The sequence below is a fragment of the Peribacillus sp. V2I11 genome (assembly GCF_030817135.1).
Classification (GTDB): domain Bacteria; phylum Bacillota; class Bacilli; order Bacillales; family DSM-1321; genus Peribacillus; species Peribacillus simplex.
Genome location: NZ_JAUSYW010000002.1, coordinates 115,343 through 171,960, shown reverse-complemented (window position 1 = coordinate 171,960; position 56,618 = coordinate 115,343). Strand labels below are relative to the sequence as shown.

The window sequence follows — 56,618 nt, the reverse complement described above, 5'->3', positions numbered from 1 at the left end:
CAATTTATTGTGATTGGTGTGGTATTTGGTGGATTATCTGCTATGGGACACAGTGTGTTAAACGCATTTGTTTTTAGTTTTTTACCCCATGCCATCATTGAACTTACTGCATTTGTTTACAGCGTAGCAATAGGCAGCTTTATTAATCGAAATATCTTAACGAAAATATTCTTTCGTAAAAAGAAAGATTCTGAACCAATAGGGAAACTATTAAAGCAATCTTTAAGAAGTTACATATTCGTTGTCATTCCATTATTGTTCATAGCAGCTTTTATAGAAGCGTTTATTACTTCTCGATTATCAGAAACTTTTTTATGATAAATAGTCAAATATATTTTAAATGGTAACTATCGAAAGCGTGGATCTAAGAAGAATTAACGCTTTATTTTTTTTACTTATTTTACTAACGGTACAGGTTAGTTTATTAAGCTTAGTGTATTCGTACTGTGACATAGTAAAATAACAGTAACTGATGTTTCTGTTTCTTTTTTTTTGAAATTTGTAAAATTATAAATAGGGATAGTCTAATCACTATCCCTAACATTACATATGATTTCGATTAACGAGTTCTTCCGCCTAATTGTTGTTCAGCCATTTGCACTAAACGTTTTGTAATTTCTCCACCAACAGATCCGTTTGCACGAGATGTTGTATCAGCGCCAAGTGTAACACCGAATTCACTAGCGATTTCGTATTTCATTTGTTCTAGAGCTTGCTCTGCACCATTAACTACTAATTGATTACTGTTGTTATTTCTAGCCATGTTGTCAGCTCCTATGAATGTAATGTGTTGCTAGTCATAGGTTTTGATATTGTTAAGAGTTATATACATAGAATTTAAAGTAAATTAAGGTAGCGATTAAGTGAAAGTAAAACTCACCTGTAGCTCTAGAAGGGAAGGGCACAGGAAAACATTGAAGCCACCGGGTCACAAGGTAAGGGTTTCAGAAGCTTCGAAAAGCAAATAATCTGAGGCAACTGTAAATCCTGCCGGTAAATATCCGTAAGGGAAACGTGTTCTCCTCTAGCCTATGCTTACCGAATCCCGTCAGAGGCTTTCTCCTGCTATTGCACAGTTTGTGTCAACTCTACAATAAATCTTAAGAAACTAACGGGTTCTTTACTTCAATAAGGAAGGTTGCTGAGGCAGCCTTTTTGTATGAAAACACAACAGTAAAAAAGCCATGCTAAAATAAACCCCCATATTCTCATTCTTTTTTTGATGGGCGTAAATGTACTATTTCGTTATTTTAACTGGCTATGCAGTTTGTTGTTCAGATGGAGCGATTGTATAGCCTTTCTTTTTTAGGTATTCGATCATTTTTAATTCTTTGTTATTTTGTTTTTCTTCAAGGTAATTTGAGTCTAGTTCATGATAAGGTTCTCCTGTTTTTAAGATGTTGTAAGCAATCGTTAATAGTAAATGGGCAGAAGCTATTCGTCCTTTCATTTTTCCTTGCCGTTTGGTAATCCTTTTTCGATGTGAAGCTATTCGATTATTTTGCCTTGATGTCGCTAATACACATTCTACGGCCATCGTTTTTAAAGCTTTATTTCCTTGTGTGGTTTTACTCGTTTTTTTTTACCAGCACTTTCGTAATTTCCAGGACTCACACCAGCCCAAGAGGCAAGATGTTTAGCTGACTTAAATACGGACATATCTACACCCATCTCCGCAATAAAAGTAGCAGCGGCAGCTTTGTTCACACCAGGTATACCATCCAATAATTCTACTTCCTTACGATAAGGGGACAGGAGTTGATCGATTTGTTTTTCCAATTCTTCTATGGTTTGTTCTAAATAACCCCTATGCTCCCAATGGTAACGCAACATATCACGATGATGACGGCGAATACGGCCATTAATTGCATTGGCAATGTCAGTTATACTTGCTTTTGTTCGCCAATCCACCATTTTTCGAAGACCATCGGTCTCTATTTTTTCACCGTTTAGAATCGCTTCAAGGATACGGCGTCCCGATACACCGAAAATATCTGATAGAACGGATGTTAGCTTGATATTAGCATCTTGAAGAATTTTGTGAATGCGATTCTGCTCTGAGGTGCGATGATGAATCAATTTTTTTCGATAACGAGTAAGATCTCGTAAATCACGAATGTCCTCCGGTGGAACAAAATTGCTTTCAATAAGTCCGCATCTTAGAAGCTTGGCAAGCCATTCGGCATCTTTTACATCAGTTTTACGCCCTGGAACATTTTTGACATGTCCGGCATTGGCCAGCACAAGGTGAAAAGAACCTTCAAGTATATTCCATATTGGTTTCCAGTAAACTCCGGTACTCTCCATCACAACATCGGATACCTGAAGGGTAGAGAGCCAATCACTTAAAGCCAAGAGTCCCGTTGTAGTAGTCGAAAACGTTTCAATAGAGGTTTTTGGCTTTTTATCTAATGGACCAAATAATACACAGGCTACTACTGTTTCTTGGTGTACATCTAGGCCAGCACACCGTTCAATCATTGCTTCCATAGGAGAATCACCTCAAAAAAAGATTAACCATACATATGACAGTAGATTTGTAACAAAAATTTTTGTATACGTACTAGCAGTACACTAAATGGTTCTTCCATACTGTCACAACCAGTTTCTTATACAGGGTATCTTTCTTAAGATCCACCAAAAAAGGTTCAGCCTGGTTGTATTGTTATCATCCATTATCGTCAAGGGGTTAATGGGTTAGACTCTATTTTTGAGATTAGATTTTCGTAGTAGATGGTGGCGGCGAGGAGCGCCGCCATAGGAGTTTCTTATGGCACTAACGGGGCAGTTTAGTTTAATAAGACTTTTAGAATCAAACTATCAGTTGAAACCTTTTTAGGGAAAATCTAGTATATAGATTTAGGAAAATGTTTTTTGAATAGGAGGAACAGGTTATGTTAGGGGATATTATATATCAAGTTATTGTTTTCGGAGGTATAGCGTTAGTTTTAGGTGTTTTAGGTTATTTATTTTTTAAGAGGACCAAGAAAAGCTAATTAAATTTCTAATTCAAGTAACGGGTGCGTTAGTTCATTACCAAAAATGATCAATCTTTTTTATAAAAGAAGAATCCAATTAAATATTATAAGGGCATGTTTGATTAATCTCAAGACATACTCCTTCTATTTATTTATCAAGGTTTCTTGTATTAATTTGACCAAACTTTGTTTCAAAGCTACATCTACTTTCTCTTAAGGAGCTGAGACCTATGATTCTAGGTTCTTCCCAAGTTGTTAAAGGAATATCCGAAACTAGCGATTATGTAACTCCATTCACAGCCTTTGGCCCATGGATTGCCATTCTAATTATGGCTTTTATTGTAGGGTGTCTGTATTTAGGATTTAGAAGAAGATCTAAAAAATAAGTTGTGTTTGAAAAAGGGGAGGGTATAGATAGTGCCTTCCCCTTCTTTGTCTAATTGGATCAATAATAAAGATAGTGTTGACTTGCAATAACTAGAAATAAGACCACGCGAGGGCTACGCCTCCATCCTTATCAATCTTTTTTATAAAAGAATAATCCAATTAAATATAATAAGGGCAGGTTTTGGTTAATCTTTTTTCAAAACATGTCCTTTCTTTTTAATTTTACTGATGTTGTAAGAATTATTGGTAATTGAGGGATAATAACTTTTCTGATATTTCTGGACAGTATAGGTCTAATACTTAATATTTCTTATGCAACTATCGGGGCAGGATAGTTGAAGAGTGCTGTTTGACAAGACCTCTTCAGTTGAAGAGGTCTATAAATATAGTAATGGTTTGGGAAATTGGATGTAGTTTTCTTTACTTGTACTATGCGTCTTTTTATCCTTCTCAACTAGAGAAGTACATGTATTTGGGAAATTGAAGGGGATAAACTGTTTGTAATCGTCAGGAAAAATATTTGCATTTAGGAAATTTCTAAATGGATGATCAATGGGTTTTAAATCACTATTAAGTTGTGTTTTCAGGTGATTTACAATAACTGTTCCAATATATCTTCCTAATTTGAGTCCTTCATCAATATCTGCTGGAAAATGAACTCCTGCATACAAAGTACTAAGCGCATCGTTATCTGCTATTTTTTGAAGCTTTTTTGCTTCCTTCGGGAAGAAGTAGCTTAACACGACTTGTGCACATCCTGAAAGGGTCGCGTGACCGGACGGATAAGTTGGAAAACGAGGTGTGCATAACAATGTTCTCAGTTTTTGGTCATATTGATTTGGTCTTGCTACATTCCATCGATATTTTAAATCCCACACTATGATCATTGTGTCATTAATTGCACCTTGTACACTAGCTAATATTCTTGCTGCATCTGTTGGGCCAACTCCATACGTATCAATTAAGCGATCGATAACCGGTGTCCATTGTTTTGTAGGTGCTCCTGTTAAATAATATATGGCAATCTTTTTTTGATTAGGGGTAAGTTTCTCTAGAGTTTTTTGGACAATTCGTAACTCTCTTTCAAAGTCAATCCGATTGGGGTTTGTTATAGTCAACTGTATTTTTCTTCCATTAGGATCAAGAAAGTTTCCGTTCCTGTCTCGCTTTAAATAAACCAGAGACCATGAGCCTGCCAAAGGGGTGACTGGGTTAGTAGGTGGTGTCGACTCTCCCGCGTAAGGTACCTCTGACCAACGTAAAAAATCTTTTCTCAAAACTTTTCCACCTCCTATTATTAATAATTTATATTTATGAAAGAAAATACGATGTGTATAGGCTTTTTTCGATCATTAGAGTATTGCCACATTTGGCGATTGTCCATGGTAATTTTGTACGAAAGAAGGATGGCCACCAAGTTTCGACGAATATATCAATATACTTTTTGGAGGTGTTGGATATGGCGATTTGTTGTGGAGAGTGTCACGTTGAATTAAAGAATGATGATTATGTCACATTAGATGAATTTAGCACGCTGAGGCACACATATTGCGGTTATGATCTTATTGCCGAGCTGATCAAAGACATTGGGACTTATCGAAATATCAAAACAAAGTATTGGTTTTCCCGTGAGCGTACTAAATGAAAATCGGTGAAATCTTGGAGTTAATTAAAACTGATACACCAGCGAATATTGCCAAAAGGGCTGATGTTCATCTTTCAGAAAAACTACTAAGGAAAGCATTGAATAAAGCTGGTTATGAGTATAGAAATTCAGGCAAAAAAGGCTGGTATTTCGTTGGTGAAGGTGACGAGGAAACGGTACAAGAGCAGCTTATTTATGACTTTGCAACAGCAGGAAAAGCAAAGGCGAACGTTTCAACTAATGTGAATAAAGAACCTATTAACGATACCAACCAACGTTCTAACGTTGGCATAAAACGTGGTAAAGATCAGGTCAAACAAGCGAACGAACAATCAGCACCAACCATAGAACGAACCAACGTTATAAGAAAACGTTCTTCATTCGATATGGATGTTGAACTTATGAAGGAACTAAAAATACAAGCAATCATTCATGATAGGACGGTTTATGAACTAGTTGAAAGTGCCGTAAGGCACTATTTAGCTGAATTAAAGGGAAAATGACGGAAAGGAGTGCTTCTATAGCATTTTGGAGTCCTATCAGCAAACACAAAAAGCCCCCCAAAAAAACGGGGGCTTTTTGTGTTTTTTCTTATCTTGATACATATAGCAACAACTAGTATTTTTAAAATACGTTTTAAGCCTTGATACAACTGGCTTAAAGCTGTTTATTCTCAAGCTTCGATATAGTGGCCGCCGGGTCTGAAAAAAAGAACGACTGCTAAGCCGTCTATTTAACTCAATCCTTTTTCAATTCCTTCAAATACTGTCTTACCGCCGTTTCCACGATTTCATAAACATTTCTATCATGGACGATTGCTTGTATCTTTAGGTCCTTCATCAGTTCGATATCCAAATCAAAAGAAGAACGTTTTCGGATAACGCTAAGAAGGGGCGCCAATTGGCGGCCTTTTGAGTGTATGATTCTTACACTAATCATACATTCAAATTAGAGAAAAAATACCCTTCTTCAACTATCGGGGCAGTTTAGTTCAACAAGAAATATAGAATGAATAAGATAAAAATGTGTCAATAAAAGGAGGAACGATAAATTAATAACATACCTCGATTCATATTAACGTCATAAGTAAGCCACCAATAGCTCCGGTTATTACTATAACCCAAGGCGGCAATTTCCAGTACACAAGCATACTGAATAAGATCGCAGCAAAAGCAAAGTCTATAGGAGCTAAGATGGAGCTGGTCCAAATGGGATTATAAAATGCTGCAATCAAGATGCCTACAACTGCTGCATTTACTCCCATTAATGCCCCTTTTACTTTAGAATTACGGCGTAATGTGTCCCAAAATGGCAATGTCCCTAAAATAAGAAGAAATGCAGGTAAGAAAATAGCAATTGTTGCTAATAAGCCACCTTGCCATCCATTTATCACGGCACCTATGTATGCTGCAAACGTAAATAATGGTCCTGGAACAGCTTGTGTTGCACCATATCCAGCAAGAAATGTCTCTTTGTCTAGCCATCCAGTAGGGACAAATTCACGTTCAAGCAAAGGCAAGACTACGTGTCCACCACCAAACACTAAAGAACCAGACCGATAAAAGCTATCAAACAGAGCAATCCAATTTGATGAAGTAACTTCCCGTAAAATTGGAAGTAGAAACAGTAATCCGAAAAATAATGCTAAACTAACAAATCCAACACCCCGCGAAATCGGAAAATGAATTTTAGATTCATAACTTTCGTCGTGTTGTTTATAAATTAGAAAACCAATCAATGCGGCCAGTATAATAATACCTACTTGCACATAGGCAGTCTGCCACATCAAGGTCCCAACCAAGGCTATTAATGCAATTGTTTTTCTCTTTATATCTGGAGTTAAATTTTTTGACATCCCCAAAATGGCGTGTGCAACTATGGCTACGGCTACTATTTTTAATCCGTGTATCCAGCCTGAATTTGAAACATCCATTCCTTGGAGAAATAATGCTAATATTACTAACGCTATCACCGAAGGCATTGTAAAACCAAGGAAAGCTAAAATTCCACCGATGAAACCTCCCCGCATAAATCCGACTCCAATTCCAACCTGACTGCTAGCTGGACCAGGCAAGAATTGACACAAAGCAACTAAATCAGCATAGCTTTTTTCATCCACCCATTTTCTTCGTCTAACATACTCATTATGAAAGTAACCTAAATGTGCTATTGGTCCACCAAACGATGTTAAACCAAGCCTTGTTGAAACAAATAGTATTTCAATTAGTGACTTAAAACTTCTATTCGTTTTGTTTTGATCCACTACATTATTCCTCCTATTCTTTAATTTCTTTGAAAAGTTCATAAACTTTCTTTCTAGCTTCCATAACCTATTCCAATATCGATTATCTATATTGAAGTATAATATTTAGAAATGTTTAATTTTAAATTCTAACAATGAATTTACACACTCTTAATATTTGATCATTTAAAAAATAATCCTTGTTGAACTAACGGGTGCGTTAGTTGCGGAACTCCAGTATATATTCACATATTCTTTTATTTCTTTTATACTTAAATGGAATCTTATAAGGTATTCCGAAAGTAGGATGAGTAAAATGAGTAACTATGAAAATAAAGCATTATTAAAAATTCTAGGACCTCTTGAGCTTGAAGTAATGAAAGTGACTTGGTCTAGAAAAGAAGTAACGGTTCAACATGTGCTAACAGAATTAAATAAGCAACATAACTATGCCTATACCACTATTATGACAATCATGAATCGATTAGATAAAAAAGGAATTCTCACACGTAGCAAGCTGGGAAAAGGATATATATATAAGCCTTATTACAGTCCAAATGAACTCCTTCAACAAAATTCTTCTGAACAAGTAGAACATCTCCTTCATCATTACGGAGACATTGCTATTACACAATTTGTAGATGCTGTTGGTCATAATCCCGATCAACTTAACAAGCTGAAAGAACTAATTCAAAAATTAGAGCAGGGTGGAAAATAATGTATCGATCATTTCAAACCTCAAATATATATGTTTTATGGTTGATAGGTGTAATTACCATAATTGTCGGATTTTGCTTTGTTATACATTATCACACGATGCAAGATTGTATGTATTGGCTGTTGGAATGTTGTAACATTCATCAGTATGATCAATTGCTTACAATTACCCTGATTACTTTAGGAATTCTCTTTGTATATTCGGCTATATACTTTATATTTCTGTCTAAAAAGACAAAAGAATTTATTACTAAATTAAATTTATATAGAACAGACTCTTATGAATCAAATGTAATTAGGGTCTTTCAGCAAAAATATTCTGTACAAGTTCAAATTGTGGATTTTACTCAACCTTTAGCTTTCACGTATGGATTCATTCGTCCTCAAATTCTAATTAGCACTGGCTTAATCAACTTATTGCAGCCATATGAATTAGAAGCTGTATTGGAACATGAATATTATCATTATCAAAACAGAGATCCGTTTAAATTATCAATATGGTTTAGTTTAGCACGTGTATTTTCATTTCTCCCCATCTCTCGAAAGTTGTATGAACGCTACATGATAGAAAAAGAAATAAAAGCAGATACTTTTGCGATTCATCAAGTAGGAATGAAAGCTGTTGCATCAGCATTATACAAACTAATGACAACTATCCCGTCTTCTTCATTTGCAACAGTACACTTTCAAAATCATTCTTTTCAAGATACAAACACCAGGATTGAAGTTCTTCTAACAGGAACATATAAACGTTCGTCCATTTCCCTGTTAGAGTGGATGAAATCCATCATTCATATTCTTTTTATTGCTTTCCTAATAGGATGTGTGTCATTTTTGTGAAAATTGTCCCACCTATCATTTTTAAATACTACAATTACGTAGTAGACAATTGACTGAAAAACGACCATATACTACAATCGTGTAGTAGATGGTCGTTTTTCCATCTATATCACAAGATGATGGAGGAGAAAGATAATGAAAAAAGCTATTTTAGGGGCATCAGTTATTGCATTAATGGCATTTGGGGGAAATGCTTTTGCTGCTAGTTCAACTGAAGTGAAATCTGTAAATACAGCAACTTCGGAGTCGAAGACGATAAGTATGGAAGATTGCATGAAGATGATGAAAGCAATGGGTATAAGTGAGAAAGATTGCATGAAAATGATGAAAGACTGTATGGCCATGGGAATGAGTGCTGAAGACTGCATGAAAATGATGAAAGATTGCATGGCTATGGGTATGAGCGCGAAAGATTGCATGAAAATGATGAAAGACTGTATGGCCATGGGAATGAGTGCTGAAGACTGCATGAAAATGATGAAAGATTGCATGGCTATGGGTATGAGTGAGAAAGATTGCATGAAGATGATGAAGAACTTGCAAAAATAAATGATGTAGGCTGACAGTAAAACAAATACTAGTTAAAACTACAGCAACAAATTTGAGGACAAGGGCTGGTTAATTGATAACCAGCTTTTGTTTATTTTTGTTTTTTACATCGCAAAGTTAATTTACTAATGAACACTTACACAAAAGTATTTAAAGATGAAAACAAAGTAAATCAATTCTTTGGAAAATAGAAAATCTATTTTATTCAAGAATTGGGCGCTCTAATGAAGTAACTAAAGCCTAATTTCTCGGTGTTAAAAGCGAGAAATTAGGCTTTTTTATATTTGGATTTCCTTACCGTTGTAAATCTGTTACTCCCTTAGCATATGTTTTCCGCGTTTTGTTGGTAGGACCCCATGCCCATCAAGGTAAGAAATCATAATACCCCCAGAACGAAAATTTTGTACATCTTACTCGTTTTTATCGTTTTGGGGTAACTCGTTATTGTTAGCTTGATGGCGATGTGGCTGTACCCCAATCGGAGATAATGTTGCTGGATGTTTTAGCAATCCAAGTCCAGCAACTACTCCTGCTATAATTGCAATTGGGCCAATTACTCCTACGATTTGTTTTACGATCATTATTCAATCCTCCATTATTTTATTTAGTATCTTTTTCCCATGAACCGTGACGCCGTAAGTCTGCGTCACCTTTAATCCTATTTTTCTTTAAATCTTTGACGAGCGCTTGAACGCCTCCATAGAACATTGGGTTATCATTAGTTTCCAAATCATACCCATATGTTTTTAGCTGATCTTTTGTTTGTTCATTCAATTCAGCTTCTGAATAAAACTTATGCGACTCGAAAATCACTCGTTTGCTTTCAATGGATTTCTTAATTGATTGGTTATTTTCAAAATAGTTCCCCATTACTTGCATTAGCACTTGTGGAATTCGATTTCCACCCGGTGTACCGATGGCCATTATCCATTCGTCACCTTCTCGAATAATAGTTGGCGCTGTGAACGTTCTCGGGCGCTTTCCTTCTTCGATTTTATTAATTCCTTCACCGAACGTACTAAGCGTATTATTTAAAAAGAAACCATCTACATATTTACCGCTTCCGAAAAAGTTACTGAGTGTGTTCGTTGTAGAGACAACCGTTCCATCACCATCTATGACAACGAAGTGGGTTGTACTTTCGTGCTCTTCCACGTCACTAACTTTCGTTTTGTTAGCTTGGGTTTCATTAATTTGTTTAATTAATAAATTTACGTAGTGATCATCCACCCAGTCATCAGATGCTTGTTTAATAAATGATGGGTCAGCCATCTTTTTCAAACGATCTTGATACGCCACTTTCGAAATTTCACTGAGATAATGATAGAAAAGGCTTGGGTGTTTCTCTTTTAAACTCCAAACATCTTCTTTGTCGGCCATTTTCAACATTTGAATTAATGTTGCACCTGAAAACGGAGGAGGTGCGCTGATGATTTCATGCCCTTTATAAGTCGTCATTAAAGGCTTTCGTTCCACAGGCTTATACTCACGTAGATCACGTACTGAAATTTCTGTTTCACCCTGTATTTCATCTGCAATTTCACCTTTATAAAAAGCATTTGGTCCTTCTTCTTTGATGGTTTGCAACGTGTCTGCTAACTCCGACTGCTTTAAAGTATCACCAGTATCAATCGCTTTTCCATTTGAATAAAAGCTTTTTAGTTCTTGCTCATCAATGTTGCCGCTATACGATATGAGATGATCATGCAAATCTTGATCCACCGTAAAACCTTTTTCTGCATATCCAATAGCAGAATCAATTAACTCATTCATCGGCAACGTCCCATATTTGTGATGAATATAATCCATACCAGCGACGAATCCTGGTACACCTACTTCTTCACCTTTATCATCATTAGGTGCTACCTCTCGGTAATCAATAAATGTCGGAAAGGCATCGGCACGATCGATTAACATTCCTCCGCCTCCGCCAATTCCTGAGGCATAAGGTTCAACAACTCCAAGCGTATACGAAATCGCAATAGCAGCATCAACAGCTGTTCCCCCGTTTTTTAATACATCCATTCCAACTTTCGTTGCAAGCGGATCTGATGTACTAACCGCATATTCTTGTTTCGGAAACATGAATTGATAAGCATATACACCGACTACGAGTGAAAAGATGAGAATGGATGCGATTATTACGTTTCGTTTTTTCATCATCTTTCACCTCCTTCATGTACAGACCTACTGAAGTTCGTTTGAATATACTTCTTATTATTAACAGGCGTATCATTTGTTTGTTTATTTTTACGTTCTTTTGCTCGTTCCACAACGTGTGAGTGATCTAACTTAATTTCAAATTTATCTTTCTTTTGTTCTAAACGTGCTTCGTTTGATGCATATTTCGTTAAATCATTATAAAAAGATAAGTCACCCAAATACTTCTCTTTTAATGAATCAATATATCCTTCAAAATTAAAAGATACATATCGAATAGGTGTTACTGGTGTGAAAAAAGCTGGCATATTAAACCCTCCTTTAAATTTTTAAAGATGCGAAATTATCCACATCGATTTAAAACGTTTTTAAACGGCTTTATTTTTGTTTTTAGAACATTTAAGACTCATACCCTTACCTTTGACCAAAAAGTCCCGCAAAATCGATTCTGTGAAGCCGTTTTTTAGTTATCTGGGTTATAAACCGATAAATGGTGACGGATCAATCCGAGATCCATTTTGAAAAATCTCAAAATGTAAATGTGGACCCGTTGACGAACCCGAGTTGCCACACTTCCCGACTACATCACCCATTTCCACAACCCAGACTTACACTTAAACCGGATAAATGGGCGTATGTCGTTTTAGAACCATTTCCATGATCCACCCACACATAAAGTCCGTATCCTTCTTTATGATTATTCGGGTTTTGCCAACCGGCATAAACCACCTTACCGTCTTTTGAAGCTGGGACCGATTGGCCAATACTACACGCAAAATCAATTCTATCTGCATTTCCTAGCCGATCCCCACCTGGATATGACCAACCAATCCAAGTTAAAACCATGAATTGCAAATGTCCGATTGCCCCGACCGGGGAAACCATAGTTTCTAATGTTGAAAACCTGGTTTCTACCCGGTGATGAGCCGCAAGCAGATTCCACGGAACCCCGTATTTTTCTTCAGCAGCTTTATAAACGGGAAGGTATTCAGCAGGGATTTCATTTTCTCCAATTTGCGAAATCTCCCCTCCAATGATCTTTGTTTCACCTTCTTCCGTCATCGTTCCAAAGATCATGAGAAACATGAACATAAACCCGAATAACAGAAGAAGCATAACCAGCAAAGGCGAAGAAGCTAACAAACTGCCCCCAATCAACCATTTCCACTACTTAGATCCTTGGTTAACTTCTTCCTTGCCAATTGATTCAACAGCAGCCTGTTCACTCATCGATCCTCACCCCGTCCACATTCCAAGTGTCGCCATTGGCTTTAAGTAAGACAGAATAGGGAGTGATAACCTTTTGCTTTTTCCCTTCAGTATCGGTTTGCTCGCTTGTTACTTCAATATTCCATATTTGCGTTTCTTCTTGAAAATCCCCTGGTGTAGCAGAAGTATTTTTCACTTCAATTTTTTGACCGTCTAACGTTCCCCTTTTAGGGGTTCCACCACATGCCCATCAAGCTAAGGGCAAATCATTTCCCCGAAAGCGAAAAAAACGCTATCCTTTCTGTAATATCATGGAAAGGCTGGTGTTTTTTTATGAGTCGCGAAATTTCAGACGAACTTACCCTCTTTTCACAGGAACTACAACGATCCTTGGCTCCACAAGCTCTCCAAGAGCTAGCTAAAAAGGTAGGTTTTGTTCAAAGGACGAGTAAGTACCAAGCTAAAGATTTAATAGCGTTGTGCGTGTGGTTAAGCCAAAAAGTAGCGAGTACTTCCCTAACACAGTTATGTAGTTGTTTAGAATCTTCAACGGGAGTCTTGATAAGTCCTGAAGGACTCAATCAACGATTTAATCCTTCGGCTGTCAAGTTCTTAGAACAGGTATTTACTTCCTTGCTTACTCAAAAGCTATATGCCTCTCAGGCTCTTCCTCATCGTTACGCTTCTCAGTTTCAGCGTATACGAAACTTGGATTCTACGACCTTTCAACTCCCAGACATGTTTGCCTCAGCCTATCAAGGATCTGGAGGCAGTAGTCATACAGCTGGCGTAAAGGTTCAATTAGAATATGATCTCCTCAGTGGTCAATTCCTGCACGTTCACTCAGGACCTGGTAAACAAAATGATAAAACCTACGGTTCTACGTGCTTACAAACGGTAGAAACGGGTGACTTATGTATACGTGATTTAGGTTATTTTGACTTGAAAGATCTCTATCAAATGGGTAAGAAAGGAGCCTATTATATCTCTCGCTTAAAATTAAACACTCGGATTTATCTGCGAAATTCTAATCCCGAATACTTCAAAAATGGAACGGTCAAAAAACAAACCGAGTATATTCAATTGGATATGGAAGAGATTATGCATCAATTAAAACCAGGACAAACCTATGAGATCTCTGACGTTTACATTGGCCAGTATCAAAAGTTGCCGACTAGAGTCATTATCCACCGGCTTACGGAAGAACAAACCCGAAAACGGTGGGAAAATCAAGCCCTAAAGGAGAAAAAGAAAGGGATTGTCATGAAAGAACGCAGTAAACGATTGAGTGCTATGAATGTATACATAACCAATGCTCTACCCGAAGATGTTGCAACGGAACATGTTCACGATCTTTATTCCTTACGTTGGCAAATCGAATTACTCTTTAAAACTTGGAAATCCTTCTTTGAAATAGATGATTGTAAAGAGATCAAAAAAGAGCGATTAGAATGTCATCTCTATGGTCAACTGATTGGCATTCTTCTCTGTTCCTCTACCATGTTTCAAATGCGACAACTACTCCTCATCCAGAAAAAACGAGAACTTAGTGAATATAAAGCTATTTATATCATCAAAGACTATTTTTTACTGCTGTTTCAAGCGATACAAAAAAGCACCCAAGAGCTATCAAAGATTCTACTTCGCCTGTTTGTCCTCCTACAGAAAAACGGGCGAAAATCCCACCGTTATGAGAAAAAGACAGTCTTTGATATATTGGGTGTTGTCTATCAGTATACCATGTGTCACAAGAGTGCAGCATAGCGAAAAAAAATGACCTATCAGAGGCTTATTTGGCATGTCTTTCTTTAATTGCATGAACGATTATCTTGTAGAAATAGATCTACTTTAAGTACTCTTTGGTGTTAGCTTGATGGGCATGTGGTAGGACCCCATAATATGTAAGATTAAATGGGGAAGTGAATTGTTTGGAAGTTTTATTTAGTTTTGTTGTGGGTGTTCTTTTTCTAACCGTTGGCATTATTGCGTTTTTCCCTCCTCCTAAATTACCTTGGATAATGAGATTTTTAATTATATTTATTGGTGTGGGTTTTATTTTGTACTCATTATTAAGATTGTTCGGGCTACTTTCTTCTTAAGCTAACAGGTGCGTTAGCTTAAGATCAGAGCTGTCTTTAAGGCAGCTCTTTCTTTATGCAACTATCGGGGCAGAATAGTTGAACAATAATTAATACGATAACCTAATCTTTTAGAAGGTGAAATAATGGAACAAGTAATAAAAGAAATTCTGTCTAGAGGAATACTCTTTAACTGATGCGAATCTATTGTAAGGTAAGCAATAATAAATTCAATCTAGGATTAAATTGGAGGGAATAGAAAATGGATGTAAAGACACTTTTGTTACAACAATGGGCAAGTTGCTTAGATGAAGAAGACTGGTTTCCACCACTTGAAAAAGTGCTAGAGGACATCACTTTTGAACAGGCAATTTGGAAACCAGCTGATGGGGCAATGAATTCCATTTGGGAATTAGTTTGTCATTTACTTTTCTTTGAAAAGAGATATCTGATGCGATTTCTTGGTGAAACAGCGAATGAACCACAGGCAGAAAATAATGACTCTACATTTCGATTACCTACTGAGACGTTAGAAAATTGGAAGGAAACAAAACAAGAATACTTTTATGTTCATCGTGAACTTGGAAAAATACTAGCAAAATCTGAACATGAAGATTTGTATAGACAGATTCCAGGAGATAATTCATTAGTGCTTGAACTGAAGAGTTTAGCAATGCACGACGCATATCATATTGGGCAAATTGTATTCCTTAGTAAAATGCAAGGTGCTTGGGCAGCGAAACGCAGCTTTTAAAAAAGCTTCATTAGCTTTACAGTTATTCCATTATAGGGGGGCTTTAATGGAATAAGAACGGGAACGTCCAAATCGGACGTTCCCATATTTTATATCTGAAAAACAACAATACTATTTAACAAAGCCTAAGATAAAAAAAAGTTTGTGAAGATTTCCACTTAAACTAACGGGTGCGTTAGTTGATTAAGGAACACAAAAATGATCAATCTTTTTTATAAAAGAATAATCCAATTAAATAGTATAAGGGCATGTTTTGATTAATCTTTTTTCAAAACATGTCCTTTCTATTTATTCATTTTCAAGGTTTCTTGTATTAATTTAATCAAACTTTGGATCTGAGCTACAGTAGGAAATGGCTTTTTTTTGCCGGGTTTTGCTTCGTGTAAAATTCCGAAATGTTGGCGGTACCCCTTCTATACGTCTTTTTCGAAGACAAAAAAACGACAAAACAAATGAAAAATAACAATAATACGTGCAAAATAGAACTTGAAATAAGTGTAAATTATCACCTAAATTTACAAAAAGGCAGCTTCACCTATTGGTGAAATCTGCCTAGAATGATATTGATTCATACATAAATTTGGGAAGGCATTAGAATCTCTAATTTGACAGCTCTTTTTAGATTATATGTTTCTGTCTAAAGATTTTTTTATCAAAACCTGATTTAGTATGTTCAATTTTTTGTCATGCATTTAGGAGTATAAGCATAACTAAGCCTAACCTACTCTAGATTTGCATGTCTTCCAAACATAGTTTGGCCGGCTAATTCCTTTTGCTCCATCACGCTTAATATGATAGAGTCGAATAATAACAAGAGACTTTGCTCGAATAAAGACCCCATAGGCTGTATAGTTTTGTAGTCACTATCTGCACCTGCCTTAGGCTTGGCAGGTATTTTAATAGCTAAATCGCTTATTTTTCCAATAGTTGAATCAGGGGAAATCGTGACAACTGCAACAGATGCTTCTAAACCTTTAGCCTTCTCCGCCATTGACACTAAACTTTTTGTCTCTCCTGAACCAGAAGCGATAATTAAAATATCATCTTTTTCTAAACCAGGGGTTACCGTTTCTCCTACTACAAAGGCATCTAACCCCATGTGCATCATGCGCATAACAAAAGATTTGGCCATAAACCCAGAACGACCTGCACCAGCCACAAAGATTTTCTTGGATTTAAGTATGTGATCCACCAATTTTTCAGCTTCATCTTCAGATATTAATTCGATTGTCCGATTTAATTCGTTTTCAATTTCAGCTAAGTATTGAGTAGTCTTCATAATTCACATACCTTTCTTAAGCATAAGTCGCTTGTTTAATTAATTCTTGCATTTTTGCAGCTACTGCTTTTTTATTATCTTGTCCAGTAATACCACCGCCTACAATGACAAGATCAGGCTGTGCTTCAATGACTTCTGGCAATGTATCTAATTTAATTCCGCCTGCTATAGCAGTTTTCGCATTCTTAACAACGCGTTTGATTATTTGAAGCTGTTCAAATGAGTTTTCTCCTTTAGCCTGAAGATCGTACCCTGTATGCACACAAATATAATCAACGCCCAGTGCATCAATTTCGTACGCACGTTTTTCGATATCTTTTACATTGATCATATCAACAAGAATTTGCGTTCCTTGTTTTTTAGCTTCTTCCACTGCACCCTTGATTGTTGCATCATCCGTCGCACCAAGAACTGTGATGATAGAAGCACCAGCTTCAGATGCCTTCATAACTTCATATCCGCCAGCATCCATAATTTTCAGGTCTGCCAATACGGTTAAATTAGGAAATGCTGCACTAACTTCTTTTACTGCTCTAAGACCTTCATTAATGACAACAGGAGTTCCAATTTCTACTACATCGACAAATTGCTCTACTTCTCGAACTACTTCTATTGCCTGTGGGATGTTTACAAGATCTAATGCTAATTGAAGTTTCATAAATACTTCACTCCTTAAATAATTTTTTGTTTGATACTACATTTATTGTATTCTCTAATTATTTAAATGAGAAGTACCCACTTTTATATCATATAGTGTTCAAAAGTATACTGTGTGTAAGGTAAAGAAAGGAAGATAAGTGAAATATACCAAGAGTTGCTTTTTGGAAAATTTGTTGAAGAATTGTGTTTGAAGCCCTATTATGTAGAAGTTGTTAAAGGGTAATGTGATTAAAAAAGAAAATCGTGGTACTTCTTCTTGCAGGTAATTAAATAGACCGTAAAGTGAGTAGTAAGCAACTAATCTAATACAATAGAGTTCGTATACCGTCCGCCGATATGGGTTAACAGGCTAAAAAAACACATGGAGGAACCTTTATAAAGGTTTCTCCATGTGGTTTTTAGTGTCCAATTTATTTAATTAAAGTTTTTTTCTTAATCTGTCCATAACGAAGATAGCGCTTTCAGAAAAGGAGCCATAAAGGATTATTTTCTAATCCTTCATGAGGGAAGCTTTTTTCTCCTAGAGGGATTCTTCTTTTCTATCTACTTGGTTATTCAAGACTGTCTCCATATACTCACTGCCCCAGTCATACATGGATTCAAGAATTGGCATCAAACTTTCTCCTCTTTTGGTCAGAGAATATTCAACTTTTGGTGGAACAACAGGATAGACTTCACGGTGAACAATTAGGTCATCTTCCAGCTCTCGCAATTGACTAGCGAGCATTCTCTGCGTAATTTCAGGAATCATAGATTTTAGTTCCCCAAATCGCTTGGTTCCTTCTTTGCCCAGATGCCACATAATAAGCATTTTCCATTTACCGCCAATAATAGAAAGTGTCAATTCTTTTTCACAGTAAAACGTCTTGTCACGCAGATGTCCCATTTATTTTCCCCCCAGGTCATAAAATAATAGTGTACTTTATAATACTATATAATAAAAAAGTGCGTACTTACAATTAAAAAATATAGATATTATACTTTTATATACATAGAGGATCATCACCGCAAGAACTATTCTTGGTACATCCATTAGAATCTTACTACACTATAATTTTACAATCAAGGAAGAATACAGGGGGGATTAAATGACTTTTCTACGTAATAAATTTTTAGACAGGAATGCGTTTAAGTATCCTAAACGTCGGAAATACCATGCTGTGACCCATATTTAAAGCAACAGGGGCTTTAGATAATAAGGTGAATTTTTATACTAAATAAATATAACGAAGTTACCAATATGTAAAAGGAAAGAAGCACAAATTAGAAGTACTCTATTCTAAAAAGGAGGCCATCACGATGAAAGTTGGATTAATCGGTTTAGGAAAAATGGGATTAAACTTAGGGCAAAACCTAATTGAAGAAAGCCACGACGTTGTGGCCTATGATTTAGATTCCGGTGCTGTAGAAGAAATGGAAAGATACGGAGCTAAGGGAACAACTAATATAGTAGAACTCATTAAATCATTAGAGCAACCCCGACTTATTTGGCTTATGGTTCCTCCAGATTCAGTTGATGTAGTAATTAGTGAAGTGACACCGTTTTTAAATATTGGCGATATTTTAATTCAATCTGGAAATTCCTACTATAATGATACCATTCGCCGGTACAACAGGCTAAAGAGATATGGTGTGAGCTTTATGGATATCGTGACCTCTGAAGGAAAGGAAGGTGCTCGAAAAGAGGCTTGTTTCAAGATTGGAGGAGACCTTGAAGCTTGGCGCATAGTAGAGCCCATTTTCAGAGATATATCTGTAGAAAATGTATATGCAGGAAAAGCAGGGAGTGGTCACTTCTTGAAAATGAACAACAATGGGATTGATTACGAAATGGATGACATTAGGGAAGGATTGGAATTATTAGAAAAAAGGGAATTTGAGTACGACTCTGAGAATGTAGCAAGAGTATGGAAAAAGCGGTTCGGTTATTCGTCCAGGGCCTATGGATTTAACGGAAAAGAGCGTTTTCTAAAGATGAAAAATTAGAAGAAAATAAATAGAGTAGATATGGAAGTCTTCTTGAGAAGGAAAATACGGCCGAGACTGCTTTTGATTTACAAACTGCCACTCCCGTCATCGCATGTCGTTGATGCGCTATCGTTCATTAGAAATTTACAGGGAAAGAGGTAGCCCACTATGCAACGAATTTGGATGGGCATGCTGTAAGGAAAAGTGGGAAGTGAGAAGTCACTGCGTTTAAGAAAATCCAATTAGAGGTTCCTAATGAAAGAACATATTATGTTCATTTCCGTCAGTTCTAAAATGCAAATGAAAGATGAAAAATTATTCAATCAAAAGGAGGAAAATAGAATGGAAAGAAACAATACAGTTATTTTAAATGAAGTGATAGTAGGTTTATATAGCAATAAAGAATTAGATATAATGTTAAATAAATTATCAAATTACTACCAAGTTGATATAGCTGATTTTACTGTAAATAAAGTGAATTCAAATAGCTACAAAGAAATGATTACTTGATTGATAGTAGACTTATGGTCCATTACAGGAATACTTAAATTGGTGAACTGAGAGTCATATTAAACAACTAAAAGAAGGGGCTTTACCTACCCAAACATATTTATCTCATTCAATATGCATCTGTCGTACAGGGAATGGAAAATAACCCATTACCTGTATGATGCTGTTTCATCCCTCCCTATTAAAAATCTCCAAGATTTAAATAGGGATATTGATAAAAAAGGCAATCAAATTAAGGAGATGGAAAGTGATTACCTTACTATTAATACAGGGAAGAGGAGATGGTAACATAGTGTAGATACTAATATTGTAAGGTAAAGGGGAAGAATCCAAAATGAGTAAGGAAAAGAAAATCAATCTAAAGAGGCCAAATAAGTGGTGGGTATGGGTTCTAGCAATTATCGTCATAGCTAATATGGCAAGTGGTTGGGACAAAGAGGAAGTTGCGAAAGAAGAGAAGACTAATGAAACCACCGCTGAACCTAAGGAGGAAATGAAAGAAGAGAAGGAGGAGGAAGTTCCTAAGCAATCTCTATTGCTGCAAGGATTCTCGCAAATCTCACAATACCTTAATTTTCTCTTTTTCCATACATCTATTGTGTTAAAAATATAGACTTCATGTCCTTTCCCATCTTGCGCTTTTCTTAGCAACCGTTCAAAAGTAGATCGGCTTACGCCTAGATATAGAAACTTATTGGAATTCAGAAAAACAGTTATAATTTTGAATAACAAAACTTCTAACTTTATGGACTGTCAGAAAGATCTATACTGTCTATGTTTAAATTTCTGAAAATAAAGTTTTTTCAGATAATTATTGAAATTTTCATTTAAACCCGTTAACATACAATTATAATGGAAATTTATATAAGCGGATGATAATTGTGGGAGAGACCGAAGAAATCGATTCGGCACCGAAGGAGCAATTCCCAAAAAAACCTTGGGATAGAAACTCTCAGGTAAAAAGACTACAATTGGACGCACCTCTGGAGAGAGCTGAAAAGCCACCAAAGGGGAATCCTTTTGATGAAACGAATATTACAAGACAGATTGTTTTGTATTATGTTTCATATCGAAGGTAATCTCTCAGGTAAAAAGGACAGAGGAAAGGTGGGATATTTATCCTGCCTTTCCTCTGTCTTTTTTGTGAGGAAAGGTAGCTTGGAAGAAACTCGAGGAGGATATTTGAATATGAGTCTACAAAACTATGATTCAGAGATTTATAATGCCATGGAAAATGAAAGGGAAAGACAACATAATACGTTAGAATTAATCGCATCAGAAAACTTCGTAAGTAAAGAAGTGATGGAAGCTATGGGGTCTGTCCTCACTAATAAGTATGCAGAAGGATATCCAGGGAAGCGTTACTATGGAGGCTGTGAATATGTAGATGTGGTGGAACAAACAGCGATTGAACGCCTTACCAAGCTGTTTGGTGCTAAGTATGCAAATGTACAACCACACTCCGGTGCACAAGCAAATTTAGCTGTTTTTTATGCCCTGCTTCAGCCTGGCGATAAAGTGATGGGGATGAACCTTTCGCATGGAGGACACTTAACTCATGGTAGTCCTGTCAGCATCTCGGGGAAATGGTTTGATATTGTGTCTTATGGGGTGAGAGAAGATACTCACTTGATAGACTATGATGATCTTGAAGCAATCGCGAAAAAAGAAAAACCAAAATTGATTATTGCGGGGACAAGTGCCTTCCCAAGAACAATTGATTTTGCACGTTTTAAAGAAATCGCCGATCAAGTTGGAGCAAAACTGATGGTGGATATGGCCCATATTGCGGGGCTCGTGGCAGCAGGTTTTCATCCATCGCCCATCCCATATGCGGATGTGGTGACAAGCACAACGCACAAAACTTTACGCGGTCCACGTGGCGGGATCATTTTAACAAATGATGAAGACATGATAAAGAAAATAAATAAAGCTATATTCCCAGGGATTCAAGGAGGGCCACTCATGCATATTATTGCGGCAAAGGCGGTTTCCTTTAAAGAAGCATTGCAACCGAGCTTTAAAATCTATGCCAAACAAATCATTGAAAACTCAGCAACACTTGGCGAAACATTAAAAAAAGCAGGCGCAATTCTTGTTTCAGGTGGAACGGACAACCATATCGTCCTATTAGACGTTCGCCAATGGAATTTAACCGGAAAAGAAGCAGAACGATTACTAGAAGAGGCGGGTATAACAGTTAACAAAAATACGATTCCCTATGATACTGAAAGCCCATTTGTCACAAGTGGCATTCGAATGGGAACAGCGGCTTTAACGACACGCGGTATGAAGCAGGAAGAAATGGTTAAAATCGGAGAAGTGATTGCGGCTGTTTTAAAGAGCAATGGAGATACAGTTGTTCTAGAAAAAGCAAAAGAAACAACAAAAGAGATTTGTAAAGGATATCCATTGTTTCAACAGCCTATAACGGTCTAAGAAGGGAGAAACAACATGGAATTCCAAAGTTGTTTTGACATTATCGGCCCTATCATGGTAGGGCCATCTAGTTCTCATACTGCTGGTGTTGTATCAATGGGGAAGTTCATTCATGAACTATTAGGTGGTTGTCCGGAAGAGGCGAACATTATTTTCTACGATTCATTTGCTGAAACGCACCAAGGTCACGGAACAGATAAAGCCCTACTTGGCGGATTACTTGGCATGGATACGGATGATTCCAGGATTAAAAATGCCATGGAGCTGACTAAAGAACATGAACTAGATTACGAATTTCAATTTGAAGGCAGCTGCCCTTATTTTAAACATCCGAATACAACAGTCGTTACGGCAAAACGTGGGGAATGGCTGGTAAAGGTAGGTGGGGCATCCCTTGGAGGCGGTTTATCTAAAATCTTTATGATTGGTGATGAAATGGTTGATATTCGTTTAAGCACTAGCGATGACTTTTCGGTACTTGCTACACATTACCATTCATATGTGTTGAAAAAAACGTCGTTAGAGGGTGCATGATGGAAATTCGGTCAATGAACGAGCTAATTGAATTTTGTACACATAAACAGAAAACGATTGGTGAAATCATGTTGATGATGGAAATAGAAAAATCGGGGAGAGATCAAAAGACGATCATCAGCATGATGGAAGAACGGTTATTTAAAATGCAGGAAGCTGTTGAGAACGGTAAAAAAGACACCTCTACTGCACCAAGTGGCATTTCTGGTGGTGATGCCGTTAAGATGTACGATTACGTGAATCAAGGTAACTCTCTTACAGGAAGTTATATTAGCGATGCCATGACTTTCTCACTGGCGACATCTGAAAGTAATGCGAGAATGGGAGTCATTGTTGCAACTCCGACAGCCGGAGCAGCCGGTATATTACCCGGAGTATTGTTTTCGCTTCACAAAAATGACGGAACTTCCTACAGAGACTTAGTCATGGGACTGTTCACTGCAAGTGCCCTTGGGTATGTCATTGCCAACCGGTCCTTTATATCTGGAGCAGCAGGAGGATGCCAAGCAGAGGTCGGTTCTGCAACGGCGATGGCGGCAGGGACCATTGTAGAATTAAAAGGTGGCACACCTAAACAAGCGGTTAATGCAACAGCCATTGCTTTAAAATCACTGTTGGGCCTCGTTTGTGATCCAGTTGCTGGGCTTGTTGAAGTGCCTTGCATTAAGCGAAATGTGATTGGAACATCCATTGCTTTTTCAGCTGCTGATTTATCTCTTGCAGGTGTTGAAAGTCGTATTCCATGTGATGAAGTCATTGAAGCCATGTACAAGATTGGAAAGGAAATGCCTCGAACACTTAGAGAAACAGCACTTGGTGGTCTTGCAATGACCGAAACAGGTAAAAGGGTAAAAGAACAGTTATTTAGCAAGAGATCTTAATTGGAGGTGTAGCAATGAGCACAGCAACCGGATTGAAGAGAACACCGCTTTTTGAAACATATAAAAATTACGGAGCAAAAGTCATTGATTTTGGTGGTTGGGAACTGCCAGTCCAGTTTTCAAACATTTTAGAAGAACATGATGCTGTCCGAAAGGAAGCAGGACTTTTTGATGTCTCTCATATGGGGGAAGTGCTTGTTGAAGGGAAAGATGCAGAAAGCTATATTAATTACCTTGTCACAAACGATGTAACAAAGCTTAGCATTAATCAAGCACAGTATACCGCGATGTGTTATCCATCTGGCGGGACAGTGGATGATTTATTGGTCTACAAACTGAAAAATGATAAATTTCTTCTCGTGATTAATGCAGCAAACATTGAGAAAGATTACGACTGGATGAAGCAACATGTTAAAGGAGAAGTGACACTTCGTAATATTTCAAATGACATCGCGCTGATCGCCATTCAAGGTCCAAAGGCGGAAGGCATTTTACAAAAGCTAACGGAAATCAATTTATCGGGAATTGGAGTTTTCCACTTTACTCAACATGTTAATCTGGATGGCATTACGGACGTGCTTGTATCCCGTACGGGTTACACAGGGGAAGACGGATTTGAGCTTTAATTTAGCAGCGGACAAGGCGCCAGCACTTTGGGAAAAGCTACTGGAAACTGGAAAAGAAAACGGCTTAAAGCCGTGCGGACTCGGTGCACGTGACACTCTTCGCCTTGAAGCACGTCTTTCTCTATACGGACAAGAGCTCACAAAGGAAATCAGCCCTCTTGAAGCTGGAATCGGTTTTGTCGTAAAAACGAACAAAGAAAGTAATTTTATCGGCAAAGCCATACTTACAAAACAAAAAGAAGAAGGGGTAAAACGAATATTAGTTGGAATTGAAATGACAGGAAGGGGCATTCCTCGTCACGGTTATAAAGTGTTTTCAGGAGGGTCAGAGGAAATTGGTTTTATTACATCCGGAACCCATTCACCGTCTTTAAAGAAAAGCATAGGTCTTGCGCTTGTATCAGCAGAAAATGCTGACCTAGGAACACAACTTAAAGTGGAAATTCGTAGGAAGATGGTTGATGCTATTGTGGTAAAAGCACCGTTCTATAAAAAAGGATAATCTCTTAACCTTGCACGAAAGAGTAAGCACCCTACAGTAAATATTAATAAATTTTATGAGTGAAAGGAAGAAAAAACAATGACAAAAGTGATAGCTAACCTACTATACAGCAAGGAACATGAGTGGGTACTACAATTAGACGAAAACCGAGTGCGTATTGGAATTTCTGATTTTGCCCAAAAACAATTAGGTGATATCGTTTTTGTTGAAAATCCGGGAGTGGGTGATGAAGTAACGGCTAATGAATCAATAGGATCGATCGAGTCGGTTAAAACAGCTTCTGAAATCTATACCCCTGTATCAGGTAAGGTAGTTCGTGTAAACGAGGAGTTAGATGATGCGCCTGAAATGATCAATGACCAGCCATATGATGCAGGGTGGTTGGTAGAAGTGGAACTATTTAATTCAGAAGAGTTACAAGTACTTCTAAATGAAGATCAATACGAAACTTTTGTGAATGAAGGGGAGGAATAAAATGACAGCGACCTATCGTTATCTTCCTGATACTAAACAAGATCAAGAGGAAATGCTATCCTTTCTTGGAATCTCTTCGACAGAGGAGCTGTTTGAAGATCTCCCGAATGATATTCGTCTGGAAGAGGAGTTAAACATCCCTAATGCAATTCCTGAACCACTTCTGTTGAAAAAGATGCATCAGCTTGCTTCGCAAAACAAACATGCCAATCAAAATCCAATCTTTCTTGGTGCGGGTACTTATGATCATTACATTCCAAGTGTTGTGAATCATATGATTTCCCGTTCTGAATTTTATACAGCTTATACCCCTTACCAGCCAGAAATTAGCCAGGGAGAATTACAAGCCATTTTTGAATTTCAAACCATGGTATGTGAGCTGACAGGAATGGATGTTGCAAATTCTTCCATGTACGATGGCTTTACTTCCCTTGCAGAAGCAGCATCACTTGCAGTTGTATCAACAAGACGTTCGAAAGTACTTGTATCAAAGGCGGTTCATCCAGAATCCCGTGCCATCTTACAGACAGTAGCAGATGGTCAAAGGTATACAGTGGAAGAGGTGAATCTTGCGACGGACTGTACAGACTTAGAGAAACTGCAAGAACAAATCGATCCATACACAGCAGCTGTTATCGTCCAATACCCAAATTTTTTTGGTTCCATTGAAGATTTGAAAGAAATTAAGAAAATTGCCGAGACAACAGGCGCTATGTTAATTGTTAGTGCTAATCCACTGGCATTAGCGCTTTTGCAACCACCAGGTAATCTTGGAGCAGACATTGTAATAGGTGATATGCAGCCCTTAGGGATACCAATGAGCTTTGGTGGTCCGCACTGTGGTTACTTTTCGGTTCATAAAAAGTTTATGCGCAAAATACCTGGACGTATCGTGGGTCAAACAACAGATGAACAAGGAAAAAGAGGATTTGTGCTAACATTGCAAGCACGTGAGCAGCATATTCGCCGTGATAAAGCAGCTTCCAATATTTGTTCTAACCAGGCGTTAAATGCGCTAGCTTCCTCCATTTGCATGACAGCACTTGGAAAGCAGGGAATTAGACATATGGCACAGCTAAACTTCGATAAAGCTGATTACATGGCAAAACGTCTTAAAGAAATAGGTTGTAAGATTATGAATCAAGCACCATTTTTTAATGAATTTATTGTCGAGCTTCCACTTCCGGCTAAGGTAGTCAATGACGAGCTTCTAAAAGCAGGAATCATCGGAGGATTTGATTTAGACCGTGATTACGGCTTAGGAAATCAAATGCTCATTGCGGTAACCGAGCAAAGGACAAAAGAAGAGATTGACCAATTTGTAAATGTATTGGAGGCGATTGTACATGGTTGAATACAACGATATAATCTTTGAAATCAGTCGAGCTGGTCGAATTGGTTCAAGCCTTCCAGAAAGTGATGTCAACAAAATCGATTTAAAAGATAAGCTTCCTATGCATTTGATTCGTGACATACCAGCAGAACTCCCAGAGGTGTCAGAACTTCAGCTTGTTCGCCACTACACAGCACTTTCCAATAAAAACTATGGGATTGATAATGGGTTTTATCCACTTGGTTCTTGTACGATGAAATACAACCCGAAGATCAATGAGGATGTGGCTCGTTTCGACGGTTTTAGCCGCATTCATCCGTATCAGCCAGCCGAAACGGTGCAGGGAGCACTAAAGCTTTTATATGAATTACAGGAAGATTTAGCTGTAATTACAGGTATGGATGCTGTGACGTTACAACCTTCAGCAGGAGCTCAAGGAGAATGGACCGGTTTAATGATGGTCAAAAACTATCATGAACAAAAAGGGGAGACAAGAACAAAAGTACTTGTTCCAGACACAGCCCATGGTACCAACCCTGCCAGTGCATCAGTGGCCGGATATAAAACGGTTACGATTCCATCTAATGAACATGGATTAGTCGATTTGGAAGAATTAAAGAAACATATGGATAATGATACAGCAGCCCTAATGCTGACCAATCCAAACACACTTGGCCTTTTTGAAAAAGAAATTGTGGAAATTTCTAAAGTGGTGCATGAATCAGGTGGCTTACTGTATTATGATGGGGCCAATGCCAATGCGATTTTAGGGAAAACAACACCGGGAAAAATGGGCTTTGACATCGTGCACTTAAATCTTCATAAAACATTTACAACTCCTCATGGTGGAGGTGGTCCTGGTGCTGGTCCTGTTGGTGTAAAAAGCAAGCTGATTCCATATTTGCCGGTGCCACACATTGAAAAAGATAAGGATCACTATGTACTGAACTATAATCAACCATTATCCATTGGCCGTGTAAAAGGTTATTATGGAAACTTCGGGATTCTTGTTCGTGCGTATACCTATATTCGTACAATGGGACCTGAAGGTCTACGTCAAGTATCGGAAAGTGCAGTCCTCCATGCAAACTATCTTCGCAAAAGGCTAGAACCATATTTCGAAGCACCTTATTCACAAATTTGTAAGCATGAATTTGTGTTATCCGGTTCAAGACAGAAAAAACTGGGTGTAAGAACCCTTGATATGGCCAAACGGCTGCTTGATTTCGGTTACCATCCACCGACCATCTACTTCCCGTTAAATGTAGAGGAATGTTTGATGATTGAGCCGACAGAAACAGAGTCAAAAGAAACCCTCGATACCTTTGCAGATACAATGATTCAAATTGCTAAAGAAGTGGAGGAAAATCCAGGTGTTGTACTAGAAGCACCGCATACAACGATCATAGGACGATTAGATGAAGTGCAAGCAGCAAGACAACCTATATTGCGTTACACAAAAGAAGAGGAAGCTGTGAGAGAAAATGAAGTGGTGACATAATAAATTTAATTTCAGGTTGTAATGGTCCGTCGGTAATGAATAGGAGAGAACTTGTTTTGTCTTGGGGTTTTCTTCTTGGTCGTTTCAACATCCACTCAATCGTTCTCCTACCAGGCTTATGTTTGTGTAAAATAAAATGTTTGAGGATTAAAAACATGATAATGGAGAGAAGGAGGGGATTTGATGGTTATAACACTAACGAAATCAGCAGTGAACAAGCTGGAAACAATGAAGTTGAAAGAAGATCAATCTCCTCGGATTGATGCTAATATAGCAGGTGGATGTGGGATGTCTATCAAGTTTACGCTTGTTTTTGAAGAACCACGACGAAACGATACTTTTATTGAATATGGTGATATCCAGATTCGAATCGATCGTTTTACAAAGCGCTATTTAAATGAAGAGACACAAATAGATTATACAGAAGAGCATGGCTTTCTTGTGGGAGAAAGCTTTGCTTCAAGTGCATGTTCAATAGAGGTTGATTAATGGTCGTGGTTCTTCCTAATTGTATATGATAGATTTCTAATCGAACCTATTAAAAGAAGAGATTATAGATTACTAAATTAAGGCGCTGGAAGTTAAGTTGGACGATTCGGAAGGCAAAGAAAAGATAATAAAAAAGCAGCCATTTGGCTGCTTCAGTTTGTAGACAAAGTCCGTTTGTAGGGTCTTTGTCTACAAGCTTTTTTTGTATAATAAAGATAACATTACTTTTTATGGGGGATTGGTTATGTTATCAAAAAACCGACTAGAAAAACAGTTAAAATCAAATCACGGATTTGACTCCTTGTGTATTTAGTAAATCTAAAAGATGACGTACTGCATGGGAGAATCCATCTTCATCATTTGTTTTTGTTATTAAATCAGCCTTTTGTTGAATATTCAGAGGGGCATTACCCATCGCAACGGAAGTGGTTGCTACCTCGAATTGGGCGAGGTCGTTGCCCCCATCACCGAAAGCAATAATCTCATCAAAGGCTAGATTCATCATCTGTTGGTAATGTAATATAGCCTTTCCTTTATGTGTTTCGTTTGAAGTGATTTCAACGTTATTAGGAAAGGAAGAAGCCAACGAAACATCAAACTTATTTGCTAATGTCTTTTTTACTACCTCAATTTTATCTAGTTGATCATACTGTACCAATGCAATTAGTTTATAGATTTTAAGATTGTCTTGATTTAGAATTTTCATCGTAATTGTATGTTTGAAAAAGAGTGTCTAGCTCTTCATTACTTTTATGATGTAATGGAGGCAAAGTGGAAGGGAAACCGCCATAATTTGTATATACGAGAATTCTAACTCCTAATTTTTGCAAAACGGAGAATATCTCTTTATATGTAGACATTGGTAAAGTAACTTCGTACAACAGTTCTCTAGTTTTCGAGTATAAAAGGGAACCATTTAAACAAAAGATTGGAACCTCCATGTTTTGTATAGGTTTAATTTTTACCACATCTGAATAAGATCGACCTGTGTTCAAAATGACCGTATGTCCTTTTTCTTGCAGTTCTTCTAAGGCTTTCAAATCCCTTTCGGATATTTCATGTTGAGAATTCAATAAGGTACCATCTAAATCAATCGAAATACATTTCATCGTTTCAGTCCTTTCCCTAAATTAAAAATTTTTACAATTATACTCCTAAAAAGATTTTGGATTTGGCTATTTTTATTTGTTTTTTTGATAGATAAAAAGATTCTGGTTCAAATCTCTAGTTATTTTATCAAATAAAAAACAAAAATACCGAACTTCCTAGTTTTTATCATGAAAAGTTCGGCATAAAGTTTATATTCGAATAAAAGGTATCTTCTTATAAGGTGATATTAAAATTTGTTCTGCGCTATGCTTTTACAACACACCTCTATTCTACCTTTAATTCCTCTCATGATATACTGAATCTTGATTGAGGCATTGTTCTTGCTTGCAGTTAGAGTAATAAGTCATGACTTTTTCCGTATCGACAGTGTCTATGAGCTCTCCACAGTATTTACATATAACTGTACCTAATGCTTGAGGGCGACTGGAGATTTCCATTTTTTATCCATCCTTTCGTTTACTGCTTGAGCTAACTCAATGACCCTGCAAGCATACGCCCATTCATTATCATACCAGGCCAATATTTTAATTTGATTTTCCACTGTCATGATTGAAAGTCCATCTACAATCGCTGATTTTTCATTCCCTATAAAATCGGAGGATACTAACGGCTCTTCAATATAGCCGACATAATGAGACAGTTTTCCATTTGCTGCTGCATGAAATACTGATTTCACTTCGTCAAGTGATACCTCACGGGCAACTTGAACAGTGAGATCAACTAATGAAACATCCTGTGTAGGAACACGAATTGATATTCCTTCAATATATGAAGCCAGATGCGGGAGAACATCAACAAGGGCTTTACCCACTCCTGTTGTCGTCGGAACAATGGATTGAGTACAAGAGCGGGCTCTTCGTAAATCTTTATGCGGGTTATCTAAATGATTTTGGTCAGAAGTATAAGAGTGAATAGTGGTCATCCATCCCTGTTTAACTTGGAAGGCTTGGTCCATGATACTTAAAAGAGGGGCAACACAGTTAGTCGTGCAGGAGGCTGCGGATAAAATAGTGTGCTTCGAAAGATCTAACAGATGATCATTCACTCCCATAACCACTGTAAAATCCATATTCTTACCAGGTGCAGTAACAATGACAGTGGATGCTCCAGCTGATAAATGCTTTTGTGCCCCCTGGCGGTCATTGAATTTTCCGGTAGCATCAATCGCAATGTCTATACCCATTGTTCCCCATGGAATCCTCTCAGGTTCACGTTCAGAAATGATCTGAATAATATCACCATTAATTAAGAGATGTCCATCTTGTATTGAAATATCTGCATTCCAAGATCTGTGTATGGTATCGTATTTTAATAGATGAGCTACTGTTTCTACAGGATAAATGGAATTAATCGCCACTAACTTAAGTTGATCATGTTTATTGGATAACATTTTTCTAATCAATAGCCGACCGATTCTCCCTGTGCCACTAATGCCTAATCTCCTTATCATTGTGTTGCCTCCTTTCATCTTGTTACCACCTTTGTTATGAAGGTATTAATTTAAATGACCACTTCACTTGAAGTCGTGGTCCGTCTATGTTGACAGATTAGAATAATTTAAGCTTTTTAGATTATAAACAATGCTATTAGGAAGAAATCAAGTCGCTGAACATTTCCCATTCAAGAATCTCAAAACCCCTTGCTCGATTAATAATAAAGGGACCTATCGACAAACTATTATTATTTAGTCGCTTCCACTGGCAATCAAATCCTCTTTTATTAATGCAAGCACCATTCCCGGAATTACTTTATCCCCTTTTTGCACTTCTAAAGAATACACTTCACCACTTATCCCAATACTTATGGTTTCAAGATTTCCTTTACCGGTTTCTATGGTAAACAAAGGTTCCCATTCATATATTCGTGAATGATTTTCAATGGAGACTTCTTGGATGGTTCCATAACAAGAACTCATAACCATTTCATGTTGAATCATAAGTAATCTCCTTCCGGTTTGATATAAGGGGTACTGCTCAAAGTAGAGTTTAATATTGATTTACGAAAAGTTTCTGATTTAAAATCATCTGAAGAAAGATTCGGCATTCATCAACATCAATTGGATGGATTCCTAATTTTTCTGCCCAATAGCAATTCGTTTTCGGTATCTTCATTGCACATTAAGACCATTGTGCCACTTTGAATAGAAACGACCATTGCTTTCCCAAAAAAATTATTTGTAAATATGATAGCAAAGTCATATCGATGATGTTCCGTTGCTATACAATAATAATGGACGGATTGGCTTTCACTTTCCTCAAATAAAATATCTACCATGTTTTTTTCTATGCTCCTTCTTAAGGTTTTATTTGATCCAACCACAAACTCGTGGAACTTGGGTCAACCTTCGAATTGTTCCAATATATGAACGCGTTTTCATATTTACGCCGAAGCTTTTGGATGTTTCAAAGACCTTTAAAGGTTATATTTCACTTTAGGTGTTAGATGAGTGAATCTAATGGTGGGTTTTCAGCTTCTTTGGTTATATAATTATCACTTTGATTTATCCTTTATTCTAAATGGGTAATAGTGTTGCCTTATCGTTTGCTTCTAAGTTCTCAATCATTGCATGCCAGGATTCCGGTTTGTTAGATAAGACAGAGTAATAACGTCTTAAAAATTTTACAATCAGTTCTGTTTGTACTTCATTGACTCTAGCTTCCATTGGAAGAAAACAAAGATCAAGTCCTGTTACAGCCTCTCCATCATTGTTCCAGGAAGGGTGGAGATAAGGGAAATCAAGACGCTTGTAACCAAGATGAGACAGTACTTCACGGCGGACATATGGATTCATAGGCTTAACCCCGCCAAACTCATAGTGTTCTACTCGATATGGATCGTAAATTTCAGCAAACATCCCATATAAACGATTGCCATTAATCGAGGCCAAGTAAATTAAATCTTCTAATCTCTTATTGGCTAAAAATGGACCGATGCCGAGTCCAGCCTGACCAATGATCGTAAAATCTGTCATAGCAACATTAAAATCCTCATAATAACGGTACTCCGTAGCACCAATTACTTTCCTATTATGAACGGCAACAAAAACACGGATTCCTGGGTCTTCCAAAGGTTCTTTCCAAAGATCGAATTCTAATACTTCTTCTGGGGGGAATACGTCTTGCATTAATTGATGCAATTGCTTAAATAAAGGATCTTCTATACTTGTAATTCTAATATATTCCATTTTTATTTTAGACTCCTTTTTGTTTTGACTTTGATGGGCAAAAAGGGTTTTTCCACTCCATCAGTGTTCCGTAATTATGTGATTCTTCATCTTCTAAATAGTTTGCCACTACTTGAACGGGGGTACGACCACAGCGGAGCAGGAAGGTGATGACTGGATCTTTCAGTTCGCCTTTTACGACAGCTTCAAGGTATTGTTCCGGCATCAGCTCACTCTCTTTTTTATGATATCCAGGCATTCTTCCTCCTCCCAGTAATCGTTCCAATCCTTTATGAACTACAACTTCATACATCGAGAACATCAGCCATTTTCCTAATCCTAATTTTCGATAGGAGGGACTTACGCCAATATCCACGACATAGAGCGTATTACCATTTGGATTATGGTTTCGAATATACCCATTGTCCGTGATTTCCTCCCATGTATGTTCCGGATGCTTGGAATCAAAGTCAACCAACAATCCAGTCATTGAACCCGCAATTTCACCATCGATTTCGATGCATAAGGCTCCTTCGGGGAACATGGTAACATGATTATGCAATTGCTCCGTATTCCACCACAATTCAGACGGGAAAGGTGGTGGAAAGCTTTCCTGTTGAACGCGAATTAAGCCGGGAAAGTCTTTTTCTTCATAATTTCGAATCACGGCAGGGACAGATTGATCATGGTCGAAGACAAAAAGCTCTTTTCGATACAAAATGATCCCCCCTTATATTTGTGAAGTGAGTTCTTTATTTGTTTCCCAATCTGGATAAAGGTCTGTACGACGATCCCGCCATGTCGTGACGGAACCACTTTCACGAACCTGGTATAACAGCTCTAAATTCAAATCAGCTGTTACGATCATATCTTGGTTAACTTCTCCCTCTACTTGAATCCCATTTGGAGGAAATGGAATATCGTTTGGTGTAATGACAGCAGCTTGCCCAAAATTCGCTCGCATAAAGTCAATCGTAGGAAGGGAACCGACTGTTCCGGTGGTTACGACATAGACCTGATTTTCTACTGCCCTCGCATGGCTCGTGTAACGCACACGATGAAATCCATGACGGTCATCGGTACAAGAAGGACAGAAAATTATATCCGCCCCCTTGGCCTTCGCCATTCGAACAATTTCTGGAAATTCGATGTCATAGCAAGTCAACATGGCAATTGTGCCTTTTTCAGTCTTGAACACTTCCAGATTTTCTCCAGGAGTCAGCTTCCAGTCATTCACTTCCGTTGGAGTGATATGAAGTTTTGACTGTTCTGCGACCCTACCATCTGGATAGAATAAGTGAGCGACGTTGTACAATCGATCACCTTTACGAATGACATGGGTTCCCCCAATAATATGCATCTTTGTTTGCATCGCCAAATTTATAAATAAAGACCGATATCGTTCTGTAAAATCGGGTAGATCTTGAATGGACAAAGGTTGTCCTTGTTTATTACCAATGGACATTAATTGTGTGGTGAAGAATTCCGGGAACAAGACAAAGTCTGAACCAAATTCTTCAGCTGTTTTAATATAATGTTCCACTTGTTTGGAAAATTCCTCAAAAGAACTAATAGTTTGGAGATGGTATTGCACTGCTGAAACCCTTAGTTTCATAGTCTCATCCTTTCTTATCAATACTCTATAAAGATTTCACCTTATCATGTTTTATTGATTAGCTATTGTTATTATTAGACACATAATAAATTTTAACAAGTACACACTTTTATGTTATTTAGTGAAAAAAAGTATACCGTAAAGATATAAACTAAAAGAAAAATCACAAAGAAAGGAATTTATTGAGGTCCCGTTAAAGGGAAATGGTGGTCAGATTTCCACCTGGGTGAAAACAAAACTAGCTCCTTCATCTGATTGAGTATGCTACCGAGCTAGTAGTTGAGGAATTTATTGTTATCAATGATCTTATGATTAACTTCGACAATCTTTGAGGCAACAGCAACCTTTTTTAAGACATTAAAGGTAGCTGCAATATCCTCGCAAATCGATTTAGATCAAACATCAAATCTTAATTGAGGTAGCTTGTATACTATTGGTTCATTTGTCTCTTTATTTATTAGTTTTCAAGACCACGTCCATGTAGTTCTTCCCCCACTCATACATAGATTCTAGAATAGGAATTAGAGTTTCCCCATGTTCGGTCAGTGAGTATTCAACTTTTGGTGGTACAACAGGATAGACTTCACGATGAACAATTAGGTCATCTTCCAGCTCCCGTAGTTGATTAACTAGCATTCTTTGGTTAATTCCCGGCATGAGTGACTTCAGTTCGTTAAACCGTTGGGTGCCCTCTTTGCCTAGATGCCATAAAATAAGCATTTTCCACTTCCCACCAATAACAGCAAGTGACAATTCTTTTTCACAGCTAAACTCCTTATCACGAATGATCCTCATTGGTTCGCCTCCATGTAAAAGTATACTTTTTAATACTATATGTTTGTAAAGTGCTTACTTACGTACTAATAATTTACGCATTATACTAGAACAAATATAAAAGATAATACGGCTTGTCAAATTAACAGTATACTTTTAATACTATATGTTAAAAAGGTATGTACTTATGATTTTAAATTATACACGTTAATTTAATACGTACAAGTGTAAAATGCGTGCAAATGAAAATAGCTTGTATAAACAAACAGTATACTTTTAAGTACTATGTATTAAAAAAGTGCATACTTACAAATTTATATTATACAAATTATAATTGTTTCTATACAGGTAAAACGTGTACAAAAAATAGTTTGTTTGGCTTGTATAGGTACAAAGAACACAGGAGGTGATCTAATGAGTGAATTAAAAACCAAAGTCGTTAGTAAAGAGCCCGTTCTGTCGTTAGCTATGGATTTTCTCGCTGTAGCACAGCAAGCAGCCATTGCGTCCTATCCTTGGATAGGAAAAGGAAGAAAAAATGAAGCGGATGGGGCTGGAACGAAAGCTATGCGCGATCGAATGAACCTCATTGATATGACTGGTGTTATTGTTATTGGGGAAGGGGAACTGGACGAAGCTCCCATGCTTTATATTGATGAGGTGCTAGGAACTGGAAATGGGCCCCATGTAGATATTGCGGTTGATCCTGTTGAAGGAACTACTTTAATGTCAAAAGGACAGGATGATTCAATAACAGTCATTGCTGTTTCCTCCAGAGGAAGTTTACTGCATGCACCGGATATGTATATGAAAAAGATAGCTGTAGGTCCAAAAGCAAAAGGCCATATCAATATAGACTCATCTTTAACAGATAATATGATTTCCGTTGCAAATGCTTTAGGAAAAGACATAAAAGAATTAACGGTAATGATACAGGATCGACCACGTCATGATCATTTGATCAAACAAGTATTCGATGTGGGGGCAAAAGTCAAGTTGTTTTCTGATGGTGACGTTACAGGAGCAATTGGTACTGCACTCGAAGAAATAGACGTTGATATATTAGTAGGAACTGGCGGTGCCCCAGAAGGAGTAATTGCTGCGACTGCATTGAAGTGTTTGGGAGGAGATTTCCAAGGGAAACTTGCCCCTCAAAACCAAGAAGAATTTGATCGCTGTATTAAGATGGGATTATCAAATCCTGAAATAGTATTAACAATAGATGACATTGTAAAATCTGATGATTGCTTCTTTGTAGCAACTGGAATTACGGATGGAACGCTTATGAAGGGTATCCGAAAAACTGAAGATGGGTCAATACTAACTCATTCTTTCCTTACAGTTGGAGGAATGGATGAAAAAATTCAATTCATAGAAGCGTATCATCGATATTAAAACTAACAAAATGATGTTTACTGAATGGATTGTCTAAATAGATAGTCAATAGAAGCCCTTTATAAGGGCAATTATATAAAGAGGAAAAGGAGAGATGGGAAATTATGCCATTAGTTTCAATGAAAGAAATGTTAATTCAAGCAAAAGAAAATAAGTATGCTGTAGGACAGTTTAATATCAATAATCTCGAGTTTACTCAGGCCATTTTACAAGCAGCGCAAGAAGAGAATTCTCCTGTTATTCTCGGGGTATCAGAAGGTGCTGCACGTTACATGGGTGGATTTAAGTTGGTTGTCACGATGGTTAAAGAATTAATGGATGAATATAAAGTGACAGTACCAGTTGCCATTCATCTTGATCATGGTTCAAGCCTTGAGAAATGTGTACAAGCCATACATGCTGGATTTACATCCGTTATGATTGATGGTTCCCATCATCCATTAAAAGAAAATATTGAATTAACAAAACGAGTAGTTGAAGTGGCACATGCTGTTGGTGTATCTGTTGAAGCGGAGCTTGGTCGTATTGGCGGACAAGAAGATGACATTATCGCTGATATCGAATCTGCATATTATGCGATCCCATCGGAATGTGATCAATTAGTTCGTGAAACAGGAGTAGACTGCTTTGCCCCTGCGTTAGGTTCTGTCCACGGTCCATATAAAGGTGAACCAAATCTTGGATTTGATCGGATGAAGGAAGTTATGGAATTAACAGGTGTTCCTCTCGTTCTTCACGGTGGTACAGGTATTCCAACAAAGGATATTCAAAAAGCCATTATGTTTGGTTCGGCGAAAATTAACGTCAATACTGAGAGCCAAATTTCTGCTACCAAAGCAGTTCGCGAAGTATTAGCAGCGAAGCCAAATGAATACGATCCTCGTAAATTCCTTGCACCAGCCCGTGAAGCAATTAAAAATACAGTCAAAGGTAAAATGCGCGAATTTGGTTCTTCAGGTAGAGCTCAGGTAGAGCAAAAAGAAAAGAGTTTAATTTAATTTATGAGAAAGGGGAAAAATCATGATTGAAGAAAAAGTAAAGGTTGATCAGCTAGCCATTAATACGATTAGAACCCTATCAATCGATGCGATTGAAAAGGTGAATTCAGGTCATCCAGGAATGCCAATGGGTGCTGCTCCGATGGCATACATACTTTGGTCTAAGTTTATGAACTATAATCCAAGCAATCCGAATTGGTTTAACCGTGACCGTTTTACGTTATCTGCAGGTCATGGATCCATGCTATTATACAGCTTATTGCATTTAACTGGTTATGACCTATCATTGGATGACTTAAAAAACTTCCGTCAATGGGGAAGCAAAACACCTGGTCATCCTGAATTCGGCCATACACCTGGAGTTGATGCCACAACTGGCCCATTAGGCCAAGGGATCGCCATGGCAGTTGGGATGGCAATGGCTGAAAGGCACTTAGCTTCTACGTACAATCGTGATGATTTAAATGTAATTGATCATTACACATACAGCATTTGTGGCGATGGTGATCTTATGGAAGGTGTATCTGCAGAGGCAGCTTCACTTGCAGGCCACCTTAAACTGGGCCGTTTGATTGTATTGTATGATTCAAATGATATTTCTCTTGATGGTGATCTTCATATGTCATTTAGTGAAAACGCTGCTGATCGTTTTAAAGCATATGGCTGGCAGGTACTTCGTGTTGAGGACGGCAATGATCTTCATGAAGTCGCGGAAGCTTTAGTTAGAGCAAAGACAAACGAAGATCAACCTACATTAATTGAAGTCAAAACAACAATTGGATATGGGTCACCGAATAAAGGGGGTAAATCTGCCTCGCACGGTGCACCACTTGGAAAAGACGAAATAAAACTGGTCAAAGAACATTACAACTGGAACTATGAAGAAGATTTTTATATTCCAGAAGAAGTAAAAGCACATTTTACAGAACTAAAAGAAGCATCAGAGCAGAAGGAACAGTCTTGGAATAAGTTGTTCGCCCAATATGAGAAAACATATCCAGCACTAGCAAAGGAATTATTGCAATCAATCAATGCCGAGCTTCCAGAAGGCTGGGATGCAGATATTCCTCAATATAGTGTGGGTGAAGATAAACTTGCGACACGTTCTTCCAGCGGTGAAGTATTAAATGCACTTGCGAAAAACGTTCCACAGTTATTTGGGGGTTCAGCTGATTTATCCTCTTCTAATAAAACGATGCTAAAAGGTGAAGGTGACTTTAGCCGTTCAAATTATGGCGGACGTAACATTTGGTTTGGGGTTCGTGAATTTGGAATGGGTGCTGCTGTAAACGGAATGGCCCTACACGGTGGAGTGAAAGTATTTGGAGCAACATTCTTTGTATTCTCTGATTATTTACGTCCGGCAATTCGTCTCTCAGCATTAATGAAACTACCTGTAATTTATGTCTTTACACATGATAGCGTTGCTGTGGGTGAGGATGGACCAACACATGAACCAATTGAACAATTGTCCTCATTACGAGCAATGCCTGGTCTTTCTACAATTCGTCCGGCTGATGGCAATGAGACAGCAGCAGCTTGGAAGTTGGCGTTAGAGAGTAAAGACGAACCAACAGTTCTAGTCCTTACACGTCAAGATTTACCAACACTTGTAAATCCTGAAAAAGGGTATGAGGGTGTTAAAAAAGGTGCATATGTGATCTCAGAAGCAAAAAATGATCTTGATGGTTTGTTATTAGCTTCTGGTTCTGAAGTTCCCCTTGCTGTTGATGCACAAAAGGCACTTGAAAAAGAAGGTATTTTTGTTTCGGTTGTTAGTATGCCAAGCTGGGATCGTTTTGAAAAACAAACGGATGAATACAAAGAAAGTGTACTGCCTAAAGAAGTAAAAACACGTCTGGGTATTGAGATGGGGGCTTCCTTAGGTTGGAGTAAATATGTTGGTGATAACGGTCACGTCCTCACCATTGATCAATTTGGAGCCTCAGCCCCAGGAGAGAAAATAATTGAGGAATACGGTTTTACAGTTGAAAATGTCATTTCTCATTTTAAAAAGCTACTCTAAATTTTTGCCCTGTTTAATTTAGAAATGACCGAGTAATTCATTAGAAACCTTGTGTTCACTGATATATTTTCGAAGAAAATGTTAACCTTAAACATTTAATAGAAACATGGATTCCTTCACACATTTGAAATGTAGGGGTTAGAAACAACTCCCAACGATATATGAATAAACACCTTTTATTACGGCAGACTACACCAGTTGGTGGGCCTGCCCTTTTTTGAACAATTGAAATGAATCACTTCTCTTTAAATAGAAGTATTAATTCAAATAGATCTAGTCTTCATATCTTGTAAATCTCAGTAAGAAATCGAACAAAAATTGAAAGTATTGTTTTGAATAAGCAACACTTTCATAACTATGTTTATTTCCTACGAAGTAGCTATTATCTGTGGAGGGAACAAAGATGACGATTGACATTTTAAAATCAGAATTACTTGTGAATATAGACGCTAAGCGTGAAGAAATGATCGGAATTGCTATTTCCGGAGATTATAAGGATAAAAAAACCATAATGTGTAGCCAAGAGTTGGACCAGCTTTTATATAAATATCAGCAAATTTTGTTTGAAGAGAAAAGGAATACAAATATTTCCTTTCTTGAATTAATGAAAGTTATTAAAAAAGTTTCATAAATTTATACTTTAGAAGTGGTGAACAAATAAAAACCCAAAAAACAATTGTTTCGTCATTCAAGACTTTGAAGAAATCCTCTTTTTTTTATTTTTAGAATCGGTGATCACAAAGAAATATAATGATGAATTTTATTTTGTGGTATAAGGATTAGGATTGCAGAACCATATAGTGACTTTTATATAAGACGTGAAAAATATGGAGGAAAACATGAATGAATAATATTGCAGTATTAACTAGTGGCGGGGATGCACCAGGAATGAATACCGCTATTCGTGCGATCGTTCGAAGAGGGATTTTTAAGGGACTGGATGTTTTTGGTGTGCAAAATGGCTACAAAGGTTTAATAGATGGGGATTTTGTTTCAATGAACCTGGGAAGTGTTCGTGATATTATTCACCGGGGAGGAACCATCTTACAAACCACACGCTGCCGAGAGTTTAAGGAGGCTGAAGGACAGCAACATGCTTTAAAACAACTAGAAAAACAGGGCATTGAAGGTTTAATCGTGATCGGCGGAAATGGCACTTTTGAAGGTGCGAGAAAATTAACCGCCCTAGGATTTCCAACCATTGGTATCCCGGGAACAATTGACAATGACATTGCAGGTACTGAATATACGATTGGATTTGATACTGCTGTGAACACAGCTGTGAAAGCAATTGATAAAATTCGTGATACGGCAGCTTCACATGATCGTACCTATGTCGTTGAGGTAATGGGCCGTGATGCGGGTGACATTGCTCTATGGGCAGGAATGTGTGCAGGGGCAGAATCGATTATTATCCCTGAAGCTGACCATGATGTGGAAGATGTAATTGACCGAATAAAGCAAGGATATCAGCGTGGAAAAACACACAGCATTATTGTGGTCGCTGAAGGGGCATTTAATGGTAGTGTGGGAAAAGGGATAGAAATCGGTAGAGAGATTAGAGAAAAAACAGGATTTGACACTAAGGTGACCATTCTTGGGCATCTTCAACGTGGGGGATCTCCTAGCGCTTACGACCGTATGATGAGCAGTCAGATGGGAGCAAAAGCCGTCGATTTACTGGTTGAAGGTGAAAAAGGGGTGATGGTGGGTTTGAAAAATGGTAAACTGATTCATTCATCTTTTGGGGAAGCAGCGAAAGATAAGCATACCATTGATTTGTCCATCTATCATTTAGCAAGAAGTCTTTCTATATAAAAGGGCTGATTTATTTATATTGAATACAGAAAAGATATGATTGGAAATCAGGAAAAAGTAAGAGTTGCTTATGAATGCTCTAAAGGGATATGTTGGAGCTACAATCTTATTACAAGAAGGAGAATCCCAATAAGTTAGGAGGAGGAAAAAATGAAAGTAGCAATTGCATCTGATCATGGTGGTGTGAATATTCGGAAAGAAATAATCTCCCTGATGGAAGAGCTGAATATTGAGTATATAGACTTAGGATGTGAATCTAGCTCCTCTGTTGACTATCCAGATTATGCGATTCCAGTAGCGAATAAGGTAGCAAGCGGTGAGGTTGAACGTGGTATTCTAATTTGTGGTACAGGTATTGGAATGAGTATTGCGGCAAACAAAGTAAATGGTATACGCTGTGCCCTTGTGCACGATTTGTATAGTGCTAGGGTAACAAGAGAGCATAATGATTCTAATATATTAGCAATGGGAGAGCGTGTCATTCGTCCGGATTTAGCTCGGAATATTGCAAAAACATGGTTAACAACCTCCTTTGAAGCTGGTAGGCACGAGAGGCGTGTCAATAAAATAGCATCGTATGAAGCGTTATAAGTAAAATAAGCACGGTAATTTTACTGGGTTTTATTTAAAGAGAAGTAGAAATTAAATAGTCAGTATATTCAAAAAATATTCTTTTATAGCTAACACCCTCTATCATGGTGAATTTTTCATACAAATTAAAGAAAGTAGAGGTATTAAATTATGATTAAGATTGCACCTTCCATTCTATCAGCTAATTTTGCACGGCTTGGAGAAGAAATAAAAGATGTTGAACGGGGCGGAGCCGATTACATCCATGTAGATGTGATGGATGGACATTTTGTGCCAAATATTACAATTGGTCCATTAATTGTCGAGGCAATTAGACCAGTCACAAACTTACCTTTAGATGTCCATTTAATGATAGAAAATCCAGATCAATATATTGGGGCGTTCGCCCAAGCAGGTGCCGACATATTGTCGGTTCATGTTGAAGCATGTCATCATTTACACAGAACCATTCAACATATTAAATCTGAAGGCATGAAAGCTGGAGTGGTATTAAATCCTCATACTCCGGTTTCAATGATCGAGCATGTGGTAGAAGATGTTGACCTTGTATTGTTTATGACAGTAAATCCAGGGTTTGGGGGACAATCTTTCCTTCATTCTGTTCTACCAAAAATAAAACAAATTGCTGCCATTGTGGAAAAGAGAAAATTGAATGTTGAAATTGAAGTAGATGGAGGTGTAAATATTGAAACGGCAAAACTTTGTATCGAAGCAGGAGCAAATGTCCTTGTTGCAGGTTCAGCCATATATAATCAAAAGGACCGAAGTCAGGCAATTGCAAATATTAGAAATGAAAATCAAGTGTTAAATAGACGTTAAAAGCGAACGTAAATAATTTAGACCCAAGGATTCAATAATTTCTGGAGAATTGCAAGGGCCCATCCCTGATTGGTAGATGTTATGTAACCAACGTTTTATCTCATGGATGGGTCTGGTGCTTGCTATAAACCAATCAAATTTGTAGACTGTAAAGCTAAAACCAAAAATAATGTGGTGGAAATTTATATCCTAATGACCGGTTTAATTACAAAACAGGCCTCTGTAGGGATCCAATAACGTTTTTAATGGATGAAGCGCACCCCAGAATACTCAGTAACCACTTTTATCGAAGTAAAGGAGGAGCTAATATGAGTAAAAAGAGGAAAAACGAAAATATCGTTTTTAATGTTTCAGTCCTACTAACAGTCGCTTTCATTATTTGGGGGATCTTTTTTACAGAGAGCCTTTCAATTATTACCACTACCTTTTTTAATGGTACCATTGACTACTTCGGGTGGATTTATCTTGGATCTGCCCTCTTTTTTGTCCTATTTTCTGTTTATTTATTATTCTCTAAATACGGTCATATTAGATTGGGAAAGGCAACTGACAAACCGGAATTTAAGACAGGATCTTGGTTGGCTATGCTTTTTGGTGCAGGTACGGGAGTTGGAATTATCTATTGGAGTGTTGCAGAACCTGTATTTCATTATACGAGTCCACCCACTGGAAAAGGACATACAGAAGCAGCTGCTAATTTAGCTATGGAGTATACATTTTTTCATTGGGGTTTCCATCCCTGGGCTATTTACACGGTCATTGGTTTGGCCCTTGCCTTTTTCCAATTCAACAAAGGATTGCCAGCATCAGTGAGTTCCGCTTTTTATCCTCTTTTAAAGGAAAAAGTTCATGGTCCGATTGGTAAAACCATTGATATCCTTGCAGTCTTTGCAACCATCTTCGGTATTGCTACCTCTCTCGGTTTGGGTGCCAAGCAAATTTCAGGTGGACTTAATGCCTTATTTGGAATCCCAAATACTCTTCTGGTTCAAATCATCGTTATTGCTGTTGCAACCATTCTATTCTTAATCTCTTTATCCACTGGATTAAAAAGGGGAATTCAATATTTATCCAACACGGCCATGATCCTATCGTTTTTGATCATGTTCTTGGTTTTAGTGCTGGGACCTACTTCTATGATTTTTAAAGTGTTTTTTAATACAATGGGCAGCTATGTAAGTGATTTCGTTGGTATGAGTTTAAACTTAGAGCCCTTTGGCGACAGCAAGTGGATTGGGAGTTGGACGTTATTCTATTGGGCATGGTGGATTGCATGGGCACCTTTTGTAGGCATGTTTATTGCCAGAATTTCTAAAGGAAGGACGATAAAGGAGTTTGTCATTGGCGTATTATTCGTCCCTTCACTTGGTACGTTTGCTTGGCTCTCCATCTTTGGAGGATCAGTTCTCAATATGATCCATAACTTAGGTCAAAAGGAATTAGCCACACAAATTACTTCAAATGTTGATTTATCGGTGTTCAGTTTTTTTGATTATCTTCCTGCAAGTTCTTTATTAAGTATCGTAGGTTTTGCAGTCATGATCATTTATTATATAACCGTAGCTGATACATCCACTTTTGTGTTGGGTATGCTAAGCGAAAGAGGTAATTTAAACCCTTCAAATAAGATTAAAATTACGTGGGGGGTCATTCAGTCAATGGTTGCCGCTGTTTTACTTTTGGCAGGTGGTTTGCAGGTCCTCCAAACTGCCTCCATCGCAGCTGCATTTCCCTTTGCGATTATTATGATTGTCATGTGTTGGTCTTTATTCAAGGCTTTAAAGGAAGAGGTCAAAGAAGACTTTACCTCGATTCAAAAAGAAAAAATTTCTTAAGCAGTAATTCATTTAATAATTAGTGATGCGTTTGTTGAAATAAGTCATATCGAACAGTGCTGATTCCCATGACTTATTTACGAGTAGAGTAAGGATTCTTAAAAGGGCTTTCACTCTTTTGATTTATCCAATAAACTAACTAAAATAAAGAGCTAAAATTCGTAAAACAGGGCAACATTCGATAAAACGTAGCTTACTATCAATTTTCATCATCTATTATGGGGGTTTTCTCCATCTGGATCTCTAAATAGTTGACTGGGCAATAGGCAGCAAAGTTGTAATAGGTTGCACTCTATTTGGCAATGGTAGGAAGGGAGTTTAAAGTAACCTATATAATAGAAGAAACTCATCAAAAGAAGGCCTTTGCTCAACTGGAGCAAAGGCCTTTTATGAATAGGGGGAATACTTTATCAGTATTGCCAGTTATACAAATTTATATACTTTTAGTTTCAAATAATAATAGTGTTGATTTTACGATGAACAATTAACAAATATACACCAAGCTTCACAAACTAAAGAAGTCAGTAAACGGAAAAGGGAGAGTTTTTCTGGTTTCCTTTTCGCCAACAGCATGAACCAATAAATAGAATTACTATATAATAGAGGAAACTCGTCAAGAAGAAGCTTTACTCAACAGAAATAAACACAAATTGTCCGTAAGTACACGCACTAGCCCTCTAACTGTCTATCTTAAATATCCCTAGAAAACAATATGCAACATACAAGATTTAAAATAAATAACTTTTCTTACCTGTTAGGTATTGCCATTGTAAGCGCTTTCATTTATACTGAAAGTGGGTTGGATGGCATGAGTGGCCGTCATAGTATTTGGCGTAGGTGGGGCCGATACAGGGAACAGGGCAATAAAAATGTCCTTTTTAAAGCTGCGTTTGTTAATTTTTTCTAATGCTGTTTATCCTTACATAGAATTTATAATCTTCTTTCCTAATTAATAGGAAAAAACACATCTAAAAAATCCATCTACCTCTGAAAAGAGGTAGATGGATTTTTTAGTATAAGGATATTTTATTTTATAACATTGCTAGTTTGACAGATAGATGGTCATGTTCTTCTAAAGGAAATTGGATGAAACAACAAGGAACTAGAGAATGACATTATCCACTAGATTCTTCAAACTTGTGATAATAGTTGATCTAATTATCAACTGGTTCTTCAGTCACTAGAACCGCATAACTTTTTTCTATTCTCAATGTGTGAATGCGCATGAGTTAGTAAGCATAAGATTTCTATGAAGATTTTTTAAGAGTAATTAGTTCGATATTTTCTCACTGTTTTCAAGGGCTATATTTGTATGATTACAGTCTGAACAGTTTCCATAAATTTCAAAGTGATGTCGGGTTATAGTATAACCCGTTTTTTTTTCAGCCAATAGCTCTACTTCTGTTAGAGTAGGATAGTTAAAATCATGTAATTTTCCACAAGATAAACATACAACATGGTAATGAAGAGAGGTTGCCCATTCGTAACGGCTGGAAGCCTGGCCAAAAGTGAGTTCATTTATGATGCCTAATTTTTTTAAGCATTTTAAATTATTATATATAGTTGTAATTGTTATATTTGGCAACTTCTTTGTTAATGAATTAAAGATTTCATCAGCTGTTGGATGAGAATTTGAAATTGCTAAATATTCCATGATGGCTTTACGTTGGGTTGTCATTTTTAAACCATTTGTTTTAAAAAGCTTTAAAACTTTTTCCACGCGATGTTGATAACACATACAACACCTCATTAGTCATATTTTAAGTATGGTAGTAGAAAAGACCATCACTAAGATGATCTTTTCGTTAGAATTGAATTGTTAATACATTAGAGAATAATTGAGAAAGTATTACGGTTTAAAAATTATTTTCTAATCATGAATTCATCTTAAACTTCTTGTGATACTGATAAACCAAGTCCCTCTGCGATACGTGATCCAAATTCTGAATCTGCTTTATGGAAGTGCCCAATTTGACGAGATTTAATTTCATCACTTTCAACAGGTGTCATCGCACCAACAATTGTTTGGACTAAACGTGTACGCTCTTCTTCACTCATTAATCGATATAAGTCACCAGCTTGAGTATAGTGGTCATTATGATCATAAGCCACGCTTTCGGCTACACCAGAAACTGCGTAAGCAGCTTGCTTTGCATTAGCTGATTCTGTCGGGCCTCCGAAGCTATTTGGTTCGTAGTAAACAGAACCACCACCGTTGTTGTCAAAACGCATTTGGCCATCACGTTGATAGTTTTTCACTTCATTACGAGCGCGGTTGATTGGCAATGCTTGATGGTTAGCACCCACACGGTAACGATGTGCATCATGATAGGCAAACAAACGGCCTTGAAGCATTTTATCTGGCGAAACATCGATACCAGGTACTAATGTTCCAGGAGAGAAAGTTGCTTGTTCTACTTCAGCAAAATAATTTTCTGGATTTCTGTCTAACACCATGCGACCTACTTCAATTAAAGGATAATCTTTTTGAGACCATGTTTTTGTAACATCGAATGGATCAAAGCGGTAAGTATTTGCATCCTCTAATGGCATAATTTGTACATACAGTTTCCATGCTGGAAAGTCGCCTCTTTTAATCGCATTAAATAAGTCTTCTGTATGGTAATCAGGATTTTCTCCAGCAATACGTGCTGCAACTTCTTCTGTTAGGTTTTTAACACCTTGTTCTGTTTTAAAGTGATATTTAATCCAAACGCCATCACCTTCATCGTTCGTCCACTTAAATGTATGACTTCCAAATCCATGCATATGACGCAAAGTGGCAGGAATACCACGGTCACCCATTAAATAGGTTACTTGGTGTAAAGATTCAGGAGATAAAGACCAGAAATCCCATATAGCATTAGGGTTTTTCAAATGTGTTTGTGGATGCCGTTTTTGTGTATGAATGAAATCAGGGAATTTAATCGCATCACGAATAAAGAAAATGGGTGTGTTGTTCCCGACAATGTCGTAATTGCCTTCTTCTGTATAAAATTTCACAGCGAAACCACGTGGATCACGTACAGTATCTGCAGAACCATTTTCACCAGCTACAGTTGAGAAACGAATAAATAACGGAGTGCGTTTTCCCATTTCTGATAAGAAGTTAGCTTTCGTATATTTTGTTAGATCATTTGTTACTTCAAAATAACCATGGGCTCCAGCCCCTTTAGCATGAACAACACGTTCAGGAACACGCTCTCTGTTGAAGTGGGCTAATTTTTCTAAAAGATGAACATCTTGAATTAATGTTGGTCCACGAGAACCGGCTGTCAAAGAGTTTTGATTGTCCCCAACCGGAGCACCCCAGCTAGTTGTAAGTCTATTATTATTATTATTACTCAATTGAATCACCTCATGAAGTTTTTATAGTAACTATATAAAACGATAGTAATTATTATTAAATATTTAATATTATTTTAAAATAGGTATAATTAACTAAAAATTATAAATTTTTACTATAGTTATGTTTTGAGAGTTTTCCATAATAGAGATTGTTCTCACTACAAGTCTTAAATTTGCATATTGAGTTTATCATTCAAGAAATAAGGGTTATGTTTGTATCAAGAGCAGCATTAACTTTTTTTCAAGCAGCTTAGTTGATGGGTAACATAGCTTCGATTAAGATCATTTTCCCTATTAATACGCTAAACTGAATAGTCCATTAATCTGGGACAGATAACGAATGTTACTAGATTCCTTCATTAATGATGCGGGCAAGCCTCTCAATTGGGTTTTATTTTCCCCAATCGTGCCGATTGCGTCTTTACGACCCAAACTGCCCAATGTTCCGGAAAAGACAGGACTAAACTCTTCCATCACACCGCCTGTAATGTAAGCGAACAAATTATAGCCAACTGTTTCCCCCATTTGCCAAGCTAACTGAGCAGTTGGAGGGTACGGACGTCCATCAGGTCCCATAACAACGGCGCTGTCGCCGGAAAGAAACACGTTTTGATGAGATGTAGACTGAAGATATTCATTTACGAGCGCACGTCCGCGATTTACTTCTATTCCCGAATTAGCAACCACAGAATTACCTTGAACGCCGCCTGTCCAGACCATCGTCTTCGTTTCAATCGTTCTTCCATTTTTCAGCTCTACAGTGGACTGTTCCATGTTTGTAACCGGTGTCCCGGTTACAAACTCTACACCACGTGCGGCAAGACTAGTTTGTGCACGTTCCACTAATTCAGCTGGGAATCCTGGCAAAATAGTCGGTGCGGCCTCGACACAAAGCAAGGAAATCTCTTGAGAGTTTACGCCGTATTGTCGGCATAATTGTGGCATTAAATCAGCAAACTCACCAATCAATTCAATACCAGTAAGTCCGCCACCTCCTACCACAATCGTTGCAAATTCCTTACTATGAGTTTTGCTATATGTGCGAATACAGGATTCGACATGGTCACGTAAACGATTAGCATCTTCTACTGACTTTAGTATAAAGCTGTGCTCTTGAAGGCCCGGAATACCAAAGTAAGCCGTTTCGCTACCTAACGCAATCACTAGCAAGTCATATGTCAGTTTCGTTCCATCTGTAAGAAAAACTTGATGATCGTCAGGGGATATCTCTTGAACACTTCCAATCTTTAAATCAATGTTTTTACCACGTAGTATTTTTTCTAGCGGCAATGCTACTGCTTTTTCGGACAAATTCCCTGCAGCCAGACGGTGTAATTCCGTAATAATTTGGTGGGTTGGAAAGCGATTTACAAGTGTAATGGAGGCTTCATCAGTTCCTAAATGTTGTCGTGCTGTCAAGGCACTTAGCAAACCGCCATAACCTCCGCCCAAAATTAAAATATTTTTACCCATAATCTTCCTCCGTTCATTACTTTATCCTCAGAAATTTTTACTGTTTCTCCTGTTTTTTAGATGTTAAATCTAAGTATGCCTGTGCAAATCGAAACATTTTTTGTATTTGCGGATCTTTTAATATTCGAAATAAACCAAACACACCGATAGTAGTTCCCTGATTTGCCTGGGCCCAATCATTTGCTTCTATAGCTGTTGCTGCGCATTCCTTTATCTTTCCTTCCAGCGGTTTTACGCATTCCTGTATACCACCAACTAAATCATTAATGAACACGCGATCTGTCATTATGGATTGCGCTAAATCATAGGATTTGGTCAGATAGGGAACCATTTCTGCCAATTTCGGTAAATTCTCCACAAGGACAGTCAAAGATTCCTGTACTTCCGGTTTTAACAATTGATTAAGCACGTCTATTTGCGCTTGGCTTACTGCTGAAGATGTGAATTGATTCTCAATAGTAGAAGCTTTCCGTATAGATGGTTGTTCATTAATTGCTTGTGACATAGATAGAATCTCCTTTACCATTTTAGTAAGAGGTGGCAAAACGTCACCTCTATTAACTACATATTAACTAGCAGGGTTTTGTTCATCCTTTTTTCCATGTAAGTTGCTCAGTGGTAGTGGCGGACATTTATGCCGTGTTAAATAAGAAACAACGAGAATCGTAATCAAGCCCGCAAGCATGGAAGCGGTACGGAAAGGGAAATATACTGTCCCGTCCTCAATCAAAGGGTACGGAATGATAGGAGGTAATCCGAGTAACGGTTCTCCACCACCGACCCGTAATAATAAGGCGACAATAAATCCAGAGAGTGCTCCGTACCAGTTCGCCCATTTGTAGTACAGGGCACAGGTAAGTTGAGGGAACAAGATACAGTAGACCAGGTCACTCGATAAGTACCATAACGCATAGACACTTTTAGCGTTTAAAGCGATCAATGTTGCACCAATACCAATCAAGATGATACTGCGTTTAATAATCTGTTGCAGTTGATGAGGGCTTGCTTTTGGTTTTACAAGCGGACGATAGACATTCCAAGCTGCCATGCCTGATGCCGACAAGAGTGATGCGGCAACTGCTGACAAAACTGCTGCAGCCAATCCACCAAGGGCAATGGCACCAACAAGGCTAGGTGTCATATATTTAAATACATAGGTTAGGATCATTGAAGAGTTTTCCGGAGCTGCAGTCCCGAGTGATGCCCAATCAGCATTAAAACCTGCAATTCCGATTAACGCAGGTGGAATCGCACAGAAGAAGCATAGAATTCCAGCCCAAATCGATAACCACATCGCCACATTTTCGCTTTTTGCAGATAGAACGCGTTGGAAATAAATTTGCCAAGGTATCCCTCCGAACACTAATAAAAGTGTGTAATCCCACCAATACCAGAAAGAATTTCCCCAATTAGGATCATTCCATCCAGTTAGAGGAGGAAAAAGACTCATCATTCCTTGCATGTTTTCGGCGTAATTATCAAAAGCCACTTGAAAGCCTCCAACATTGGAAAAGGCAAAGGGTAAGACTATTATCAAACCGAAGAACATAATAGAAAGCTGTAGGACATCAGTATGAGCGATCGCCCAAAGACCACCGACTACGGTATAGGCAATTGCTACGATCGCTGAAATAATAATTGAAACAGTGAAACTTAAACCGAGAATAACGCTGAATGTCGTCCCAAGAGCCGTTAGCATCGCAGCGCTCCAAAACAATTCACCAAGAAGAGAAGGGAAGTAGAGAAGTCCAGTCATCTTATACCCGAAACGAGACTCAAGAGGATCCAGCATGGTCATAAATTCCATACGCCGCATCTTTCGTGCGAAAAAAATCCCTCCAATAATCAAGCTAAGCCCATATGCCCATGGCCCTTGTGTCCAAACAATTCCGGAAGAATGAATCGTTTCAGCGGTTCCGGCAATGTAACCTCCGCCAACCCAGGTCGCTGTCATCGTAAACATGGATAACCATAGCGGCATCGACCTTCCAGCAACAAGCATATCATCGGTTTTCCCTCGCCTTTTCTCGACTGCTGTCGCACCGATGTAATAGAAAATGCAATATAAACCCAGCATGATTAGTAGACCAGGCCAATAAATACTTTTCTTAACGATAAGAGAATAAAAGATCGTAAAGCTGGTAAAAACGATAAAACCGGCAATCGTTGTTTTTAAAGGAGTCCAAAATTGTCGCTTTGAACTTACTGAAGGATCAATAGTTATCTGCTCCTGGTCTTGTCTAGCCTGATTTCCATTCAAATGCATCCCTGCTTTCTTAAAATTAGGTATAGTGCCTAATATTGCAAGCGCTTTCATCTTATTACTTTTCAGTATGTTTTTGAAAGGATAGGAGAAAATGTGCGACCTTGATATTAAAATAAGACGGTCTGACTCAAGGACCATCTTATTTTAGGGGGTGAACATGTATACTGCAAACTGTTACTTCGTTCGACCCTTTGTTCTAAATCTTTTTAATGGTATTAACTAATATCACAAAAACTGTTTTCCCACCAATTGTATTTAAATTTTGAGAGTAAGAATTTATGCAGGGAGGTTCGACTTTAAACGGTTCTATGAATCAAACTACTAAACTACTTTTTATTAAGGAAAAAAAATAAAGGTTGCCTCTTTAAGGTGTGGAAGCTTCTTTGTCTATTGGAGTATATTCTATAGGGGTAAGGTTTTACCTACTAGCGGTTTTTTGTTTAGTTGCTCTTTCATTTTCTTTCTAATGAACGTGGGGCTTTAGGCTTCACATTCAAAGGAAAGTGGTTTTGATAGTTGTTTTTGTTAATTTCTGCATTTTTTTACCGACCAAGCATTACTGGATAGTAACACTAAAGATCGGTAAAGATTAGATGTCTTACCACATCGTTGTTTTCCTCTATTTTGAGTAGAGAACCTATTAATCACAATCAATTTCTTCAATCATTTTAAACAATTCTTTCGATCGAAATGCATGGACCAATTTTTTTAACCACAAGTAATATTGGGTTGAATCTTGAAGTTGTTGAAGATCTTTTATTGCTTTTTGTTGTATAGCATCGGGGACATCGGGATTGTCCAATAGAGAATTTAATTTTTCAGTGGCTTTTTCAATGGCTTGCATATTGACAGAGAGTTCCCGATCCCATTTTTTACAAAAAAATGAAAGGAACGATACAAAAAAGTCTTTCTCTGCTTTGTATAAATCTTTTCGTTCCCCTTTTCGCCAAACCTTTTGGACCATTTCTATATCAACAAGAGAATGGATTCCTGTACTCATGCTTGGTTTGCTCATTCCTAAACTTTTGCTCATCTGATTTAATGTCATCGGTTCCTCACTAAAATATAGAACTCCGTAAAGCCTTCCAATGGAATGTGTTACCCCATATAGGTCCATTGTTTCTGCTATAGCATCAATCACAAGTGATTCCGCTTCTTCAAGAATTTCTATGTGATCCTTCTGTTCTTCCATATAGACACACGCCCTCTCTACCATATTATATCACCTCCTTATTTCATCAAAATAATACATAAAATATAAAAAAATATAAATTTAATATAAACAGAGAAAGATTGAATGTCAACGTAAAAATAATCTGAATATTCCGTATTGACTGATAATATTTTATGTACTATACTTTCGGTATATTAAAAACGTTAAAAATTTTTTTAACGAATTCCAATTTCTGGAGGTGCTGATTTGGCAATGAAACGAATGTACATCAATGGTAAATGGGTTGAGGCTAAGAGTAGTGAAAAAAGGGAGATTATCAATCCTTTTAATCAAGAAGTCATTGAAACGGTTCCGCGGGGGAGCCGGGAAGATACTAAAGAAGCAATTCAAGCGGCAAGAAGTGCTTTTGATGAAGGGGTTTGGGGTAGCCTCACGGCGGCGGAAAGAGGAGATCTTCTTTATCAAGTTGCTCAAAAAATAAAAGAGTATAAACAAGAGTTGGCAGAGTTGGAGTCACTGAATACAGGGAAAACTTTGACAGAAAGTCTTGCAGATATGGATGGAATTGCAGGTGTGTTTCAATATTATGCCGGGCTTGCTGATAAAGACGGCGGTCTTATGATCGAATCTCCCAATCCAAACTCGGTCAGTCGTGTTGTACGGGAACCGGTTGGGGTTTGTGGATTGATTGCACCTTGGAATTACCCATTGCTTCAGGCTTCATGGAAACTAGCTCCAGCATTGGCTGCTGGGAATACAGTTGTGTTAAAACCAGCAGAAATTACACCTCTTACATCGATTAAAATGTGTGAGATTTTTGAAGAAGTAGGCTTTCCAAAAGGTGTTGTGAATCTTGTGTTGGGTCCGGGCTCATCAGTCGGTTCGGAATTGGCTGAAAATCCACTCGTCGACCTTATTTCATTTACAGGTGGAGGAGAAGCAGGTCGACACATTATGAAAGCAGCGAGCGGTAACTTTAAAAAGATTTCGATGGAACTTGGAGGGAAAAATCCAAACATTGTGTTTGCCGATGCAGATTTCGATACTGCTGTTGACTATGCACTTAATGCTGTGTTCTTTCATGCTGGACAAGTGTGTTCTGCTGGCGCCCGCTTGTTAGTTGAAAAGAAAATTCATGACCGTTTTGTAGAAGCGATCGTAGAACGAACAAAGAAAATAAATATTGGAAGCGGTTTCAGTGAAGGGACCGAAATGGGTCCTGTTATCTCAGCCGAGCATTTAGAATCGATTGAACAATATATTCAACTTGGAATCCAAGAAGGAGCTACACTTGCCGTCGGTGGAAAACGTCCGAGTGCACCTGAATTACAAAAGGGATATTTTATCGAACCAACGATTTTTACAAACTGTCATACGAAAATGCGGATTGTGCAAGAAGAATCCTTTGGTCCTGTCATTACAGTTGAGACTTTTGAAACAGAAGAAGAAGCTGTTCGACTAGCTAATGATAGTTTGTATGGATTAGCTGGGGCGGTTTGGACAAATGATATGAATTGTGCTGAACGGATTGTCAAAAAACTACGTATGGGGACTGTTTGGATTAACGATTTTCATCCATACTTTCCACAAGCGCCATGGGGTGGCTATAAACAATCCGGTATTGGCCGCGAATTGAGCCATGTGGGCCTTGAAGAATATACAGAAATTAAACATATATATATGAATACAAATCCAGAACCTATGCACTGGTTTAAAGAAGAAAATGCAAAAGTCGAATTAGTTTAAATAAGAAGATTACTATACTTAATTTTATAAAAATAGATGAAGGAGTGATCTAGATGTTTATGAGATTTGAGAGAATGGGAAGATTAAAAAGCTTTGAAGTTCCAACCGTTTTAAAACACGGGATAGGTGCAGCCAAACATACAGGTGAAGAGGTCAAGAATCTGGGCGTCAGCAAAGTATTGCTTGTCACTGATCCTGGTGTTAAAAAAGTAGGATTAATAGATCCAGTTGTTAAAAGTTTAAAAGAGGCACAAATTGAAGTTGTTATTTTTGACCAAGTTGAACCGAATCCTTCTGTTCATGTTGTGGAAAAAGGAACATCTATTTATAAATCATTATCTTGTGATGGGCTTGTTGCTGTCGGTGGAGGGAGTTCCATGGATACAGCAAAAGCGATTGGTGTGGAGGTCGTTCATGGCGAGCCTGTATTAAACTATGAAGCAGCTGAAGGTAAAAAACCGCTGGAAAAACGCATCCCTCCATTAACGACTATTCCAACAACAGCTGGTACAGGAAGTGAGGTAACTCAGTGGGCGGTTATTACTGATCCTGTTCGTGAATTTAAATTTAATACGGGCGGTCCATTAATCGCTGCACATTTAACAATCATTGACCCTGAACTGCATGTCTCAATGCCAGCGCATATTACTGCGGGCACTGGTGTTGATGCCCTTTCACATGCAATCGAGTGTTATACATGCCACTATTCCCAACCAATAACTGATGCAGTAGCGTTGCTTGCAATCGAATACGTAGCCAAATATTTACGCCGTGCTGTTTCGAATGGAAAAGACATTGAAGCTCGTTATGGAATGGCACAAGCAGCCATGCTTGCAGGCTTATCATACGGCAGTGAGTCTGCTGGTGCTGCACATGCAATGGCCCAAACTCTTGGAGGAATTCATCCTGTTGCACACGGACCTTGTGTTGCAGCCATGCTTGGACCAGTAATGGAGTATAACTGGATGGGAGAGCCAGAAAAATTTGCCCGTATTGCTCAGGCTATGGGTGTGAATACTCATGGGATGAGTTTGGAAGAAGCAGCAAAAGCCGCAGTTACAGCAGTATATCAACTTGTTGAAGACGTTGAAATTCCAACACTTGCGGAACAAGGTGTACCTGTTGAAGCGATTGAGCGCTTAGCCAAGGAAGCATTTAATGATCCGCAAACTGTTGGTAATCCACGAGATATCAATGTTAAAGGATATGAATGGATATACCGTCGTTGCTTCAATTTGGAGAAACCTACATTGGAAACTAAAACTACTAAAATTCCAGTAGAAATCGGTTAAATTAAAAAAGAGGAGTGCGGCGTATATTTGCCATATTCCTCTTTTTATGCCATTGTGGCGAGCGAGGATGGAAAGTGAACTCCCGAAAGCCACTCAGTATCATTAGATACTTTCCTGTGTAAGATTTATGAAACTACGTTTAAGGCGGTTAAAATTAGGAACTTTAAAAAACTAAAACATTTGAGGTGCTAAAATGAGCGAAAAAACTTTGACCCAAAACGAGTTGAAATTTTTAGATGAAAAGCCAGGTATTAAGTTAATTAAGGCAGGTTCCTATAATTTAAATGAATTGAGTGAGTTGCGAGGAACACCGGATTTAAAGGGACAAATTATTGATGCACCTGTCACAGACAAAAAAGAAGTATTAACAATGGGTTACTTTGCATTGCAACCTTCAGTAGATTATTCAGCAGAATTTAA

Annotated in this window: 60 protein-coding genes, 3 pseudogenes and 2 riboswitches (2 of these 65 running past the window's edge); of the genes and pseudogenes, 33 read left to right on the top strand and 30 right to left on the bottom strand. The window is 37.8% G+C overall.

Annotated features, from left to right (window positions below):
- On the top strand, positions 1–318 hold the final stretch of the coding sequence (locus tag QFZ73_RS27415; protein WP_307273659.1) for a stage II sporulation protein M. The gene continues 327 nt to the left of window position 1, outside the view; 318 of the gene's 645 nt are visible here — the last part of the coding sequence; its start codon lies beyond the left edge, outside the window; its stop codon occupies positions 316–318.
- Positions 319–559: 241 nt separating this feature from the next.
- On the opposite strand, the gene QFZ73_RS27410 is transcribed toward QFZ73_RS27415, so the two are convergent.
- The 3 genes from QFZ73_RS27410 to QFZ73_RS27400 all read right to left on the bottom strand — a co-directional run bounded on the left by QFZ73_RS27410 (position 560) and on the right by QFZ73_RS27400 (position 2,490).
- Positions 560–763: an alpha/beta-type small acid-soluble spore protein gene (locus QFZ73_RS27410; RefSeq protein WP_034304517.1), complete on the bottom strand. Its 204-nt coding sequence runs from the start codon at positions 761–763 to the stop codon at positions 560–562.
- A 495-nt stretch (positions 764–1,258) separates the two neighbouring features.
- Positions 1,259–1,450, bottom strand: coding sequence for a hypothetical protein (locus QFZ73_RS27405; protein WP_307273652.1), 192 nt, complete (start codon positions 1,448–1,450; stop codon positions 1,259–1,261).
- Positions 1,451–1,542: 92 nt separating this feature from the next.
- On the bottom strand, positions 1,543–2,490 hold the full coding sequence (locus QFZ73_RS27400; protein ID WP_307273649.1) for an IS110 family RNA-guided transposase: 948 nt from the start codon (positions 2,488–2,490) through the stop codon (positions 1,543–1,545).
- 404 nt (positions 2,491–2,894) lie between these two features.
- Between QFZ73_RS27400 and QFZ73_RS29095 the strand changes: the two genes are divergently transcribed.
- Positions 2,895–2,996, top strand: a complete 102-nt coding sequence (locus QFZ73_RS29095) for an LPXTG cell wall anchor domain-containing protein (protein WP_370694108.1) — start codon at positions 2,895–2,897, stop codon at positions 2,994–2,996.
- 212 nt (positions 2,997–3,208) lie between these two features.
- Positions 3,209–3,364 carry a hypothetical protein gene (locus QFZ73_RS27395; protein ID WP_241637562.1) on the top strand — a complete coding sequence of 52 codons (156 nt, stop codon included), beginning with the start codon at positions 3,209–3,211 and terminating at the stop codon, positions 3,362–3,364.
- Between the two features lie 378 nt (positions 3,365–3,742).
- Here the strand turns inward: QFZ73_RS27395 and QFZ73_RS27390 are convergent, their stop codons facing one another.
- Entirely contained in the window at positions 3,743–4,642 is a 900-nt protein-coding gene (locus tag QFZ73_RS27390; protein ID WP_307273644.1) for a vanadium-dependent haloperoxidase, read from the bottom strand.
- 182 nt (positions 4,643–4,824) lie between these two features.
- Between QFZ73_RS27390 and QFZ73_RS27385 the strand changes: the two genes are divergently transcribed.
- Together QFZ73_RS27385 and QFZ73_RS27380 are read left to right on the top strand one after the other, a co-directional pair.
- Positions 4,825–5,010 carry a hypothetical protein gene (locus QFZ73_RS27385; RefSeq protein ID WP_251438053.1) on the top strand — a complete coding sequence of 62 codons (186 nt, stop codon included), beginning with the start codon at positions 4,825–4,827 and terminating at the stop codon, positions 5,008–5,010.
- Positions 5,007–5,513, top strand: coding sequence for a hypothetical protein (locus QFZ73_RS27380; protein WP_307273640.1), 507 nt, complete (start codon positions 5,007–5,009; stop codon positions 5,511–5,513). Before QFZ73_RS27385 ends, QFZ73_RS27380 begins: the two co-directional genes overlap by 4 nt.
- Positions 5,514–5,748: 235 nt before the next feature.
- On the opposite strand, the gene QFZ73_RS27375 is transcribed toward QFZ73_RS27380, so the two are convergent.
- Positions 5,749–5,910 (bottom strand): hypothetical protein, encoded by a 162-nt coding sequence (locus tag QFZ73_RS27375; RefSeq protein WP_307273637.1) that lies wholly within the window; start codon positions 5,908–5,910, stop codon positions 5,749–5,751.
- Between the two features lie 169 nt (positions 5,911–6,079).
- Complete coding sequence (locus tag QFZ73_RS27370) at positions 6,080–7,315, bottom strand: chromate transporter (protein ID WP_373459042.1); 1,236 nt, start codon at positions 7,313–7,315, stop codon at positions 6,080–6,082.
- A gap of 253 nt (positions 7,316–7,568) precedes the next feature.
- Here QFZ73_RS27370 and QFZ73_RS27365 point away from each other — a divergent pair, with 253 nt between their 5' ends.
- The 3 genes from QFZ73_RS27365 to QFZ73_RS27355 all read left to right on the top strand — a co-directional run bounded on the left by QFZ73_RS27365 (position 7,569) and on the right by QFZ73_RS27355 (position 9,358).
- Positions 7,569–7,970, top strand: coding sequence for a BlaI/MecI/CopY family transcriptional regulator (locus QFZ73_RS27365; RefSeq protein WP_307273632.1), 402 nt, complete (start codon positions 7,569–7,571; stop codon positions 7,968–7,970).
- Entirely contained in the window at positions 7,970–8,809 is an 840-nt protein-coding gene (locus QFZ73_RS27360) for a M56 family metallopeptidase (protein ID WP_307273630.1), read from the top strand. The genes QFZ73_RS27365 and QFZ73_RS27360 overlap by 1 nt, the downstream gene beginning before the upstream one ends.
- A 135-nt stretch (positions 8,810–8,944) precedes the next feature.
- Positions 8,945–9,358 (top strand): hypothetical protein, encoded by a 414-nt coding sequence (locus tag QFZ73_RS27355; protein WP_251438032.1) that lies wholly within the window; start codon positions 8,945–8,947, stop codon positions 9,356–9,358.
- A gap of 410 nt (positions 9,359–9,768) precedes the next feature.
- Here the strand turns inward: QFZ73_RS27355 and QFZ73_RS27350 are convergent, their stop codons facing one another.
- The 6 genes from QFZ73_RS27350 to QFZ73_RS27325 form a co-directional block, all read right to left on the bottom strand.
- On the bottom strand, positions 9,769–9,939 hold the full coding sequence (locus tag QFZ73_RS27350; RefSeq protein WP_155727559.1) for a CapE family protein: 171 nt from the start codon (positions 9,937–9,939) through the stop codon (positions 9,769–9,771).
- A gap of 19 nt (positions 9,940–9,958) precedes the next feature.
- Positions 9,959–11,518, bottom strand: coding sequence for a gamma-glutamyltransferase family protein (locus QFZ73_RS27345; protein WP_307273621.1), 1,560 nt, complete (start codon positions 11,516–11,518; stop codon positions 9,959–9,961).
- Positions 11,518–11,826 (bottom strand): hypothetical protein, encoded by a 309-nt coding sequence (locus QFZ73_RS27340; RefSeq protein ID WP_125161340.1) that lies wholly within the window; start codon positions 11,824–11,826, stop codon positions 11,518–11,520. The genes QFZ73_RS27345 and QFZ73_RS27340 overlap by 1 nt, the downstream gene beginning before the upstream one ends.
- Positions 11,827–11,994: 168 nt before the next feature.
- On the bottom strand, positions 11,995–12,111 hold the full coding sequence (locus QFZ73_RS27335) for a M23 family metallopeptidase (RefSeq protein WP_081109057.1): 117 nt from the start codon (positions 12,109–12,111) through the stop codon (positions 11,995–11,997).
- Positions 12,104–12,661 carry a M23 family metallopeptidase gene (locus QFZ73_RS27330; protein ID WP_251437125.1) on the bottom strand — a complete coding sequence of 186 codons (558 nt, stop codon included), beginning with the start codon at positions 12,659–12,661 and terminating at the stop codon, positions 12,104–12,106. The genes QFZ73_RS27335 and QFZ73_RS27330 overlap by 8 nt, the downstream gene beginning before the upstream one ends.
- A gap of 79 nt (positions 12,662–12,740) precedes the next feature.
- Positions 12,741–12,923, bottom strand: coding sequence for a hypothetical protein (locus QFZ73_RS27325; RefSeq protein ID WP_061466433.1), 183 nt, complete (start codon positions 12,921–12,923; stop codon positions 12,741–12,743).
- 137 nt (positions 12,924–13,060) lie between these two features.
- Here QFZ73_RS27325 and QFZ73_RS27320 point away from each other — a divergent pair, with 137 nt between their 5' ends.
- Together QFZ73_RS27320 and QFZ73_RS27315 are read left to right on the top strand one after the other, a co-directional pair.
- Positions 13,061–14,491: an IS4 family transposase gene (locus QFZ73_RS27320; protein ID WP_307274254.1), complete on the top strand. Its 1,431-nt coding sequence runs from the start codon at positions 13,061–13,063 to the stop codon at positions 14,489–14,491.
- A gap of 576 nt (positions 14,492–15,067) precedes the next feature.
- The gene (locus QFZ73_RS27315; RefSeq protein WP_098372726.1) at positions 15,068–15,559 is read left to right on the top strand and encodes a DinB family protein; all 492 of its coding nucleotides are present in this window, start codon (positions 15,068–15,070) and stop codon (positions 15,557–15,559) included.
- Between the two features lie 721 nt (positions 15,560–16,280).
- Here QFZ73_RS27315 and hxlB read toward each other — a convergent pair.
- The 3 genes from hxlB to hxlR all read right to left on the bottom strand — a co-directional run bounded on the left by hxlB (position 16,281) and on the right by hxlR (position 18,384).
- Positions 16,281–16,838, bottom strand: a complete 558-nt coding sequence (gene hxlB / locus QFZ73_RS27310; protein ID WP_048883468.1) for a 6-phospho-3-hexuloisomerase — start codon at positions 16,836–16,838, stop codon at positions 16,281–16,283.
- A 16-nt stretch (positions 16,839–16,854) separates the two neighbouring features.
- Positions 16,855–17,496, bottom strand: coding sequence for a 3-hexulose-6-phosphate synthase (gene hxlA / locus QFZ73_RS27305; protein WP_307273612.1), 642 nt, complete (start codon positions 17,494–17,496; stop codon positions 16,855–16,857).
- A 522-nt stretch (positions 17,497–18,018) separates the two neighbouring features.
- On the bottom strand, positions 18,019–18,384 hold the full coding sequence (gene hxlR, locus QFZ73_RS27300; RefSeq protein WP_307273610.1) for a transcriptional activator HxlR: 366 nt from the start codon (positions 18,382–18,384) through the stop codon (positions 18,019–18,021).
- Positions 18,385–18,797: 413 nt separating this feature from the next.
- On the opposite strand from hxlR, the pseudogene gnd reads away from it, so the two are divergent.
- The 11 genes and pseudogenes from gnd to QFZ73_RS27245 all read left to right on the top strand — a co-directional run bounded on the left by gnd (position 18,798) and on the right by QFZ73_RS27245 (position 28,755).
- A pseudogene (gnd, locus tag QFZ73_RS27295) lies at positions 18,798–19,681 on the top strand (phosphogluconate dehydrogenase (NAD(+)-dependent, decarboxylating)).
- A 40-nt stretch (positions 19,682–19,721) separates the two neighbouring features.
- On the top strand, positions 19,722–19,976 hold the full coding sequence (locus tag QFZ73_RS27290; protein WP_251433054.1) for a hypothetical protein: 255 nt from the start codon (positions 19,722–19,724) through the stop codon (positions 19,974–19,976).
- Positions 19,977–20,310: 334 nt separating this feature from the next.
- Entirely contained in the window at positions 20,311–20,589 is a 279-nt protein-coding gene (locus tag QFZ73_RS27285) for a hypothetical protein (protein ID WP_307273607.1), read from the top strand.
- Between the two features lie 259 nt (positions 20,590–20,848).
- A riboswitch (glycine riboswitch) is annotated at positions 20,849–20,954 on the top strand.
- 2 nt (positions 20,955–20,956) lie between these two features.
- Positions 20,957–21,079: riboswitch (glycine riboswitch) on the top strand.
- An 85-nt stretch (positions 21,080–21,164) separates the two neighbouring features.
- Positions 21,165–22,415: a serine hydroxymethyltransferase gene (glyA, locus tag QFZ73_RS27280; RefSeq protein WP_307273603.1), complete on the top strand. Its 1,251-nt coding sequence runs from the start codon at positions 21,165–21,167 to the stop codon at positions 22,413–22,415.
- A gap of 15 nt (positions 22,416–22,430) precedes the next feature.
- Positions 22,431–22,949, top strand: a complete 519-nt coding sequence (locus QFZ73_RS27275) for a serine dehydratase beta chain (protein ID WP_251433047.1) — start codon at positions 22,431–22,433, stop codon at positions 22,947–22,949.
- Positions 22,949–23,830, top strand: a complete 882-nt coding sequence (gene sdaAA, locus QFZ73_RS27270) for an L-serine ammonia-lyase, iron-sulfur-dependent, subunit alpha (protein WP_307273598.1) — start codon at positions 22,949–22,951, stop codon at positions 23,828–23,830. Before QFZ73_RS27275 ends, sdaAA begins: the two co-directional genes overlap by 1 nt.
- A 14-nt stretch (positions 23,831–23,844) precedes the next feature.
- A pseudogene (gcvT, locus tag QFZ73_RS27265) lies at positions 23,845–24,958 on the top strand (glycine cleavage system aminomethyltransferase GcvT).
- Positions 24,959–25,036: 78 nt separating this feature from the next.
- Positions 25,037–25,432 carry a glycine cleavage system protein GcvH gene (gcvH, locus tag QFZ73_RS27260; RefSeq protein ID WP_202186447.1) on the top strand — a complete coding sequence of 132 codons (396 nt, stop codon included), beginning with the start codon at positions 25,037–25,039 and terminating at the stop codon, positions 25,430–25,432.
- Between the two features lies 1 nt (position 25,433).
- Entirely contained in the window at positions 25,434–26,786 is a 1,353-nt protein-coding gene (gcvPA, locus tag QFZ73_RS27255) for an aminomethyl-transferring glycine dehydrogenase subunit GcvPA (protein ID WP_307273592.1), read from the top strand.
- Positions 26,779–28,266 carry an aminomethyl-transferring glycine dehydrogenase subunit GcvPB gene (gene gcvPB, locus QFZ73_RS27250; protein WP_251433035.1) on the top strand — a complete coding sequence of 496 codons (1,488 nt, stop codon included), beginning with the start codon at positions 26,779–26,781 and terminating at the stop codon, positions 28,264–28,266. The genes gcvPA and gcvPB overlap by 8 nt, the downstream gene beginning before the upstream one ends.
- A gap of 183 nt (positions 28,267–28,449) precedes the next feature.
- A complete protein-coding gene (locus QFZ73_RS27245) occupies positions 28,450–28,755 on the top strand; it encodes an iron-sulfur cluster biosynthesis family protein (protein WP_251433032.1) in 306 nt (101 codons plus the stop codon).
- Between the two features lie 280 nt (positions 28,756–29,035).
- On the opposite strand, the pseudogene QFZ73_RS27240 reads toward QFZ73_RS27245, so the two are convergent.
- The 9 genes and pseudogenes from QFZ73_RS27240 to QFZ73_RS27200 form a co-directional block, all read right to left on the bottom strand.
- Positions 29,036–29,864: pseudogene (locus QFZ73_RS27240) on the bottom strand (HAD family hydrolase).
- Between the two features lie 276 nt (positions 29,865–30,140).
- Positions 30,141–30,302, bottom strand: a complete 162-nt coding sequence (locus QFZ73_RS27235; protein ID WP_251433026.1) for a GapA-binding peptide SR1P — start codon at positions 30,300–30,302, stop codon at positions 30,141–30,143.
- On the bottom strand, positions 30,272–31,315 hold the full coding sequence (gap, locus tag QFZ73_RS27230) for a type I glyceraldehyde-3-phosphate dehydrogenase (protein ID WP_307273585.1): 1,044 nt from the start codon (positions 31,313–31,315) through the stop codon (positions 30,272–30,274). Before gap ends, QFZ73_RS27235 begins: the two co-directional genes overlap by 31 nt.
- A 234-nt stretch (positions 31,316–31,549) precedes the next feature.
- Complete coding sequence (locus tag QFZ73_RS27225) at positions 31,550–31,801, bottom strand: biotin/lipoyl attachment domain-containing protein (protein ID WP_207117766.1); 252 nt, start codon at positions 31,799–31,801, stop codon at positions 31,550–31,552.
- A 116-nt stretch (positions 31,802–31,917) separates the two neighbouring features.
- On the bottom strand, positions 31,918–32,139 hold the full coding sequence (locus QFZ73_RS27220; RefSeq protein ID WP_307273582.1) for an SAV0927 family protein: 222 nt from the start codon (positions 32,137–32,139) through the stop codon (positions 31,918–31,920).
- 238 nt (positions 32,140–32,377) lie between these two features.
- Positions 32,378–33,049 carry a GNAT family N-acetyltransferase gene (locus QFZ73_RS27215; protein WP_251433019.1) on the bottom strand — a complete coding sequence of 224 codons (672 nt, stop codon included), beginning with the start codon at positions 33,047–33,049 and terminating at the stop codon, positions 32,378–32,380.
- Between the two features lie 7 nt (positions 33,050–33,056).
- Positions 33,057–33,746, bottom strand: a complete 690-nt coding sequence (locus QFZ73_RS27210; protein ID WP_251433017.1) for a GNAT family N-acetyltransferase — start codon at positions 33,744–33,746, stop codon at positions 33,057–33,059.
- 12 nt (positions 33,747–33,758) lie between these two features.
- A complete protein-coding gene (locus QFZ73_RS27205; RefSeq protein ID WP_307273576.1) occupies positions 33,759–34,643 on the bottom strand; it encodes a carbon-nitrogen hydrolase family protein in 885 nt (294 codons plus the stop codon).
- Between the two features lie 450 nt (positions 34,644–35,093).
- Positions 35,094–35,438 (bottom strand): winged helix-turn-helix transcriptional regulator, encoded by a 345-nt coding sequence (locus QFZ73_RS27200; protein ID WP_048883438.1) that lies wholly within the window; start codon positions 35,436–35,438, stop codon positions 35,094–35,096.
- A gap of 393 nt (positions 35,439–35,831) precedes the next feature.
- On the opposite strand from QFZ73_RS27200, the gene glpX reads away from it, so the two are divergent.
- From glpX to QFZ73_RS27155, 9 genes are all read left to right on the top strand, one after another.
- Positions 35,832–36,812, top strand: coding sequence for a class II fructose-bisphosphatase (gene glpX / locus QFZ73_RS27195; protein ID WP_307273572.1), 981 nt, complete (start codon positions 35,832–35,834; stop codon positions 36,810–36,812).
- 104 nt (positions 36,813–36,916) lie between these two features.
- On the top strand, positions 36,917–37,810 hold the full coding sequence (gene fba, locus QFZ73_RS27190) for a class II fructose-1,6-bisphosphate aldolase (protein WP_307273569.1): 894 nt from the start codon (positions 36,917–36,919) through the stop codon (positions 37,808–37,810).
- 22 nt (positions 37,811–37,832) lie between these two features.
- The gene (gene tkt / locus QFZ73_RS27185) at positions 37,833–39,836 is read left to right on the top strand and encodes a transketolase (RefSeq protein WP_307273567.1); all 2,004 of its coding nucleotides are present in this window, start codon (positions 37,833–37,835) and stop codon (positions 39,834–39,836) included.
- Positions 39,837–40,239: 403 nt separating this feature from the next.
- Entirely contained in the window at positions 40,240–40,467 is a 228-nt protein-coding gene (locus QFZ73_RS27180; RefSeq protein ID WP_307273562.1) for an aspartyl-phosphate phosphatase Spo0E family protein, read from the top strand.
- Positions 40,468–40,679: 212 nt separating this feature from the next.
- Complete coding sequence (gene pfkA / locus QFZ73_RS27175; RefSeq protein ID WP_307273559.1) at positions 40,680–41,654, top strand: 6-phosphofructokinase; 975 nt, start codon at positions 40,680–40,682, stop codon at positions 41,652–41,654.
- A gap of 150 nt (positions 41,655–41,804) precedes the next feature.
- Positions 41,805–42,245 carry a ribose 5-phosphate isomerase B gene (rpiB, locus tag QFZ73_RS27170; RefSeq protein ID WP_251432941.1) on the top strand — a complete coding sequence of 147 codons (441 nt, stop codon included), beginning with the start codon at positions 41,805–41,807 and terminating at the stop codon, positions 42,243–42,245.
- 150 nt (positions 42,246–42,395) lie between these two features.
- Positions 42,396–43,064: a ribulose-phosphate 3-epimerase gene (gene rpe / locus QFZ73_RS27165; protein WP_251432938.1), complete on the top strand. Its 669-nt coding sequence runs from the start codon at positions 42,396–42,398 to the stop codon at positions 43,062–43,064.
- A 308-nt stretch (positions 43,065–43,372) separates the two neighbouring features.
- Positions 43,373–44,899 (top strand): glycine betaine uptake BCCT transporter, encoded by a 1,527-nt coding sequence (locus tag QFZ73_RS27160; protein WP_307273552.1) that lies wholly within the window; start codon positions 43,373–43,375, stop codon positions 44,897–44,899.
- A gap of 296 nt (positions 44,900–45,195) precedes the next feature.
- Complete coding sequence (locus tag QFZ73_RS27155) at positions 45,196–45,387, top strand: hypothetical protein (protein WP_048883420.1); 192 nt, start codon at positions 45,196–45,198, stop codon at positions 45,385–45,387.
- 782 nt (positions 45,388–46,169) lie between these two features.
- Here the strand turns inward: QFZ73_RS27155 and QFZ73_RS27150 are convergent.
- The 6 genes from QFZ73_RS27150 to cudC form a co-directional block, all read right to left on the bottom strand.
- Positions 46,170–46,637 (bottom strand): Fur family transcriptional regulator, encoded by a 468-nt coding sequence (locus QFZ73_RS27150; protein ID WP_307273546.1) that lies wholly within the window; start codon positions 46,635–46,637, stop codon positions 46,170–46,172.
- A 149-nt stretch (positions 46,638–46,786) separates the two neighbouring features.
- Complete coding sequence (katA, locus tag QFZ73_RS27145; protein ID WP_307273544.1) at positions 46,787–48,247, bottom strand: catalase KatA; 1,461 nt, start codon at positions 48,245–48,247, stop codon at positions 46,787–46,789.
- Positions 48,248–48,541: 294 nt separating this feature from the next.
- Entirely contained in the window at positions 48,542–49,720 is a 1,179-nt protein-coding gene (locus QFZ73_RS27140; protein ID WP_307273541.1) for an NAD(P)/FAD-dependent oxidoreductase, read from the bottom strand.
- Between the two features lie 37 nt (positions 49,721–49,757).
- Complete coding sequence (locus QFZ73_RS27135; protein WP_307273538.1) at positions 49,758–50,225, bottom strand: DUF1641 domain-containing protein; 468 nt, start codon at positions 50,223–50,225, stop codon at positions 49,758–49,760.
- Positions 50,226–50,288: 63 nt separating this feature from the next.
- A complete protein-coding gene (locus QFZ73_RS27130) occupies positions 50,289–51,986 on the bottom strand; it encodes a high affinity choline transporter 1 (RefSeq protein ID WP_373459050.1) in 1,698 nt (565 codons plus the stop codon).
- A gap of 640 nt (positions 51,987–52,626) precedes the next feature.
- Positions 52,627–53,202, bottom strand: coding sequence for a choline uptake/conversion transcriptional regulator CudC (cudC, locus tag QFZ73_RS27125; RefSeq protein ID WP_307273534.1), 576 nt, complete (start codon positions 53,200–53,202; stop codon positions 52,627–52,629).
- A 210-nt stretch (positions 53,203–53,412) separates the two neighbouring features.
- Between cudC and betB the strand changes: the two genes are divergently transcribed.
- From betB to QFZ73_RS27110, 3 genes are all read left to right on the top strand, one after another.
- Positions 53,413–54,906 (top strand): betaine-aldehyde dehydrogenase, encoded by a 1,494-nt coding sequence (gene betB / locus QFZ73_RS27120; protein ID WP_251433171.1) that lies wholly within the window; start codon positions 53,413–53,415, stop codon positions 54,904–54,906.
- Between the two features lie 53 nt (positions 54,907–54,959).
- The gene (gbsB, locus tag QFZ73_RS27115) at positions 54,960–56,198 is read left to right on the top strand and encodes a choline dehydrogenase (RefSeq protein ID WP_251432914.1); all 1,239 of its coding nucleotides are present in this window, start codon (positions 54,960–54,962) and stop codon (positions 56,196–56,198) included.
- A 193-nt stretch (positions 56,199–56,391) separates the two neighbouring features.
- Positions 56,392–56,618, top strand: the 5' portion of a protein-coding gene (locus QFZ73_RS27110) for a cupin domain-containing protein (RefSeq protein WP_307273529.1). The gene runs 187 nt beyond the window's last position; 227 of the gene's 414 nt are visible here — the first part of the coding sequence; it begins with the start codon at positions 56,392–56,394; the stop codon falls past the right edge of the window.

Excerpts from the sequence above, each read along its gene's own strand:
- QFZ73_RS27410 (WP_034304517.1), bottom strand. The coding sequence starts at position 763 with ATGGCTAGAAATAACAACAGTAATCAATTAGTAGTTAATGGTGCAGAG.
- QFZ73_RS27405 (WP_307273652.1), bottom strand. The coding sequence starts at position 1,450 with ATGAAAGGACGAATAGCTTCTGCCCATTTACTATTAACGATTGCTTAC.
- QFZ73_RS27400 (WP_307273649.1), bottom strand. The coding sequence starts at position 2,490 with ATGGAAGCAATGATTGAACGGTGTGCTGGCCTAGATGTACACCAAGAA.
- QFZ73_RS29095 (WP_370694108.1), top strand. The coding sequence starts at position 2,895 with ATGTTAGGGGATATTATATATCAAGTTATTGTTTTCGGAGGTATAGCG.
- QFZ73_RS27395 (WP_241637562.1), top strand. The coding sequence starts at position 3,209 with ATGATTCTAGGTTCTTCCCAAGTTGTTAAAGGAATATCCGAAACTAGC.
- QFZ73_RS27385 (WP_251438053.1), top strand. The coding sequence starts at position 4,825 with ATGGCGATTTGTTGTGGAGAGTGTCACGTTGAATTAAAGAATGATGAT.
- QFZ73_RS27380 (WP_307273640.1), top strand. The coding sequence starts at position 5,007 with ATGAAAATCGGTGAAATCTTGGAGTTAATTAAAACTGATACACCAGCG.
- QFZ73_RS27370 (WP_373459042.1), bottom strand. The coding sequence starts at position 7,315 with ATGAACTTTTCAAAGAAATTAAAGAATAGGAGGAATAATGTAGTGGAT.
- QFZ73_RS27365 (WP_307273632.1), top strand. The coding sequence starts at position 7,569 with ATGAGTAACTATGAAAATAAAGCATTATTAAAAATTCTAGGACCTCTT.
- QFZ73_RS27360 (WP_307273630.1), top strand. The coding sequence starts at position 7,970 with ATGTATCGATCATTTCAAACCTCAAATATATATGTTTTATGGTTGATA.
- QFZ73_RS27355 (WP_251438032.1), top strand. The coding sequence starts at position 8,945 with ATGAAAAAAGCTATTTTAGGGGCATCAGTTATTGCATTAATGGCATTT.
- QFZ73_RS27350 (WP_155727559.1), bottom strand. The coding sequence starts at position 9,939 with ATGATCGTAAAACAAATCGTAGGAGTAATTGGCCCAATTGCAATTATA.
- QFZ73_RS27345 (WP_307273621.1), bottom strand. The coding sequence starts at position 11,518 with ATGAAAAAACGAAACGTAATAATCGCATCCATTCTCATCTTTTCACTC.
- QFZ73_RS27340 (WP_125161340.1), bottom strand. The coding sequence starts at position 11,826 with ATGCCAGCTTTTTTCACACCAGTAACACCTATTCGATATGTATCTTTT.
- QFZ73_RS27335 (WP_081109057.1), bottom strand. The coding sequence starts at position 12,111 with ATGGGTGATGTAGTCGGGAAGTGTGGCAACTCGGGTTCGTCAACGGGT.
- QFZ73_RS27320 (WP_307274254.1), top strand. The coding sequence starts at position 13,061 with ATGAGTCGCGAAATTTCAGACGAACTTACCCTCTTTTCACAGGAACTA.
- QFZ73_RS27315 (WP_098372726.1), top strand. The coding sequence starts at position 15,068 with ATGGATGTAAAGACACTTTTGTTACAACAATGGGCAAGTTGCTTAGAT.
- hxlB (WP_048883468.1), bottom strand. The coding sequence starts at position 16,838 with ATGAAGACTACTCAATACTTAGCTGAAATTGAAAACGAATTAAATCGG.
- hxlA (WP_307273612.1), bottom strand. The coding sequence starts at position 17,496 with ATGAAACTTCAATTAGCATTAGATCTTGTAAACATCCCACAGGCAATA.
- hxlR (WP_307273610.1), bottom strand. The coding sequence starts at position 18,384 with ATGGGACATCTGCGTGACAAGACGTTTTACTGTGAAAAAGAATTGACA.
- QFZ73_RS27290 (WP_251433054.1), top strand. The coding sequence starts at position 19,722 with ATGAAAGAACATATTATGTTCATTTCCGTCAGTTCTAAAATGCAAATG.
- QFZ73_RS27285 (WP_307273607.1), top strand. The coding sequence starts at position 20,311 with ATGAGTAAGGAAAAGAAAATCAATCTAAAGAGGCCAAATAAGTGGTGG.
- glyA (WP_307273603.1), top strand. The coding sequence starts at position 21,165 with ATGAGTCTACAAAACTATGATTCAGAGATTTATAATGCCATGGAAAAT.
- QFZ73_RS27275 (WP_251433047.1), top strand. The coding sequence starts at position 22,431 with ATGGAATTCCAAAGTTGTTTTGACATTATCGGCCCTATCATGGTAGGG.
- sdaAA (WP_307273598.1), top strand. The coding sequence starts at position 22,949 with ATGGAAATTCGGTCAATGAACGAGCTAATTGAATTTTGTACACATAAA.
- gcvH (WP_202186447.1), top strand. The coding sequence starts at position 25,037 with ATGACAAAAGTGATAGCTAACCTACTATACAGCAAGGAACATGAGTGG.
- gcvPA (WP_307273592.1), top strand. The coding sequence starts at position 25,434 with ATGACAGCGACCTATCGTTATCTTCCTGATACTAAACAAGATCAAGAG.
- gcvPB (WP_251433035.1), top strand. The coding sequence starts at position 26,779 with ATGGTTGAATACAACGATATAATCTTTGAAATCAGTCGAGCTGGTCGA.
- QFZ73_RS27245 (WP_251433032.1), top strand. The coding sequence starts at position 28,450 with ATGGTTATAACACTAACGAAATCAGCAGTGAACAAGCTGGAAACAATG.
- QFZ73_RS27235 (WP_251433026.1), bottom strand. The coding sequence starts at position 30,302 with ATGGAAATCTCCAGTCGCCCTCAAGCATTAGGTACAGTTATATGTAAA.
- gap (WP_307273585.1), bottom strand. The coding sequence starts at position 31,315 with ATGATAAGGAGATTAGGCATTAGTGGCACAGGGAGAATCGGTCGGCTA.
- QFZ73_RS27225 (WP_207117766.1), bottom strand. The coding sequence starts at position 31,801 with ATGATTCAACATGAAATGGTTATGAGTTCTTGTTATGGAACCATCCAA.
- QFZ73_RS27220 (WP_307273582.1), bottom strand. The coding sequence starts at position 32,139 with ATGGTAGATATTTTATTTGAGGAAAGTGAAAGCCAATCCGTCCATTAT.
- QFZ73_RS27215 (WP_251433019.1), bottom strand. The coding sequence starts at position 33,049 with ATGGAATATATTAGAATTACAAGTATAGAAGATCCTTTATTTAAGCAA.
- QFZ73_RS27205 (WP_307273576.1), bottom strand. The coding sequence starts at position 34,643 with ATGAAACTAAGGGTTTCAGCAGTGCAATACCATCTCCAAACTATTAGT.
- QFZ73_RS27200 (WP_048883438.1), bottom strand. The coding sequence starts at position 35,438 with ATGAGGATCATTCGTGATAAGGAGTTTAGCTGTGAAAAAGAATTGTCA.
- glpX (WP_307273572.1), top strand. The coding sequence starts at position 35,832 with ATGAGTGAATTAAAAACCAAAGTCGTTAGTAAAGAGCCCGTTCTGTCG.
- fba (WP_307273569.1), top strand. The coding sequence starts at position 36,917 with ATGCCATTAGTTTCAATGAAAGAAATGTTAATTCAAGCAAAAGAAAAT.
- tkt (WP_307273567.1), top strand. The coding sequence starts at position 37,833 with ATGATTGAAGAAAAAGTAAAGGTTGATCAGCTAGCCATTAATACGATT.
- QFZ73_RS27180 (WP_307273562.1), top strand. The coding sequence starts at position 40,240 with ATGACGATTGACATTTTAAAATCAGAATTACTTGTGAATATAGACGCT.
- pfkA (WP_307273559.1), top strand. The coding sequence starts at position 40,680 with ATGAATAATATTGCAGTATTAACTAGTGGCGGGGATGCACCAGGAATG.
- rpiB (WP_251432941.1), top strand. The coding sequence starts at position 41,805 with ATGAAAGTAGCAATTGCATCTGATCATGGTGGTGTGAATATTCGGAAA.
- rpe (WP_251432938.1), top strand. The coding sequence starts at position 42,396 with ATGATTAAGATTGCACCTTCCATTCTATCAGCTAATTTTGCACGGCTT.
- QFZ73_RS27160 (WP_307273552.1), top strand. The coding sequence starts at position 43,373 with ATGAGTAAAAAGAGGAAAAACGAAAATATCGTTTTTAATGTTTCAGTC.
- QFZ73_RS27150 (WP_307273546.1), bottom strand. The coding sequence starts at position 46,637 with ATGTGTTATCAACATCGCGTGGAAAAAGTTTTAAAGCTTTTTAAAACA.
- QFZ73_RS27140 (WP_307273541.1), bottom strand. The coding sequence starts at position 49,720 with ATGGGTAAAAATATTTTAATTTTGGGCGGAGGTTATGGCGGTTTGCTA.
- QFZ73_RS27135 (WP_307273538.1), bottom strand. The coding sequence starts at position 50,225 with ATGTCACAAGCAATTAATGAACAACCATCTATACGGAAAGCTTCTACT.
- QFZ73_RS27130 (WP_373459050.1), bottom strand. The coding sequence starts at position 51,986 with ATGCATTTGAATGGAAATCAGGCTAGACAAGACCAGGAGCAGATAACT.
- cudC (WP_307273534.1), bottom strand. The coding sequence starts at position 53,202 with ATGGTAGAGAGGGCGTGTGTCTATATGGAAGAACAGAAGGATCACATA.
- betB (WP_251433171.1), top strand. The coding sequence starts at position 53,413 with ATGAAACGAATGTACATCAATGGTAAATGGGTTGAGGCTAAGAGTAGT.
- gbsB (WP_251432914.1), top strand. The coding sequence starts at position 54,960 with ATGTTTATGAGATTTGAGAGAATGGGAAGATTAAAAAGCTTTGAAGTT.